This is a genomic window from uncultured Vibrio sp. (genome assembly GCF_947488985.1).
In the GTDB taxonomy this organism is placed as follows: Bacteria; Pseudomonadota; Gammaproteobacteria; order Enterobacterales; family Vibrionaceae; genus Vibrio.
Map to the genome: position 1 here is coordinate 1 of NZ_CANLBV010000027.1, position 47811 is coordinate 47811.

At 44.4% G+C, this 47811-nt stretch carries 24 protein-coding genes and 1 pseudogene; 13 read left to right on the forward strand and 12 right to left on the reverse strand.

Annotated features, from left to right (window positions below; genetic code table 11):
* Positions 1-186: hypothetical protein (locus Q1A70_RS08510; protein ID WP_299689087.1), on the forward strand; the 186-nt coding region annotated here is incomplete at its 5' end.
* Positions 187-209: 23 nt separating this feature from the next.
* On the opposite strand, the gene Q1A70_RS08515 is transcribed toward Q1A70_RS08510, so the two are convergent.
* From Q1A70_RS08515 to Q1A70_RS08545, 7 genes and pseudogenes are all read right to left on the reverse strand, one after another.
* Positions 210-1775, reverse strand: a complete 1566-nt coding sequence (locus Q1A70_RS08515) for a polysaccharide lyase family 7 protein (RefSeq protein WP_299689084.1) — start codon at positions 1773-1775, stop codon at positions 210-212.
* Positions 1776-2204: 429 nt separating this feature from the next.
* Positions 2205-3947: a polysaccharide lyase family 7 protein gene (locus Q1A70_RS08520; protein ID WP_299689081.1), complete on the reverse strand. Its 1743-nt coding sequence runs from the start codon at positions 3945-3947 to the stop codon at positions 2205-2207.
* 216 nt (positions 3948-4163) lie between these two features.
* Positions 4164-5974 (reverse strand): annotated as a pseudogene (locus tag Q1A70_RS08525) (methyl-accepting chemotaxis protein).
* Positions 5975-7064: 1090 nt separating this feature from the next.
* Positions 7065-7946 (reverse strand): NAD(P)-dependent oxidoreductase, encoded by an 882-nt coding sequence (locus Q1A70_RS08530; RefSeq protein ID WP_299689078.1) that lies wholly within the window; start codon positions 7944-7946, stop codon positions 7065-7067.
* 835 nt (positions 7947-8781) lie between these two features.
* Positions 8782-10860, reverse strand: coding sequence for a DUF4962 domain-containing protein (locus Q1A70_RS08535; protein WP_299689075.1), 2079 nt, complete (start codon positions 10858-10860; stop codon positions 8782-8784).
* A gap of 458 nt (positions 10861-11318) precedes the next feature.
* Positions 11319-13097, reverse strand: coding sequence for a transporter (locus tag Q1A70_RS08540; RefSeq protein ID WP_299689073.1), 1779 nt, complete (start codon positions 13095-13097; stop codon positions 11319-11321).
* Positions 13098-13896: 799 nt separating this feature from the next.
* Positions 13897-14616, reverse strand: a complete 720-nt coding sequence (locus Q1A70_RS08545) for a FadR/GntR family transcriptional regulator (protein WP_299689070.1) — start codon at positions 14614-14616, stop codon at positions 13897-13899.
* Between the two features lie 266 nt (positions 14617-14882).
* On the opposite strand from Q1A70_RS08545, the gene phnD reads away from it, so the two are divergent.
* The 4 genes from phnD (at position 14883) to phnE (Q1A70_RS08565) (ending at position 18469) form a co-directional block, all read left to right on the forward strand.
* Positions 14883-15839, forward strand: coding sequence for a phosphate/phosphite/phosphonate ABC transporter substrate-binding protein (gene phnD, locus Q1A70_RS08550; RefSeq protein ID WP_299689067.1), 957 nt, complete (start codon positions 14883-14885; stop codon positions 15837-15839).
* Between the two features lie 140 nt (positions 15840-15979).
* Positions 15980-16798, forward strand: coding sequence for a phosphonate ABC transporter ATP-binding protein (gene phnC / locus Q1A70_RS08555; RefSeq protein ID WP_299689064.1), 819 nt, complete (start codon positions 15980-15982; stop codon positions 16796-16798).
* Positions 16795-17628 (forward strand): phosphonate ABC transporter, permease protein PhnE, encoded by an 834-nt coding sequence (phnE, locus tag Q1A70_RS08560; protein WP_299689061.1) that lies wholly within the window; start codon positions 16795-16797, stop codon positions 17626-17628. Before phnC ends, phnE (Q1A70_RS08560) begins: the two co-directional genes overlap by 4 nt.
* A 10-nt stretch (positions 17629-17638) precedes the next feature.
* Positions 17639-18469 (forward strand): phosphonate ABC transporter, permease protein PhnE, encoded by an 831-nt coding sequence (gene phnE / locus Q1A70_RS08565; protein WP_299689056.1) that lies wholly within the window; start codon positions 17639-17641, stop codon positions 18467-18469.
* A 66-nt stretch (positions 18470-18535) separates the two neighbouring features.
* On the opposite strand, the gene Q1A70_RS08570 is transcribed toward phnE (Q1A70_RS08565), so the two are convergent.
* Both Q1A70_RS08570 and Q1A70_RS08575 read right to left on the reverse strand, forming a co-directional pair.
* Positions 18536-20689: a heparinase II/III family protein gene (locus tag Q1A70_RS08570; RefSeq protein ID WP_299689053.1), complete on the reverse strand. Its 2154-nt coding sequence runs from the start codon at positions 20687-20689 to the stop codon at positions 18536-18538.
* The gene (locus Q1A70_RS08575) at positions 20689-22845 is read right to left on the reverse strand and encodes a heparinase II/III family protein (RefSeq protein WP_299689050.1); all 2157 of its coding nucleotides are present in this window, start codon (positions 22843-22845) and stop codon (positions 20689-20691) included. Before Q1A70_RS08575 ends, Q1A70_RS08570 begins: the two co-directional genes overlap by 1 nt.
* Before the next feature lie 332 nt (positions 22846-23177).
* Between Q1A70_RS08575 and Q1A70_RS08580 the strand changes: the two genes are divergently transcribed.
* The 4 genes from Q1A70_RS08580 to Q1A70_RS08595 all read left to right on the forward strand — a co-directional run bounded on the left by Q1A70_RS08580 (position 23178) and on the right by Q1A70_RS08595 (position 27912).
* Positions 23178-23516 carry a cupin domain-containing protein gene (locus Q1A70_RS08580; protein WP_299689047.1) on the forward strand — a complete coding sequence of 113 codons (339 nt, stop codon included), beginning with the start codon at positions 23178-23180 and terminating at the stop codon, positions 23514-23516.
* 30 nt (positions 23517-23546) lie between these two features.
* Positions 23547-24470: a sugar kinase gene (locus Q1A70_RS08585; protein ID WP_299689044.1), complete on the forward strand. Its 924-nt coding sequence runs from the start codon at positions 23547-23549 to the stop codon at positions 24468-24470.
* A 47-nt stretch (positions 24471-24517) separates the two neighbouring features.
* Entirely contained in the window at positions 24518-25144 is a 627-nt protein-coding gene (locus Q1A70_RS08590; protein WP_299689041.1) for a bifunctional 4-hydroxy-2-oxoglutarate aldolase/2-dehydro-3-deoxy-phosphogluconate aldolase, read from the forward strand.
* A gap of 1025 nt (positions 25145-26169) precedes the next feature.
* A complete protein-coding gene (locus Q1A70_RS08595) occupies positions 26170-27912 on the forward strand; it encodes a sodium:solute symporter family protein (protein WP_299689038.1) in 1743 nt (580 codons plus the stop codon).
* 266 nt (positions 27913-28178) lie between these two features.
* Here the strand turns inward: Q1A70_RS08595 and Q1A70_RS08600 are convergent, their stop codons facing one another.
* Positions 28179-40994 carry a retention module-containing protein gene (locus tag Q1A70_RS08600; RefSeq protein WP_299689035.1) on the reverse strand — a complete coding sequence of 4272 codons (12816 nt, stop codon included), beginning with the start codon at positions 40992-40994 and terminating at the stop codon, positions 28179-28181.
* Between the two features lie 353 nt (positions 40995-41347).
* On the opposite strand from Q1A70_RS08600, the gene Q1A70_RS08605 reads away from it, so the two are divergent.
* The 4 genes from Q1A70_RS08605 (at position 41348) to Q1A70_RS08620 (ending at position 46776) form a co-directional block, all read left to right on the forward strand.
* Entirely contained in the window at positions 41348-42784 is a 1437-nt protein-coding gene (locus tag Q1A70_RS08605; protein ID WP_299689032.1) for a coniferyl aldehyde dehydrogenase, read from the forward strand.
* Positions 42781-43359, forward strand: a complete 579-nt coding sequence (locus Q1A70_RS08610; protein WP_299689029.1) for a TetR/AcrR family transcriptional regulator — start codon at positions 42781-42783, stop codon at positions 43357-43359. The genes Q1A70_RS08605 and Q1A70_RS08610 overlap by 4 nt, the downstream gene beginning before the upstream one ends.
* A 489-nt stretch (positions 43360-43848) precedes the next feature.
* A complete protein-coding gene (locus tag Q1A70_RS08615) occupies positions 43849-45423 on the forward strand; it encodes an ATP-binding cassette domain-containing protein (RefSeq protein WP_299689026.1) in 1575 nt (524 codons plus the stop codon).
* A gap of 114 nt (positions 45424-45537) precedes the next feature.
* Entirely contained in the window at positions 45538-46776 is a 1239-nt protein-coding gene (locus tag Q1A70_RS08620; protein ID WP_299689023.1) for a leucine-rich repeat-containing protein kinase family protein, read from the forward strand.
* Between the two features lie 103 nt (positions 46777-46879).
* Here the strand turns inward: Q1A70_RS08620 and Q1A70_RS08625 are convergent, their stop codons facing one another.
* Together Q1A70_RS08625 and yqfB are read right to left on the reverse strand one after the other, a co-directional pair.
* Positions 46880-47317 (reverse strand): hypothetical protein, encoded by a 438-nt coding sequence (locus Q1A70_RS08625; protein WP_299689020.1) that lies wholly within the window; start codon positions 47315-47317, stop codon positions 46880-46882.
* Between the two features lie 60 nt (positions 47318-47377).
* Complete coding sequence (gene yqfB / locus Q1A70_RS08630) at positions 47378-47695, reverse strand: N(4)-acetylcytidine aminohydrolase (RefSeq protein ID WP_299689017.1); 318 nt, start codon at positions 47693-47695, stop codon at positions 47378-47380.
* Positions 47696-47811 lie beyond the last annotated feature (116 nt).

Sequence of the window (47811 nt, forward strand, 5' to 3'; positions counted from 1 at the left end):
GAGGCTGTCCATAGCGTCTTTTTTCACGAAGAAGTAACAGCCTCAATTAGATCATATTTTTACTTAGATTGGTATAAATTCTTTTCGACTGATAGATACCCATTCTTTTTATCAAAACATGATGACTTTATAGCAGGCATAAAAAGCCTCCAAACCCTAAGATTGGAGGCAATTGCGATACCTTAAATATTAAACGTTATACGCTTAAATTAGTCTTGGTATTGATCGTGAGATACGTCTAATTGGTAGAACGTTGCTTGCGAGTAATCGTCTAGGTCGCCGCTGATGTTTTGGTTGTAAACACCCGCTTTAAAGTACATGTACTTACCACCTACGTCGTAACCGCTATCAGTCATATCAACCACTTGCTGTACGTCATCATGACCTTCTCGCATTAGCGTTACAATCAGATCGTGACCTTTAACTTCGATGCGGTAGCTGAACTTCTCGCCAAGTGCGATACCATCGTCACCCACTTCTGCTGTCATATCACCCACTAGAGAGTAGAAGTTCTCTTTAGTAGCGTTTTGACTTTCATGTGCAAAGTAAACCGCACCAGTCGCTTGGTTTGGCAGTTTACGGTAATACAAACGAATTGGCTCATCGTTTTCATCGTGAATCTGGCCAATGATAAAGCGACCTACTTCATTCGCGTTGCCCGTTGTGGTTGCATGGTCAATCTTCAATGTTGCTTCCATTACGCCATCAATGCCAGCCGCTGCTTTTAAGTCAGCTTCTGGAGCCGTTGAGAATACCCAGTTGTTCTTGTTAACACCTTTTGTTTTGATCGACTGGTCACCACGACGCATCATTTCACGTAGCTCAGTACGAGCATACTGAGTGTTTGCAGAGGTACGCACACCTTTTACGTAAGATTTGAAGACCATGCCGCCATCATCAGCAGTGTAGAATATCTCTGGGTGCTGGTAACCGTTTGCAAGGTTCCACTCAGAAACATCATCTGGCTTGCCATTTTTAGTATGGTCGAACGGTTGAGATAGGTACCAGTGAGTCAAGTCAAAGTTTTCGCTTGGTGCATTACCCGCAAGCGGTGTTTCAGGTAGGTTAGTCGGTACAGGAAGCGCAGTACGTGTTTGGCAATCTACGGTTGTATCACAAGGGTATACTGCTGGTGCGCCAAAGTTACCGGTACGCAGATCTTTGCGCGCTTCTTTCGCTGCTTTTTCTGCTGCTTTCATTTCAGCGATCATTGTTTGCTCTGCAGCAACCACTGCTGGCGTGATGATATGGCTTGTTGGACAAGCGTTAACATTACAGTTAACCGCCGCCAATTCAGTCAAGCTGTTCCAACCGTTTTTAGTGTTGCCGTGACCCACGTATTTCACGTAACGAGCTTGTACTGCTGGCTCAAACTGGAAACGTTCTAGACCAAGAGCTTGGCCTGAGCTTAGTTGATCTTTTAGTACCGTTGTCCAGTTTTCACCGTCAACACTCACTTGAACATCAAACATAGACTGACGCTCATTACCTTTACTGAAAGCAGCTTGAACCGCGTCAAACTCTTGTACTGAGCCGTAGTCTAGCATTGCCCACTCGCCGTCACCCGCAGAAGACCAACGCGTTGTAAGATCTTGGTCAAGAAGAAAATCTGGGCCGTTACCATCGTGGCTGCTAGCTGTAGCCGCAACTGGCGTCAGTAGAGGTTCACCCGTCTCTTTGTTGTTCGGAAACTCAACCGTTGGTGTTGTGCTCGCACAACCCACCGCTAGTAGGACAGAAGAAGCAAGTAAGCTTTTTAGAATCGTTTGTTTCATATTAAATCCATTATTATATTACAAAGACAGCATTTGTCAGTGAAATCAAAGTCCGCAAACCCCTGTTATTAAGTGATTTATATTTGGATGTTTGCGAGAACATAAAAATCTTACATAATCTTATAATACAAATAAAACGTTTCATTGAATAAATGAGACTGGTGACACTTTCTGCTTTATCCATATATTAACTGGATCACATTTCTTATTGATAAAATAGCGACTAGATAAATTTTGGATCAGCATCTCGCCTAAGTGACGATAATCTTTGGTGGCTATTCACCGTCGACGTTGATTTCGTTATTTAAATTAACACGACCTAAGTTGTTACATTTAAGATGAAAAAAGACCACATAGTTAACAACTGATGTGGTCTTTTAATTACGGTTTTATTTGTTAATGCAGCGCGAGTGTTTAAGCACCGCGAGCTTAATAATGGGCTGCTCTCACAGAGCTAAAACTCACATCAAATATCTCACCAGCATAGTCGCTATCTGGCTTAAATTGAGGATAGATCCCCGCTTTGAAGTAGAAAGCGATGTCGTTAGAGGCCCAATCTGAGGTCAAAGAAACGGTATCGCCATTTTTATCTTGGTAATCCTCTCCCCAACCGATTGAATGAGATACCCTGTTGGTGCCATCTAAGTCATGGGTCGCAAGATAAATACCGTCTTGATCAGCACGAATCGTATAGCGCCACTCTTCACTGGCTGTGTAAGTCCCGAGCTCAACGCTGAATGGCTCACAGTGGCCGCAATCTTGATTGTTGCGTTCAAAATCGTCATTCAGTATCACTCGTACTGGCTTGCCCTCGCCTTCCCAAAGCAATTTGACCAATGCTTGTTTGATCTTCCAGCCATGGATCTGACCGAGCACTACTTTGGGGTCTTGGCCGTTGATGTTCGGGTAATCTTCTATTCGCAAGCTTGCAGTTAACTCGTGACTGGTTGTGTTGGTTCTGGTGTCGTCCAAATACCAACTGGTATCTTCATCACTGGTGCTGCAATCCGCTTGGTCATTACTCTGGTACAGCTCTCTTAATTCGGAGCGGATGTAGTTAGAATTCGCTGTCGAGGTGCCATAGCCCATATCGGCTCTAAAGTGCATTCTTCCTTGATCGGTATCGAAATATGAAAGGCCGATACTACTGTGGTAAACATCACTGTCGTTTGAGAGTAGATCTTTGCTCGATTCGCAACGCGCAGGCTCTAATTCAGCAGCACTGTCGCCGCCACTGCCATACCAAGTATCTTTGCTGGCAGGAATCGTTAACTTCCAGTCATTGATGTCCCAGTCGTTAGCGCCATCCATTTGAGTTTTTGTATACCTCAACGCCTGAAAATAAGCGGTCGCTTCACCATTTTCAAACTGGTTATAGATCCCGGCTTTGAAGTAACTCAATAGGTGCTGCCAATAGGTGATATCTTGAGCTACTTTGACTTCATCGTTCACTTTTATTGACAGGGTATTTTCATAAACGCTCAAATCAAACTTAGTAAAGCTATCAAGATCGGCCTCGCCTAAATCGTAACGAGTATAAGAAGTGTTGTAGCAGTCTGAAGAGTCGTCAGCGCTGCTACAATCAATGGCATTATTCTTCATCACCGCCCAGTAGTGACCGGTAATACCCGCTCGCTCTTGCTCCCAAACGACACGCAATAGTGGATGAGGGATGTACCCTGTGCCGCTCACATCGGTTCCTTTATTGTGTATCTGTAGCAGCGTCACTTCATCATGATCGGCAGGAGAGTTTGCCATGGCATGCTCGATGTCGGGTAAGCTGATCTCGGCATACAGGCTTCGCCTTACACCCGCTTCGTTGATATCAAAGTTTTCACCTTCACGGACTTCTGAGCGCATCTTATAGTTTGCCATCTTGAAGACGAGATTCTCGGTCTCTTCATCCGCGTAAAAGTATTCACTGATGTAGCCATCGAAGTTGCCATCTTTCACTTCAGAGGTTTTGTTGCCTTCTTCTCCGTTAGGATCAGACACCTGAAGATCGGAACTAGAGAGAATAGTTTGATACTTAGCAATCGTATAAGGGGCGACCACGCCATAAGGTGTATCTGGGTCTTCATTGCCAGGAGGAGTGCTACCGTCAGTTGAACTGCTACCACCGCAGCCATACGTAAGCGACGCCAGCGCAACGATAAAGATTGGCTTATTCACATTTAACTCACTTATCCATAAAGGGAAGTGATAATGTATATTTGTACTATTTTATGTCAATTATGTCATTATCAAACTGTGAGACACGGCAAACGACGTAAAACAATCGGCAATCTAGTAAAATAATAAACCTAAATGCAATGTAAAAAGGCCACTCAAAACTCTAACGTTATTGAGTGGCCCTAGATTCAATTTAATTTCAATATATTGATTTTATTACACTTTAAAACTACTCATCAACTCACTGACACTGCCATTGAGCGTTTTAATTTCCGCCGATTCAGTTAATTGATCTTGGCTTAACTTGTTCAGCGCCTCCACGAAACTTTCAATGGTATGCATGTTGGTAGCAATGCTCTGGATCAGCGCGTTTTGCTCGACCGAAGAGCCTGAAATGTCATTATTTAACTGACTCACGGTTTCCATCTGCTCGGTAAGTTTCGCCAACATGCTGACCGCTTGGGCGACTTGAGCGCGAGTCATCTCACAATTGCTTTTGGTCAACTCGATCGATTTCACTAAGCCGTCTGACTTAGACTGCAAGCCTGACAGCGCTTCTTCAATTTCAGAGGTGCTGATTTGAGTACGGCTAGCCAGCGCACGAACCTCATCGGCAACAACAGCAAAACCACGACCATGCTCACCTGCACGTGCAGCCTCGATCGAAGCATTTAGTGCCAATAAATTGGTTTGCTCAGCAATGCCACCTATCACCGATACGATCGACTGGATACTCTGGGTTTCGTCTGCCATTGAGCGAATATCATCAGAAGTGGTGCAGACTTGTTTTTCAAGATCGCTGATATAGGTTTCAGTTACCGTGTTAATTTGCTTAGTTTCATCGCTGAATATCGCGGCTTCCCTCGCGGCCTCTGCTGCCGATTGAGAATTCTTCTCCACTTCATTCGACGCTTCAGATAACCCGCTAATCGCAGACACCACTTGCCCCGTCTCCTCAGTATGAACTTTGAGTACATCGTTGGTTTCTTTACAACCCTCGCGAATACTCAATACCTTGGTATCGAGATCCGAGTTCTTGAATTTAACCTCTTTGACCATGTTTTGTAGGCCAATGATGAACAGGTTGATGTCTTTAGCGATATGCCCGAGATCATCACTGCCCTTTTCAGCCAGTCTTTGCGTCAAGTCGCCGTTACCCTGGGACAAATCTTGAACAATGCTACGAAGTGAGACGATTGGTTGGTAGAAACGATTGAGAAGTAGAACCATCAATATCACCGATCCAAATACGCAAGCAATGATCAGCATACGCGCACTCGACATCACACCATTAAGCTGCTCAAGCGCTAACTCTGGGTCGATAATCCCTTCGATAAACTGATCGTGTTGCGAAATTGCTTGGCTTAAATTCATCTGCGAGTCAGTCGACGAAATGTTGGTTTGTGGTTGGACATTTTCTATCGTTGACGCAACGATCATTCCGTTCTCATCGACAATAATCCCTCTCGCTTGGTATATTTTGTCGAGCTGCTCGAGCTGAGTGGCAAGATGGTCAAAGCGAATGTCTGCCATGATCACACGGTCTCGATACGAATACGTCACCCCGATCATCGGAATTTGAGTCGCCTTAGTAAAAAACAGATCACTAAACGACAATCCAGATTTCAATTTCGCCTGTTGATACCAAGGGCGTGTTGATACCAAGGGCGAGTCGTCGGATCGTACAACTCTTTTATGCCAACACCATCCGGAAAGGACTCAGAAGGGAGTGAGATATAAGAGCGACCATCATCAAACCCCACCACAACTTTATCAATACCACCCAACTGAGCTGCGTAATGCATCAAGGCTTCGATAGGCACTTGGACTGGCGAGCTCATGAACTCTTGTGCAACCGAATTGACGGTATCAATGGTGCGCTGAACGGTGCTTTCTATTTGATTAACTTCTATCGTCAGCGAGTGATCAATCTCGTTATAAATCGTTTGGTTGACCTGATCAGTAGCCAAGTCAAGCGTGAACCAGTTGGTAAATGCCAACGCGCTCGAACTGACGATCGCCACCATTAAAATCAATTTTCCCTTAAACCCTAGAGACAACTTTGAATTCATAAAACTCATTTTCCATACAACCTATGTCTATTATTTTTATCATAATCAAGTGGTCATGTTTACGTCATCGCAGATACGTAAATACGTAAAGAGAACAAGCTCCCTACCGAATCACAGGTACAACCACTCTTTTTCTTTTAATTAATATTGTATGGATAATGAAGTTCTTCTTCTGTGAGCAACGCGGCTATATTAAAATCGGTCAATAACTGACTGCGATATATGTGATGTGTATGAATGTAGACCTTGATCACAATTAGGCAAGCACGATGAATATTCGATAAATTCATTTATTTATACCGTCGCTGAGATTCAAAGCAGTGAATCGCTATTTCTGAGTCTAACCTGTTCTTCTAACCCGCTAACCAGAGCAAAATCATGATCAAGATCATAGATATTGCAGCTAATTATTCAGTCAACGCATTTAAGCACCAAGTTTATTTGTAATACAATAAGCTTTATTGTATAGTCTTTTTGAATCATAACTTAAGTTCTTTCTGAATGCTTTTGTTCAATTCTAAGTGGTAATTCAAACACTACTCTTTGCTATTATTTATTTCGTTTATGTAGAAACTATCGGGGGACTTCGTTAAACGTTATCACACTTGTTATTGTTCATTTGTTTTTTCAGACGGCTCGCCCGAACATGCCCACATAGTCACCAGCTGTGTGGGTTTTTTTTACTTTTTAGGCATACAAAGCTGTTAATTGCAGAAAAAGCTATTAATCGTAGAAAAAGCCATCAATCGCATAAAAAAAGAGCAGAAGGTGATAGGAAGCGATTTACAGAGAAGCAAAGTTGAAAAGACGACAAAAGTTGAAACGACTACAGTAGATGACAGCGAGTTTGATGAGTAGCTATGCTCGTATGAGTCAATGAGTTATAGAGCGAAAGTGGGATTGTGTGACAAATAGGATGTAGCGGAGAAGTTGTGTTTACTGATTGGCTTTTGCAGGTGGAAAATTAACGATTGCAGATAAAAACGAACCTCGCGAGGCATCGCTATCTAGAAGACAAGCGATACCCTGCGAGGCCGTACTTAGATTACTTCTCTAGTTTAGTGAAGTAGTCAAAGATTACTGGTACGTCGTTGTTACCCATGCCTGCGTCAACAGCAGCTTGTAGGCTAGTCGCAGTACCTTGAGCGATTAGAGACTCAGTACCTAGCTCTTCACAAAGAGCAAGGAAGTAACCAAGGTCTTTGTTTGCGTTAGCAATTGAGAAACCTAGCTTCTCTTCGCCGTCTACAGCGTAGAACTTACAGAACTGCATGAACGGAGAGTTAGATGGACCTGCAGACATGATGTCAAACAGTTGTTGGCCATCAACACCAGCGCGTTGAGCAACAGCGAAAGCTTGAGACATAGTTGCAACAGTCGTCATACCCATGAAGTTGTTTACAAGCTTAGTAACGTGACCAGAACCTAGAGCGCCTAGGTGGAATACGTTTTCGCCTTGCTCTTCAAGAACAGGTTTAACTTTGTTGAAAGTTTCCATGTCGCCAGCAGCCATGATGTTCAGAAGGCCATCTTTAGCGTGTGCAGGAGTACGACCTAGAGGTGCGTCGATCATGCCCGCGCCTTTTTCAGCAAGAGCTGCGCCGATTTTCTTAGTAGAAGCAGGGATAGAAGTACCGAAGTCTACTAGTACTGCGCCTTCTTTGATACCAGCTAGAACACCGTCTTCGCCGTAAACAATTTTTTCAACAACAGCTGAAGTTGTAAGACAGAATTGAACGATGTCACTTGCAGCAGCTAGTTCTTTAGCAGAAGTGAATGCAGTCGCGTTACCACGATCTGTAACGCGAGCAACAGCTTCAGCGCTTAGATCCATTACGTTTACGTGGTAGCCGCGCTTTTGTAGGTTTTCAACCATGTTGCCGCCCATAAGACCTAGGCCAATGAAACCGATTACAGGTTTAGTCATGTTCAAACTCCAAATATAGTATTGTATGATGAATTGTCATTATAATAACTACGTCTCTCTCGTTACGCAATAGTTTTTACTTATTCATTCAATGGTTAGACACAAATTGTGACGGTGATAGTATTTACGGGTAAATATAGCTTACTTTTTATATTTACGGGAACTATGTAACGGATCAAAAAAACGTCTGTTGGCGAAATTACATACTTAATATGTCATACCATTAATCAGAACACGTTGTGCCCATCTCTATTTATAGTTCACTGATTACTAATTTTCTGTCTGTGACTCAAACTGTCATATAAATAATAGGGTAAAACCTTGTTGAACAGATCGAGTAAGGTGAGCGGTTAGTTCCACCGCCCTCTCACATAGCCTGACTTAACCACTTTGTTTACCTAGCTAGTTTGTGATTACTTCGCTAGTTTATGAACACTTAGCGAGTTGGTATACAGCTTGGGTACATTTTCATTTTGCACAATGGTGAGCACAGTATCAGGTACGCGCTATTTCGAGGGCTCTCCAACCAACTCAGCCCAGCTAACCCACTCCAACCAGATTCAATGATCTAGTGGGTATCGACTCTCTATAACTTCTTATCGTCTCTTATGGACTTCGATAGCTACGCTGGCAGTCAAGAGAACTGTTTTGCGGTTTGTTTTGCGGTTTGGATGATCTGGTGATCGGATAATCTACTTTAGTAGAGGGGAGTATAGGACTTTCTATCTAAAGGGATTTTCTTTCAATTGGATGAGCTTTACCTTTTCTTCAAGAAAAAAAACTCCGAGCGTAATGCTCGGAGTTTTCAATATCTAGCTTTTGTTAATTAAGCAAATTACAGTTCAATTGTTACTGTTTCGCCATCAACAGTTAGCTCTAGCGTGTTACCTACAAGCTTGTGAGACACTTCAACTTGCTCGCCTTCGTTCTTGTTTGGAACAAGAAGCGTTAGGATGTTGTGCTCTTTAGAAGGCTTGAATTCCACTTCAACGTGACGGTGGATTTCAAGATCTTTGTACTCGTATGGGTCAACTTCACCGAAGCCTTCAACGTTCTTCACAGAAGTGATGTTGTCAGCAGATTCGTTGATGAAGTTCACATCTAGGTGCGCAACTTCGCCACGGATAGTGAATGCTTTCTCAGCTACTGCGTTAGCAAACGTAGTGTGCATTAGCCAAGTCATGTCTTTCTCTTCAGAAAGCTCAGCCTTGTCTTGCATTACAAATACTTTACCTTTCACGAACCAGATCTTACGCTTGTAAGATTCGATTTCAGGAACGAAGTACTTGTAAGATGCTGTTGCATCACCTTCAACCATCTTGATTTCAGATTCAGTGTCGAAATCAGTGATGTTGCCGCCCGCTTCAATACAGAAACGATCTTGGTGACCTTCGTAGCCAGTGTTTTTGTTCTCACCGTACTGACCTTTACCACCGAATAGAGGAAGGTTCTTAGAGAACGTTTGACGACGCCACTTAGTGTGCATGTCAACACCGAAACCACCGTAGTAACCAGTGATTGCTGCCAGAGTCTCACCAAATGCGTGCAGTGTGAACGCGTTTTGGTCACCGTGAGAGTGAGAGATAGAGCCAAATGGTGAACACTTGAATACCATGTGGATGTGGTTATCACGCTCAGTCATCTTATTGTGGAATGCAGCCCAACCAGTAATTGGGAATACTTTCAACAGTGGATCATTCGATGGTGCTTTCTCTTCAGGTGCATCCCAAAGGAAGTTGAAACGAAGATCGTCGTAACCAAAGTCCCACCAACCGAAGTTGTAGAATTTAGTGTGCGCTTCAGTGTCACGGCCTTTCAGTTGGTTGTAGTACCAAACGTACTCAGGCTTCTGGTTAACACCAGCGTAGTGCTTGATGTTGTAAGCCAGTTTTAGACCAGGGAAGTCACCGATTGAAGATTGGTCACAGAAGCTCGCGCGCTTAGAGTGAACAGGCATACAGTAAAGCGGGAAATCACCTGTGTTTTCGTAGAATGTTTTGTTAAACATGTCTACGCCACAGTATGCTTTCAATAGGTCGAATGCTTCGCCTAGGAATGCAGTTTGCGTGTTCCAGTAGTCAGGACCTTCAGCCCAACCGCCGTCTACACCGCCCCATGGTGGGTAGTGTACTGCGTAGTATTCTAGCGCGTATGCGATGTACTCACCTGCTTTCGGGTGATCGTGGTAAAGCGCGATACACGTAGGGATGATAGCAGAAGAGATAGAACGAACACCGTGGCTGTTTAGTGGGTTGTTCAGTAGATCAACCGTTACTTTCAGGTGGTGCATGATTTCGTCTAGACGTTCAATCAAAGCATCTTGAACTTGTTGACGCTCTTCGTCAGTGAAGTAGCCGTGTAGCCAGTCGTAACCCCAAGCCATTGCTGCGATTACACGGAAAGCTGCTTCATCGTTGTAGCCACGAGAAGTTACACCTTCTGGATCGTACGTAGACAGTTTTAGAGTCCAAGCTTTTGCTTTAGCAATTAGCTCTTCGTCTTCTTTTACAACACCAGCAATTGCTAGGTTACGTGTCGCGTTCAATGCCATTTGGCAATCAACGTACATTTGACGCCAGTAAGGACGCCATAAAGAAGCTTTACCTACCGTCTCAGCTGGGTACGCTTGAGGCTCTTCGAAAGGAGCCGTCTCAAGGAACTTAACTGTAGAGTTGTTGTAGAAGTCATCAAACATGCAGTGAGCTTCATCAGCTTTCACTTTTGCTTTGAATTCTTCTAGCTGATCAGCTTGAACAAGAAGACGCGGACGTGCTTCGCTCAAGTTGTCTAGGAATGATAGATCGAAGTCACGTGTTTGTACTTCGATAGGGAGTAGGTCTACAAGATTACCTGCTGAAGTGTCATTTTCCAGCTTCATCTTCCTGATTGCATCAAGAGATTTTTGGTCGCTCATTCTAACTCACTTATTTTCAAGTTGATTGAAAGGAATTGCCAATAATATACGTCTTATTATAGTACAAATAAATCTATTTCGATTCGATTGAAGAATATTTTACAGTTTTCGTGATTTAGGTCAGATGTTATAAACCCGAATAAGATAATACTCCTGTCTAAAGTGACTGAAGCTAATACTTATTAGTTTGGAGTTTAGAGAGAAATTGGTCAAGATTTTCACTTAGATTTGAAGCGAAATGACTTAGGGTCTGCTCTCAATTAGCCAAAGTCTTTCTCTCGATTAGCCAGGAGCTTGTTATTAATCAGCTAAACTCTCCTATCTATTTATGACGTCCCTATCGCTGATCAAAAAATGCGACGCCCTTTCGAGTCGTCGCATTCTATTTAAAGCTTCACGAGTATTTCACTTTTCGCTACTCACTAGATTTTACTTGCTCATTAGTTTTTGTTTACCAATTAGCTTTCTGTAGCAGGTTTCGCTTGCTTGCCGCCGTCGTCGACCGCTTTTACCAGTAATACACCCACACCACCGACAATCACACCACATAGGATGAACACGAGTCGTCCCCATATTGGGTTAGGAAGCGCAGCCATCAACATGATCCCAACACCGGCTACCGCAATCAGTTTACCAAGCATCTCACGTTGTTTGTTGTCTAACTTCTTCTGCTCTGCAGACTCAGCCACAAGTGGCGTTGATAAGTTGCCGAAGAACTTGTCCACATCCGCTTGACGCTGCTCAGTTAACGGCTTGTAGAACAGGGTAGAAAGTACAAAGAAACCACCCGTCAACACCATGTGACCAACCAGGCCGATAGCGACTTTAACATCAGACCATTCACGGCTCGTGAGTTCTTCTAGACCGAAGATTGACGACACCATTTCAGCATTAACCACGAAACCAACATAATAAGAAACGAACCCACCAACGACTAGCGTACCCCAACCTGCCCAGTCCGGTGTCTTCTTAATAAAGAAGCCAAGGAATGCTGGAATCGTCATTGGGAAGCCGATAAGTGCGCCGACATACATCATGGTATCGAACAGGCTCAAACCTTTAAGCGAGTTGATGAACTGTGCGATAAGGATAATAGCGATACCAAACACGGCAGAAGTGATCTTAGACACGGTAACCAGTTCTTTTTCACTTGCTTGACGTTTACGAAGGATTGGCTCGTAGAAATTTTTAACAAAAATACCAGAGTTACGGTTTAGACCAGAATCCATTGAAGACATAGTTGCCGCAAACATCGCCGCTACTAGAAGACCAACCATACCCGCTGGCATGTATTCTTGTACGAAGTATAGGTAGGCAAAGTCGCCCGCTTTTTTACCTGCGTCTGGGTAAGCTGCTGCTAGATCAACACCTTGACCTGCAATGTACCAAGAAGGCATGAACCAGATAAATACGCCTCCAAGCATTAACACACACGCTAATAGAGCCGCTTTCTTGGCGTTCTTTGAATCTTTCGCCGCAAGGTAACGGTATGAGTTAAGCATGTTATTGGTGATAGAAAACTGCTTCACGAAGATGAAGAATGCCCAAATACTGAAGATGCTTAGGTAATTGATGTTGTTGCCTGAAAGGAAAGAGCCGCCTTCCGCTACAGGGAAGTTATTGACTATTTCACCAACACCACCACCTTGAACAACGGCGACCACCGCACACGTCACGGTTACTGCCATGATGATAACCATCTGCATAAAGTCAGACGCGATTACCGCCCATGAACCACCCGTTACAGACATGGCTAAAACAACGAGGCCAGTGATCCAGATAGTGGCTGTCATATCGAAGCCAAAGATACCCGAAGCAATAATTGCCAATGCGTTTAGCCATACACCAGCGGAAACAACACTGTTCGGCATTGAAGACCAAGTGAACACTTGTTCGTTCGTTGCACCAAAACGCATACGAATCGCTTCAATAACGGTTACGACGCGTAATTGGCGGAACTTCGGTGCAAAGTATGCAAAGTTCATGAAGTATCCAAATGCATTGGCGATGAAGATAACTGCGACTGCAAAGCCATCGTTATACGCTTTACCTGCTGCACCGGTAAATGTCCATGCACTAAATTGGGTCATAAAAGCGGTTGCGCCAACCATCCACCACAACATATTACCGCCCCCGCGAAAGTAATCACTGGTGGTACTGGTAAATGTTCTAAACATCCAACCTATCGCGATCAAGAATAGGAAATAAATGCCGACAATAATCGTGTTGAGTTCCATCGTGTATCCTTTGTCCGTTGTATTTTGATACGGGCACTATAGGAAACCTGCAAGATTATTTGTAGTACAATAATCCAAATCAGTGATAGTGATCTTGTTTTGATTGATAGTGCTGATTATATATATGACATAAGATGGAATGTGGGCAATTTATTAAGTAAACAGTCACCACGTCAGCCAACCTTTCTCATGACAGCTAGATATCGCACAAAAAAATTACTTTAAACAAAAACTTACATAGGAAAATGGCTTTTGTAACTAATAACAAAATCAACCAAACACCTATAAACCTACAACCTTTTAATTTAAAGAACGCTTACATGATATGAAATCAAAACCATTCATCAGACAATAATTTAATATTTGTTATTGATTTCGGCCTATTAATTATCAATTTGCCATTTAGATGGAAATAATCGATATCCACTCGCGGATTTTAGATACCCCACCTCACAAGAAAAGACAATATGGTGTGGTTCTGTTGGATATTGGACTTGACTAGAGACGGCTGATTTAGACTGTATGACTAGGCTACTTACCCCCTAGCCGCGATTAAAACGCTTTATCTCGAACAAAATTTAACCGCGAAAGGTCAACACGCCCTAATGTAACCGCATAAAATTCTTGAACCAAAAGAGTGCCTTTGATGGTGCAATAGCCCTCCAGAAACAAAAAAGGCATGCACTTGGCATACCTTTTTAAATAGTTCATCTAAAGCTATAAATCGTTCATCTGTGCATTTAAGTGATTCAAATGACCTAAAAACCACGACCTTGCAGATGACTGTAACTTATCATCGCTAGCTTGTCGTAGCTAAGCGATGGTTAGCATCTTGCAGATGAGCGGCTGACACTAAACGAGCCTTATCACTGTCGCCAGCCATAATCGCTTCATAGATTCTGCGGTGTTCATTGATACATGTGCTGCCCTCTTCTGAAGAATGCACGATAAAGTTCATGAACATGGTCGTCAGAATGTTACCAAATGGCAGGTAGAAATCGTTGCCAGTTGCATTGAAGATCAAACTGTGGAAACGAATATCTATATTTGTCCAACTTTCTTGGTCAAACACCTCAGCATCATCCACTGCGACCATTTTTTGGAAGATTTCAGAAAGTTCAATACGTTGTTCAGCCGTCGCAAATTTCGCTGCCAGTGCACAGGCTTCTGGTTCAATAGCACGGCGAAGCCCTAAAAATTGCGAGCAGAACTGATCGATGTCGGTGAGCCCATCCATCCATTCAATCAATTGTGGATCAAGGAAGTTCCAAAACGCGCGATCGACAACACGAGTGCCTATTTTAGGACGAGACTCCAAAAGCCCTTTTGAAGTCAATAATTTAACAGCTTCTCTCAGTGCTGTTCGGCTGATACCAAACTGTTCACACAAAGCCATTTCACCAGGAATAATAGACCCTTCTGCCAACTCACCAGATAAGATACCACGAGCAATTTCACGCGCTACTTGCACGTGCAGGCTGCGCTTCGAGCCCGAGATTGAATTAAACTTGCTAACCATAAGTTCACTTATTTTATATGTTATGTTTATGTATTATTTAAGGATCACTATAACAGTATTTCAACCTATCACCAATTGAGTAAAATGGCGATGGACAACACCTAGAATATTAACCATTTTAATCAAAAACTTTAAATACAGTCCATCTATCTTAATCATAATTATTCTGTTGTATCTTTTCATAAATACGTAATCAAAACGCATCGGTTCTGTCATCCTCGATTTCTATACTCCCTCCCAACAAATCACCCAATTGGACTGAAATAATGAAACCGACAAAAACGAATCTCACGCTTAAAAGCGCTATTACTGCTGCGCTGATTTTTTCTGGTTCTGCATTAGCAATGGATACACGATACGAAGATCGCTCTGGCAACTTGGTTGCCGATGTTCCTCAAGATGAATCACAATGGGTGAATCCAAACACGCTAATTTTTGCTTATACGCCAGTTGAAGACCCAGCAGTATACGCTGATGTGTGGAGCGAGTTTTTGAGCCACCTTGAAAAAACAACGGAAAAGACGGTTCGTTTCTTCCCTGTTCAAAATAACGCAGCTCAAATTGAAGCAATGCGTTCAGGCCGTCTTCATATCGCGGGTTTCAACACAGGTTCTACACCACTAGCGGTTAACTGCGCAGGCTTCGCACCATTCACCATGATGGCAGCGGAAGATGGCTCTTTCGGTTACGAAATGGAAATCATCACGCACCCGGGTTCTGGCATTGAGAAAGTAGAAGACCTAAAAGGTAAGAACCTGGCATTCACAGCGCAAACCTCTAACTCTGGCTTTAAAGCACCTTCTGCGATTTTGGATGCTGAATATCAACTTCAACCTGACCGTGATTTCAAACCTGCATTCTCTGGTGCGCACGACAACTCTATCTTAGGTGTTGCGCACAAAGACTACGATGCAGCAGCAGTAGCGAACTCAGTATTGAACCGCATGCTTTCGCGTGAAGTGGTGAAAGAAGACCAAATCAAGAGCATCTACAAGTCTCAAACCTTCCCAACAACAGCTTACGGCACAGCGCACAACCTAACGCCAGAGCTGCAAGAGAAGATTCAAAAAGCCTTCTTCACTTTCGACTGGGAAGGCACAAAGCTTCAAGAAGAATTTGAGCGTAACGGTGAAGCGAAGTTTGTTCCAATCACTTACCAAGAGCACTGGGAAGTAATTCGCACTATCGATACAGCAAACAAAGTGTCTTACACCTGTAGCTAACCGATTAAAACGATAAACCAGTAACACACGATAAAGCTAACTGCAGGTATACGAGCCTGCAGTTACTCACCACTCTCAGCGGTTTACTTCCCATTTCAGCCACAGGCAAACACTTAGTACACCGGTCTTATAGGAATACTATGTCTACTCTTACCCTAAAAGGGCTTACCAAGCACTACTCCAGTTCTGATAAAGCTCTGACCAACGTTAGCTTGTCGGTGAATGCCGGTGAGGTTGTTGGATTGATTGGCCCATCTGGTGCCGGAAAATCAACGCTAATTCGTTGTATCAACCGACTCACCGAGCCCACCAGCGGCGAAGTTATCTTTTCCAATACCAACCTAGAAACGCTTTCTAAGCGCCAGCTAAGACAATCACGCCGCGAGATTGGGATGATCTTCCAAGAATACGCACTGATTGAGCGTTTAACGGTAATGGAAAACGTGCTTTCAGGCCGTTTAGGGTATGTGAATTTCTGGCAAAGCTTCACTCGCCGTTTCCCAGAGTCAGATATCCAAGCCGCTTATGCCCTACTCGACCGTGTTGGATTGTTAGAGCACGCCAATAAGAGAGCCGACGCTCTATCGGGTGGTCAGCGCCAACGTGTTGGTATTGCACGAGCACTTGCTCAGAAACCAAAATTACTGTTGATTGATGAGCCAACCGCCGCACTTGACCCACGTACTGCGCGCCAAATCATGCGCTTAATTAGCGAGATTTGTTCAGAGCAACAACTCCCTGCCATCATCAATATTCACGATGTTCAGTTAGCTAAACAGTTTGTGGATCGCGTTGTCGGCCTGAATGCGGGTTGTGTAGTGTTTGATGATAAGCCAAACCTACTCACCGAAGACGTGCTGACACAGATCTATGGTGAAGAAGATTGGAGCCAACAAGCAGAAGAAGAGGAAGATGCTCTGATCATCACGAACCCTCGCTTGTCTGAGGCAACAATATGACTCAACCATATCCAAATCAAACTCAGCGCCTAGCAAAGCAATATCCAACACAGTGGACCAAGCCGCCATTGATTTCGAACCCATGGTTGCGTTGGAGTTTGATCATCATTGTTGCGGTGTACTTATACCTTGCAACTCAGTCAGTTCACATAAACTGGACTCGAATTTACGAAGGCAGCGAGCGCGGTTGGCAGTTCATTTTAGCGTTCATGAACCCAGATTTTAGTGGTCGTTGGAACAACATCTCGCAAGGTTTGATTGAGAGCTTAACCATGACGCTCACATCAACCGTGGCAGGTGTCATTCTTTCGATCCCATTCGGATTAGGCGCAGCCAAAAACCTTGCTCCGACTCCTGTTTACCTATTCTGTCGTGCGTTTATTTCAATCGCTCGTAGCTTACAAGAGATCATCGTTGCGATTCTGTGTGTCGCACTGTTTGGCTTTGGTACCTTTGCAGGTTTTGTCACGCTAACCTTCGCGACCATTGGTTTTCTTGCAAAACTGTTTGCTGATGAGATTGAAGCCATTGATCCTGCACCACTCACTGCAATGCGTGCAACTGGCGCAAGCTGGCTACAACAGGTGAATTACGCCATTCAAGCACAAGTTATGCCCCGCTTTATTGGCCTTTCGATGTACCGACTCGACATCAACTTTCGTGAGTCTGCCGTGATTGGCATTGTTGGCGCAGGTGGTATTGGCGCAACATTGAATACAGCAATGGACCGCTACGAGTACAGCGCCGCAGCCGCTATTCTATTGATTATTATCGTGATCGTGATGTTATGTGAATACCTATCGACCATCATCCGTAAACATGTGCAGTAAGGAACGACCAATGAACACGCTAAATGACACACCTTCAAGCGCCATGAATCGTACCCAATGGCAACGTTACGACAGTAAACAAAGCCTCATGCTCTGGATTGGCTGGCTTTGCTTTGTCGCTTTGAGCGTTTTTGCATGGCAAGTCATGAACAAGGATACGATTTGGTACTTTGTGACGGACTCACCGAATCAACTTGCTGATATCTCTTCCCGTATGTGGCCACCAAGATGGAGCTACTTAGAGTCTCTTTGGAGTCCGTTGTGGGACACCATCAACATCGCGACACTTGGCACATTATTGGGGATCGTATTGGCGTTTCCAGTTGCGTTCTTAGCCGCACGTAACACGACACCAAGCATGACGTTTATCAGACCTATTGCGCTGTTTATCATCGCGGCAAGTCGTTCAATTAATTCGTTAATTTGGGCTCTTCTGTTAGTGGCGATCATCGGTCCAGGTTTGTTGGCGGGTATTATCGCAATTGCCCTACGCTCGATCGGTTTCGTGGCTAAGTTGATGTACGAAGCAATTGAAGAAGTGAACGCAACGCAAATGTCGGCGATTCAATCGACAGGTGCATCTCCACTGCAAGTGTTGAACTACGGCATTCTTCCTCAAGTGATGCCAAGTTTCATTGGCACAAGCCTGTTCCGTTGGGACATAAACATTCGTGAATCTACAGTATTAGGCTTGGTCGGCGCAGGCGGTATCGGTTTGAAACTGCAAGAGTCGATGGCGATGCTGGCATGGCCTCAAGTGACTGTGATTTTCTGTGCGATTCTTGTAACGGTTATCTTCTCTGAATGGGTGGCTGCGAAAGCAAGAAAAGCATTGATTTAGTTCATCTATAAAAAAACGGACACCATTGAGGTGTCCGTTTTTGTTTCATTCGTCTAGCTTAATCATTTACAGTTGAGCAAATGATCCTTCCCACGTGTATGTCTCACCGCCAAACTCAACAGTGTGCGTTGCTTGTTGAGCATCTTCTGCACGGTTAGAGATACCGAAGTGGTACGTGTTACCGGTTGTCGTTTGAATACGAACCACTGTACCGTCTGCTGTATCAGCTACTACGTTTACAGACTCAACGAGACCACGAGCATTGGTAGACTGCTCGAACTCTTCGTTGAAGTAACCGTGAGTTTCAAGAACAGAAGCAAACACATGATCTTTACCCGATTGGCGCATGATCATCGCAGGTTCGCTACGCAGGTTGAAGTCATGGTCGTTCGCGCCTAGACGAGCAAAAATTACTTCGCTGTCTGCTGCTTGTGCGCTAGTCACTAGCGAGTAGTAGCTGTTGTTAACAAGCCAGCTTACAAGAGAGCTACCTTCAACCTTGCCAGAACCTAGGTTCCAAAGGTGTTGGTAACCGTCAGACTCACCTACAGGCTTAAGAGTAGACTCGGTTTGGTATTCAAAATCAGTACGGATAATCTGACCTGTGTAGTGTACAGGTAGGTCGTACTGATGCTCTTCTTCAGATTGGATGCGGTAAACATCGATCACTAGCGGCTTTTCAAACTCTTCAAGCTCTGCAAGGATGATGCTACGTTGCATATCTACGCCTTCGTAGTAGCCAGAGATACGGCCACTCATCCCTTGTAGCTTGCTGTTTTCTACGTTGAAGAAATGCTTCTCACCAAACTTAGACTCAGCAAGTGCTGTATTGAAGTTGTTTTGAGTTTTCTGATCAACAGTCACTGTGTTATGCGCAACAGTTTGCTTACAGTAAGACTTGTTCTCAGGGATGTAACGACCGCCAAACTTAGGCTCAACGTTTACCCAACGACCGTAACCGTAGTCGTGAAGCACTTCAATACCACGGTTGAATACACTTAGGTGCAGACCGTCATAGTGGCCGTGGTCTAGTGCAGAGTGGTATTGGTGATCACTACCGTGCTGACCGAACCAGATTAACGCCATTGTGTCGTCGTCTTGAGCGTCACGGTGACGTAGGATACCTAGACCGCCTTTCTCGCCTTGAGGGCCATCAGTGATGTATAGGCTACCCCAGTTAAATGGCTTAATTTCATCAGCCGCTTCAACGGCATTAGATAGAGTCAGACCAGAGCTGTGAACCCAAACGTTTTGTTGGTGGTTAGCCATCGCAAGTAGAGTTTCAGCTTGCTCATAGCGGTGAAAACATACAGATGTTGCCATCACAACGCCTTCATCATTAATAGAGATCGTCTTAGATGAATCGTTACATGCTGGTAGTGAACCGTCTGGGAATGCAGTCTTGAATACAGCGTAAGAAGTGGTCTTAATCACTGAGTCATTGAACTCATAGATGCCGATCTCTGGTTGACGACGCTCAATCGTTTCTGCGAACAGGTAGATCGGGCGTAGAGAGAAACGGTGGTAGTAAGGACCTTCCATGTAGTAGCCGTCTGGCGAAAACAGTTGATCAAGCTGAGCTAGGAAACCGCCGCTCACTTTATCCATTTTCAGGCCGTACAATGCTTTGTCTACTGACTCTTGATCGTTGATTGCGTAACCACAGATACCTACTGCCGCTACCGCCCACAGACCGTGGTTATGAACGATGTCGAAATCGTGACCGTAAGTCACAACAAACAGGTCGATCATTTGCTTGAAAAGGTCGTTTTCAATCAATGCTTTTTGCTCGTCAGAAAGCGTGTGGAAGATGCAAGAGTACGCGCAAGAAGCATACAGCATCCACATGTTTTCGTTTAGCGTCTGGTGGAAGATCTTACCTGGAGGGTTAGTATCTTTACTGACGTTGCTTTCAAGCGTTGGGTATACCTTCGCGTATGCCGTCAGCATATCTGCGATGTAATCACGGTATTTTGTTTCTTCCGTGATCAGGAACAAACGGCCCGCTAGATCCATATGGATGTAGTTTTGCTTGTGACGGTTGTGCTCGTAGCCACCACCTTCACCGTGTCCTGGTACTTCAATGCCAACTTCAGCCATGTACGCGTCAGTTTGTTTAATGTCGCGCGCTAGCGCTTTACCTAATAGGCTATCCTTGCCAAGTTCTTTACGGAGTTCCTTTGCTTCTTCAAAGTTAAGCAGTAATGGTTGATAGCTCATTAAATCGTCTCCTGAGATTGTTTTTTAACTTCCACTGAATAGTGTCCTGTCCAGTTGAGAATTTTATCATTAATTGTAATTTGGTTCACTGTGCTTTCGTTGACATCCGCCTGGTTAGAAACAAGCATCGTCACGATAGAATCTTGTGTGGTGATTTCTATTGCTGATCCAGTCTCACTATGACCAAGCACGCGAATGTCCTGAACTCGACCACGAGCATTCTCAGATTGCTCAAACTCTTCGTTGAAATAACCGTGCGTTTCAACAACGGAAGCAAATAAAGTGGACTCGCCGCGGCTACGCAAGACAAATGAAGGCTCGCTACGTAGGTTGAAGCTGGGATCATTAGCGCCAGAGCGCGTGAAGATCACTTCGCCATTGTTGTTAGAACTCGTGCCAAGCCAAGTGTGGTAGCTGTTATCTTGTAACCAGCTCACCAATGCGGCTTCTTTGGCTTCGCCTGCTGCCACTTTCCACAGATGCTGATAACCATGATCATTACCTAGGGTTTCCAGCTCTTTGTATGATTCATATTCGAAGTTAGTACGAATTATCTGGCCATTGTACTGATGAGAGTAATCATACTGATGTTCACCCTCACCCACAACGCGATATAAATCGATAAGAAGCGGCGCTTCTAGCTCGTCTAGGTTAAGTAAGAATACGCTGCGTTGCTGACCAAAACCATCATGGTGCTCGTTGGCAAATGCGCTCATACCCTTCAAGTTATCGTCGTTGACTTGGAAGAAATGTGGCAGACCATGAACAGAATCTGCGCGATCGACATCGAAATTGTTCTGACAGGTTTCATCAATGGTAACGCTATTGTGGGCAATGGTTTGGCGAGCGTATGACGGATTTTCAGGAAGGTAACGACCGCCAAACTTAGGCTCAACATTAATCCAACGAGCAAAGCCGTATTCGCGAAGTACTTCATGACCACGATTGAATAGCGTAATACCGAGTGTGTCGAAGTGACCGTGACCCATACCGTGTTGACCGTAGTTCATCACTAGTTGAGTTACATCGCCATTTTTGTCCTGCATACGAACAAAGCCTTGTGCCCCTTTGTCGCCATCAGGGCCTTCATTTAGCTCAACACTTGGCCAAAATGGCATGCCGATAGTGCGCTCTACCGACGCTTCCTCATAAGCGCGAGATACTTTAAGACCACAAGGGTGCATCCAAACACCATCTTGAATCTTCGCCATACCCAAAATGTTGTCATCCAGTGAGTAGTGCGCGCCGTAAATGCTGACCGCAACCTGCACCCCCATATCTGCAATGCTCATGCTTTGAGACGCATCGTTCATTGCAGGGAATACACCGTTTGGATACGCAGACGCCAGTAGCGCCTGTACTGTATTGCCTACTACGCCGTTTTTGTAATTGTAGATATCCACTTCTGGCATGTGGCGATGAATAATCTCGGCCAACAACACCAATGGACGAATCGTAAAGCGCGAGTAGTAGGGCCCTTCTAGGTAGTAACCAGAAGGAGCAAATAAATTAGACACTTGGTCTAGGAAGCCACTTTCTGCTTGACGGTCTTTACCGTACACTGCCATCTCTAAGTATTCTGGTCTGCCAATCGCAACGGCACACGCGCCAACAGCTGCAACGGCCCAAACACCGTGATTGTGAATGTGGTCAAAGCGATGTGCGTATTTATCAATACTCATCTCAATCATAGGGATAAAGATACGTTCGATAATGCGCTGACGTTGCTGCTCTGTCATGGTAGATGCGACGCAAGAGTACGCGATACTTGTGAATAGCAACCAACCATGCTCGTTGAGGATCTGGTGGAAAATACGACCGGTTGGGTTAGTATTTTTCTGAACTTGGAAACCTAGCTCTAAGTATTTGTCTGCATACTCTTCAAGCAATGCAGTAACAAAGTCAGCGTATTTCTGTTCTTCAGTAATGAGGAAAAGACGACCTGCAATGTTCATGTAGGTGTAGTTATCTTTATGGCGGTTGTGTTCGTAACTACCACCATCACCGTGACCCGGCACTTCGATTGGTAAACTCATAAAACGTTCAAGCTGCACAACATTTTTAGCAATGGTTTTGCCCATCAAGGTATCACGTCCAACTTCTCGTCTAAGTTGTGTGATTTCGTCTTCTGTTAGCAAAATTGGCTTAATAGTCATATTTTTTTTTACCCTCATTAAAGAGTTTATCTGTTTCGACTTGGATTCAATGTTCAATCTCCATATAAAGTAATACAATATGAGCTTTAAGCATACCTATTCGGCCTTAAATGATGAGTGGAGTCACACTATTTAGGTTAAGCTATTGTTCTAACAAGCGAATGATAATACTCACGTATTCATTAAGTTCTTGATTTGTTTTCGATAACTTAAGTGTCACTTGATCAATATCACACAATTCTAGATATATTGTATTACAATTAGGTTCGTTCGTTTATAATAGCCAAAAGTTAAGTTAGACTTATAAGATTCAAAAAAGTTAGGAGACATATATGGACTCATTCTTTTTCCTAGATGAAAATGCATGGGAAGATATTGGTGACGGTATCAAACGTAAAATTGTCGCTTACACTGACGATCTAATGGCTGTACACTTAAACTTTGATAAAGGCGCGATTGGTCATCCTCATACTCATGAGATTCACGACCAAATCGGTTACGTCGTGCGCGGTAGCTTCGAAGCTGTAATCGAAGGCGAGAAAAAAATCCTAAAAGAAGGTGACGCTTACTTAGCTCGTAAACATATGATACACGGTGCAGTTGCACTAGAGCAAGACAGCATCCTTCTTGACATCTTCAACCCTGCACGTGAAGACTTCCTAAATAATTAATAGCGCAACATCAGTTGCTTGGGTAAGCATATGAAATCATTAAATATTGCAATCATCGGCGAGTGCATGGTAGAACTTCAACAGAAAGGTGAACTTCTAAAACAAGCATTCGGTGGTGATACACTGAACACAGCTCTATATCTATCTCGTCTGACTCACAAACACGGTATCAAAACGAGCTACGTAACAGCATTAGGCCAAGACCCATTCAGTGCCCACATGCTAGAAAGCTGGGAGTCTGAAAACATCGATACAAGCCTAATTGCACGTCTTTCAAACAAGCAACCAGGTCTTTACTACATCGAAACTGATGACACTGGCGAGCGTAGCTTCCACTACTGGCGTAGTGACGCTGCAGCGAAGTTCATGTTTGACCAAGCTGACTCAACTTCTCTTGTTGACACGCTAAGTGGCTACGATGCTGTTTACCTGAGTGGTATCACTCTAGCTATCTTGACTGAAAACGGTCGCAATGAGCTATTCAAGTTCCTAGAAAACTTCGAAGGTAAAGTGTTCTTCGACAACAACTACCGTCCAAAGCTATGGGCTAGCCAAGAAGAAGCTCAGAAGTGGTACCTGAAGATGTTAAGCTTCACGGATACTGCTCTTCTAACTTTCGACGATGAGCAAGACCTATACGGTGACGAGCACGTTGAGCAGTGCATCGAACGTACAACTAACGCTGGTGTTAAAGAGCTTATTATCAAGCGTGGTGGTAAAGAATGCCTAGTCGTTGAAGGCGAAAACGCAAACTACGTTTCAGCTAACCAAATCGACAACATCGTTGATACCACTGCTGCTGGCGACTCTTTCAGTGCAGGTTTCCTAGCGAAACGTCTATGTGGCGGCACAGCTGTTGAATCAGCGGCTAGCGGTCACGCTGTTGCAGGTACAGTTATTCAGTACGCGGGTGCTATCATCCCAGCTGAAGCAATGCCTGAGCTGTCTCTATAAATTGTCCTGCTCACGCAGACTCACACATTATTTCGATGAGAAAAAACATGACAACTTTGAACGAAAAACTAGCAAGCCTTAAAGTAATTCCTGTAATTGCAATCAACCGCGTTGAAGATGCAATTCCATTAGGTCGCGCTCTTGTTGATAACGGCATGCCTTGTGCTGAAATCACACTACGTACTGAGTGTGCAATCGAAGCTATTCGCGTTATGCGTAAAGAATTCCCAGACATGCTAATTGGTTCTGGTACTGTTCTTACTAACGAGCAAGTTGATGCATCTATCGACGCTGGCGTAGACTTCATCGTAAGCCCTGGCTTCAACCCACGTACAGTTCAGTACTGCCTAGACAAAGGCGTTGCTATCGTACCTGGCGTTAACAGCCCAAGCCTAGTTGAGCAAGCAATGGAAATGGGTCTTCGTACTCTTAAATTCTTCCCAGCTGAGCCATCAGGTGGCGTTCCAATGCTTAAAGCACTAACTGCAGTTTACCCTGTAAACTTCATGCCTACTGGCGGTGTTAGCCTTAAGAACGTTGATGAGTACCTAGACATTCCTGCAGTTCTTGCATGTGGCGGTACTTGGATGGTTCCAACTAAGCTAATGGACGAAGGCAAGTGGGATGAGCTAGGTGAACTAGTTCGTGACGCTGTTGCTCACGTTAACGCATAATCTGTCTAAGATTTTGTGATAAAGCCTCGCTTCGGTGAGGCTTTTTGCTATCTGCTATCTGCTATTTGCTTATCTCCACTATTTTCTATTTTTCCTATAACGAGATCTCTCAACGACGACTGGCAGTCCCCTAACGCATTTGTTTTCAGGATAACTGGTGCCTATGCCTTATGCCATCAAACTACACGGCGAGAACACGCTACGCGGCAAGAAATAGCCTAGGAAAGTGGCTTAGCTACACAGCGTTGCGCTCGATAGAAAGCGATTCTAGGGTCCAAAATCCGAACAAGGTTAATGAACGGTTCCACAAGCTAGCGTGAACCACTCTAGACTACAATTGGTATTACAAAAGGCTAATCTCAGCCCCTATGCGCTTTTATAGGAGCGTCACACGCTCTCATACCCCTTAATTTTACTCGTTGAGAAATACTCACTGACTTTGCCTTAAGTCCCTCTTGAGCCCTCTCGGCCAGTTGTAACGCGATGATTTAACCATTTCATCTGCAACTCATTTCTGTTACTCACCTCGCAGCTATGCCAGAAATCAGAAGTTGAAATTACAGAGGGTTAAGCTTGATACCTATACCTCAACAGAAAAATTCTAAATCGGCAAAGTGCGATATATAAAAGTAAATAGCGATGTAAAAACAATGGTCTATTATCAAGTAGATAAGCAAGTATTTTTCACTTGAACATGAGTATTCAACCAGAATCTCACGGTGCAATTACATTTTCATGTGGATTATTTGTTACAATTGAAGTTAAAATTCAATCTGCAATACAATTTATTAACATTTTAGTTATATTGTAATACATATAAACATTTGCGGAACGTTTTTTTTTGAACTTGAAGCAAATTTAACCAACTTAAAATTCATTATAAAACAACAACTTAACTAGAGGTGTCGCAATTAATTAAAAATCAATGCGACATAGATCATACTAAAGGCATATTGTAGTACAAAAGAACCTTTGAAAGCGTTAATCTAGCTCCAGTTAATTATGATATTAAAAAGGCTGAAAAGATGACTATTGATACTTTTGTTGTTCTCGCCTACTTCTTCTTTTTGATCGCTATTGGTTGGATGTTCCGTAAGTTCACCACCTCTACTAGTGATTATTTCAGAGGTGGCGGCAAAATGTTGTGGTGGATGGTTGGTGCAACTGCCTTCATGACACAATTTTCAGCATGGACGTTTACAGGTGCCGCAGGACGCGCATTCAATGACGGTTTCGTTATTGTAATCCTATTCTTAGCCAACGCATTTGGCTACTTCATGAACTACATGTACTTCGCTCCTAAGTTCCGTCAACTTCGTGTTGTAACGGCAATTGAAGCGATTCGTCAGCGCTTTGGTAAGACGTCTGAACAGTTCTTTACATGGGCAGGTATGCCGGACAGCTTGATCTCTGCGGGTATCTGGCTAAACGGTCTAGCTATCTTTGTTGCAGCTGTATTCAACATCCCAATGGAAGCGACGATTATAGTAACTGGTTTGGTACTTGTACTGATGTCTGTAACGGGTGGCTCTTGGGCGGTTGTTGCATCTGACTTCATGCAAATGCTTGTTATCATGGCAGTAACCATTACTTGTGCGATCGCAGCTTACTTCCACGGTGGCGGCCTAACGAACATCGTTGCTAACTTCGACGGCGACTTCATGGTCGGTAATAACCTAAACTACATGAGCATCTTTGTTCTTTGGGTTGTGTTCATCTTCGTGAAGCAGTTCGGTGTAATGAACAACAGCATCAACGCTTACCGTTACCTATGTGCAAAAGACAGTGAGAACGCTCGTAAAGCGGCTGGCCTAGCATGTATCCTTATGGTTGTAGGTCCACTAATTTGGTTCCTTCCACCTTGGTACGTAAGCGCATTCATGCCTGAGTTCGCATTGGAGTACGCTTCAATGGGTGACAAAGCGGGTGACGCTGCATACCTAGCATTCGTACAGAACGTAATGCCTGCAGGTATGGTTGGTCTTCTTATGTCAGCAATGTTCGCTGCAACGATGTCTTCTATGGATTCAGGCCTGAACCGTAATGCTGGTATCTTTGTAATGAACTTCTACAGCCCTATTGTTCGTCCAAATGCGGCTCAAAAAGAGTTGGTTATTGTAAGTAAGCTAACAACTGTCTTGATGGGTTTATTCATTATAGCAATTGGCCTATTCATTAACTCTCTACGTCACCTGAGTCTGTTCGATATCGTGATGAACGTAGGTGCATTGATTGGCTTCCCAATGCTGATTCCTGTGCTATTAGGTATGTGGATTCGTAAGACTCCAGATTGGGCTGGTTGGTCTACTCTAGTGGTTGGTGGTTTCGTTTCTTTCATCTTCGGTATCTCTCTACAAGCAGAGCATATTGAACACCTATTCGGTCTAGAAACAGCGCTTACTGCCCGCGAATGGAGCGACTTGAAAGTTGGTCTTAGCTTAGCGGCTCACGTAATCTTCACTGGTGGTTACTTCATCATGACAACACGCTTCTACAAAGGCCTATCGCCTGAGCGTGAGAAAGAAGTTGATCAACTGTTCACTAACTGGAACACGCCTATCGTAGCGGAAAGTGAAGAACAGCAAAACCTAGATACTAAACAGCGTTCAATGCTTGGTAAGCTTATCAGCACAGCAGGTTTCGGTATCCTAGCAATGGCTCTGATTCCAAACGAACCGACAGGACGCTTGTTGTTCCTAGTGTGTGGTTCAATGGTACTGACCGTTGGTATCCTACTGGTTAACGCTGCTAAAGCCCCGGTAAAGTAAGCGAGTCTGCTGCTAAGTAATTAACTAAGTAGCTAACCGGTTAAAAATGAAAAGCCCATACTATTAATAGTGTGGGCTTTTTGTTTTCCTATCACCTATGCTAATCGCTTTATCTCAGCCTGCCTTTATTACCCGTTATCTTGACCTCCCTAGTTCAGGATAAACACTCTTATTCGCATTTTTTGTAACCCGATTTTATCTCTCCCACTTTCCAATAGTTTGCTCTTTTTCAGAAGTAGAACAAACCGAGCTAGTGAGATTAATCTTTAACCATGAATGATCACATTCTGCTGTACTAATGCATCCAGAATATCCGAAGGCATTGTGCTGATCAAAGTGAGCTGAGGAGCTAGGTCTTCGACAACGATTACTTGTTCAGTGGTGCCTGAGCTGTCGGACTTGATTGTCAGTTCGATATCATCCCCTTCTACTTTGGCAACAATTTGCTGGAGCAAGGTCGTCATGTCTGGTGAGGTGTTCTTCAGCTCAGGTAACACTTCTCTTAGGTCGATCTGGTCGCCTTCAGATAAACTGAAATCGGTAATCGTGTCTTCAACACCGTCTTGAATATTGAACCAAACAAACGAGTCCATACCGTCGCCGCCAGTCAAAATATCGGAACCATCACCACCGGTTAGAATATCTGAACCGCCGCCGCCAATGAGTGTGTCGTTACCGTCACCACCCACGAGCGTGTCGTCACCTGCACCACCTTCGAGTCGGTCATTCCCTGAGCCCGATATCAGCTCAGTATTATTTACTCCAGCCAGTAGCTGCACATCCTCGGTTTGTGTCGCTAAATCAATATCGCTAGCATTGGATACAATATTCAAGTTAAGGTCTATGCTCGCCGATTTCGCCGTATCACTGTTGTCGAGCTCTTCAGAAACCGCTTCGAGTTTCAAGGTATAGTTGCCCGGAGTTTCGGAAAGGCCAACCACCTGCAAGCTATCAATGGCATCTGCAGATGCGATCCATACATTACCATCAAGTGTCACAGAACCCGCACCACTGGTGATTTGGGCACCAACAGGCACATCAGTGATATGTAAGGTCAGCTCTTCGGTAATATCCGTTAAAGAGGCCATGATCCCAACCAACGGAATACCGCTATTACTAACGGATTGGCTTGCGGTAATGTTTCTCACGTAGTTAGACACGCTATCAATCGATAAGGTTGGTGCATTAGCTACGGACGTCACTTGGATATCGTATATCACAGGTGTGGTTTCTATTGCGATCCCCGAGGGGTTACCGCTATCTTTCGCTGTCACCTGTAACCCAATAATATCGTGTGGAGATAAACTCGCATCGAGATACACACCACTTGGACTGGTTGGGGTATCAATCAAAGCATTCAGATCACTCAGCGTCCCCACTAACGTGATTGAAGCGCTGTAATTACCATTAACCGTGACACTGGTTACCGCTGGTAACGACACATTCAATGTCCCGTAATCAACGCTTAATATGACCGTCATTAAATCATTCGCAAATGAATCCACATAATCAGGATCACTGACATTAATACCACTCAATAACTGTCCGGCGTCTTCATTGACTATGGTTGTCACATCGGCACCATTAACAATCGGTGTATCGTTGACGCCCTGCACTGTAAGGCTGACCTCGGCTGTATCGGTTAGGAAGTCATTTAGCCCGTTGGTTGTCCCATCATCAATAATGGAATAACTCAATGTCACATCGCCATTAAATTCATCGGCCGCAGTGAATACCCAGTACGAGCCTGTGATTGAATCGTCATCCACACCACCCATATTCTCAAACCGTTGTAACTGACCTTGCCCTTGGGTAAGGGCCATATCAGTTACCGCCAAGTTATGATTCTCTATATCAGAGCTTGCCGCTATCAAATCGCTTTCAATGATGATCGCCTGCCCTTCTTCAAGAATGGTTCCCAGATCAACGTCACTAGCGATTGGCGCGTCATTGACCTCGGTGACATTAATGGTAAACGTCGTTTGATTGATTTGTGCGGTATTCGGATCACTCGGGTCGATCAACCCATTGTTGCCCCCATCATTCAACGTGGCCTTAATCGTCGCCATGCCATTTTGATCGGGATCTGGGATGAAGGTGACCGCGCCATTGGCCAGAGCTGTGTTAATATCGGCTTCTTTGCCCGTTAAGACAATGGAACCATCACTCTCTAAGGTAAACGCTACACCGGTTGAACTGGTCGAATTAAACCTGCCCATTATCCCTAGTACGCTTTGGTCAACTTCTAAGGTTAGCGTATAAGGGGCATCTGGATTGTCAAAAGTGGCGTCGACATCATAGATACTAAAGTTGTTGATTGCTAAACCCGTGGTGTCTTCTTGGATTTCCATATTGGCGACGTTTACAAATATCGGTTGATCATTAATCGGGTCGATCACGAGATCAACCTCAAAGCTGGTTGGTGTACCTAAATATTCACTACCATCAGCATCGGCGTCAACAGCGCGAACCGTTATCTGCAAAGGGCTATCGATACCCACCGCGTTACCCACATCGCTGTTACGTTCACCTGAATTAAATACGATTTTATCGAGTGCTTGAGCCGCGACATTGAGCGTCCATATCTGGGTCACTGAATCATAACTGCCTAAGTTGATACCATCAGGGTAGTAAATAGAAGCTCCTTGAGGCACATTGGCGACTTCAACTCGAATCGTTTCCGGTGCGTTTTCTGTGTAAATACCGCTACCTGTCGCTGACAGCTCTTTGTCTAAAATAGTGGTGTTGATTTCGATATCAACATTGATCCCTTCATTTCCCGTCACTGAATCCGTTGGGTTAGTATCAACATCGTCCCCTACTGGAACAACGTGCAATTGAATAGTCGGTAAATTAGCGGCCGATGTTGGTACACCCAATAAAGACTCTTGAGTAAAGACCTCCACACCAAATTCAGCCATACCACTGAAGTTTTTAGGCGGCAAGATTGAGATCTCACTGAGGTCAAATGACAACCCAGATGCTTGAGGCAGCTGAACACTCCACTCGCCTCCGCCATTATTCTTAACCGTGAAATCTGAGGAGTTATCAACCCTGAATTGGAACCCATCAGGGACATCCGTGAACTTGATAGAGACAAACTCTTCCGAACCATCTAAATCTGTCAAAGCAATCGACACTGGACTTGAGCCTGCGAGTGAAATCTCTTGATCTTCACTCCCTGTTATTTCGATGATATCTGGGTCCGTTCCCGGACCAGTGATCGCAATATCATCCACCACAGGGACCACATCAAAGCTTACTGAAGTTGAGAAATATTCAGGAGCTGCATCTACCGTCGTTTTTGAGCCATCTTGGTCGAAGGTTGCAGTATCGACGACATACCCAGACACATTGACACTGACTTGGCTGATATCCTTTGTGCCATCGAACGTAGGGAAATTATCTTTAGGCTTAAACAGTATATTAGACAACGCACCTGCATCAATTTGAGGTTCAGTAAAAGAAATTGATGTACCCAGTGATGTTCCAGTATCACTATAAAACTGACCATTGTTTGGGTCAGTTAAGGTTAAGGTTACATCAGTAAAGTGCTCATCACCGCCTTCATCACCATTTACTTGATCCGTAACAGAGCCCGAGAAGTCGAGCACAATGTAGGTGTCTTCATAGCCGACGGCTTCAGCTCCTGGCAGACCATCTATATCCACAGGCGTTGATAAATCGTCTTCTAGCGAACCTGTAATATCGACAGAAATACTTGGGCCAACATCAGTTACCGCTGATACTTTTATAATGGCGTTTGTATCAAGCACCTTCTCATCACCCGAGAGACGGTCTTTGGTGATCACTGTAAATGGCAGTTTAAAATCGCCAGAGTAATCATTAGGTAAATTAAGCACCAAATCTGAAAAGTCTGGTGTTACACCTTGCTCCAGAGTTGTTTGGTAAACATACTTACCGTTGACGAAGTCAGTCTCACCAGTGCCCTCAATGCTGATAAAGAATATTTCTGGATCTGGGTCTGGAGCCAGGTCAGGATCGCTAATCGTCACTTTCTCATCAATAATGATGGTAATTTCGTCATTAGATATATCTTCCCCACTAAAACTGATGATACTTGCAAGTACATTACCCAGCTCGAGTTTGGTATCTTCAGTCGCATCAATCGTTTGACCCGCAGTAACAACAATATTTGCCGCAACTTCCCCACCACCAATAACCTTTTCAGGGAAGGTTAAAATTACGCTACCTTCTCTTGTAGCAATCGCAGAGGTTTGATCGTTCGATTCATCCCCTAAGTCCTGTACTTGCGTAAAAGCTGTCATTTTAATGCTGTTGTTATTACTGGCGATTCCGTCACCGTAAGGAGCTGTTAGATCTAGACCTTCTGGTGTACTAACCGTGAATGCATCTTCGTCTGTTATAACCCATCGGCCATCCCCCTCGTACACAGCACCGGTCACAAGCAGTTGGCTCAATACTTCTTCTGGTAATGCCACTCCAGACGTGGTAGTTAACTTAATAACGACCTCATTAACAACTTCATTAATAGCAAATTCAGGTGAGATATCTTCTTCTTTGTAACGGATAACGTACTCACCATCCAAGATTTCAACACCGCCACCACCTACTGCTTGATTATCGCTATTGGTCGTAAATTTAATAACACCTGTGGCATCAGAGGTAATCGTTACCAATTCGCCACTGCCATCTTCATTGGAGAAAACGATAAGATTATTGACGTCCTCAGGTTCCACGACAGGGGCAACTTGTACGGTGATAGTCCCCGTGATCGCAGGCTTCGCCTCGACGAAACCACCATCTTCATCCTCCAAACCAGTAGGTGTGTACTCAAAATCTCTTTCTTCAATTTCAAGAATTGTGGTGATCGTAAAATCTTCACTCGAATTCTCAGGTGGTGTCATTTGAATAAAGTCATTAGCTAATGCTATTTGAGTAAATTCCTCAGGTGTCTGGGATGCGTCTTGGGGTGTAATGATTAAGGTACCAGAGATGCTGTCATCAACAGTGACATCACCATTGACTACGGCAACTACCCCGGTAGGGATCCCGTTGATAGTAATCGATGTGAAGTGTTCATTATCATCAATATAATTGTCTCCTTGAGGATGCCAATCAATGTTGATTGTTGTGTCTTCATCACCAGTTTTGATATTGCTGTAGTTTGCAGAAGTGTCGATTCTTGGCTTGATCAGCACTCTAACTTCTTGATCAAAAGTCAGCGTGTGGCCATCATTTTCAGTCACAATGACCTTGCCTTGAATGTGAATATTCTCAGTAGACGAGTCGGCAGGGATAATACGAATTCCCGACGTGGTACCAAATTGCGTCACGTTAGCTTCATACATTGGCTTACTGAGGTCTGGATTGCCATTAATGTCGTCCTCATAGCCTACAAAGTTGAGATCGATGACCGCACCATCACTGTCTTCCAATATCACGCCATCCGGGATCCCAGATAGGATAACCGTAACAGATTCTGAACCATCGCCATCTAACGGTGGAGCATCTGGGTCATCAGGCCTTCTCTCACCGGAAAGTACCGTGAAATCGAAAAAGGCAAAGCTATCGCCGCCTTGACTCTCTTGGATCGTGGTTTGAACGCCACCAGCGGTGCCATCGGTAATTGCAGTCCAATCCGTACCATTGGTGCCACCATAAGGGATGTCGGCAACGCCTTTCACTTCTACATTTACGGTTTTCGTGCCGAGTATCTCTTCATCGACTTGCACCCCTGTGGAGAGGGTGGCGGTGTCTTTAACAACACCGGTTACATCAAAGGTAAAATCAACATTGCTGTGTTCAGCCGGTACGACTTCTACATTTGCTAAGTCAGAGTACGCGACCTCTTGGTAGTCAATCCCGTTAATGGTAATGGTCGGCACTGGGGTTGTTGTACCAAGCAGATAAAGTACCGCACCCTGGGTAATATTACTTATTCGGACAAAAAGTTCTTCAGAGCCGTCAGTATCAACCGACTCGGTCATGGAAATAACTTCGTCTAAGGTAAACGCGACTTCATTATCTAAAGGTCCTATGTAATCTGGGTCGTCAATATTGTCCTCATTAATCTGAATCCGGTTGACGCTGAATTTGCCCGGGTCTGCGTCTGCCGTCACATCAATAATTATGTTTTGCTCGACAGAGCGGGCTGTCGTCTTGTCATTGACTCCACCATTATCAGCGTCTTCGTATGGGTTAAGAACCTCTTCCGTGATGACCGTTGCTATAAACTCGATCTGCCCAGAGAAGTTGTCTATTGGGTTAACGACGGTACTATTGATTTCGCTCTCTGTAATAAGGTAAACACCGTTGACCGGAGTAAGCACGTTGCCGTTTTGATCGAGGAGTTCAAACTGCCCTTCGCCCTGCACGACCTCAAGCTCGTAGGTGATGGTCTCTGTTCGACTGTTATCTTGTGAATCCGCATTCAATTGCAAGGTGACGTTATCTTGGTCTTCATTCACTTGATACTGATAGGTACTATTGTTGTTATCCCACGTCGCAATATCCGCCACGCTTTCGATCTCAATTCTAAAGTTTGAGCTTACGATATGATCGGGCGATCCATTGTTGTCAATTTCAAGTTCGTATCGGATTCGCACACCATTTTCACCCGAACCAAAGTTTTGGTCTGGAACAAAAAACAGGTTGTCTATGGTTGCGATCGTTTGTCGTACTTCATTTGGGTTCGGCGCAAAACTCTGTTGCATTTGAGGTGGAGCAAATAAGATGTCGCCATTGGCTTCTGGCGTTAACAAATGATAAACCGAGCCATCGAAGTAATAGAATGAGCCTCTGTGATTACTGCTTTGAATCGTCAGTTGGCCAATAGATTCGTTATTGTCTTGATCATATAGGTTAACTTGCAGCGCAACTTGAGCTGGCGCATTAGGTAAACCACTCTGGTTGTCTTGAACGTTTTCAAAAGTCGGCGTATCGCCCATCGCGTAAGCTATCGTAGAGTCTCTACCGGCATCCTCGAAGGTCGTCACTTTCAGCGCGATCCTTGAAGCATCCCTATCAGTAATCGTGATATCTAACGGGGTTTCTGATGTGTCTAAATCCCCATCCGTCGCAATCACATTAATAGAGAAGTCGATGGTGTCACCATCATGATCGAGATAACCATTCGCTCTAAATTCAACCTCGCCATTGGAGTTAATGCGCAGTCGACCTAGCTGACGAGTATCAACCCCGCCATTGCCATCATCAGTTTGTTCATAGACACGCACCTGTTGACTGCCACTATTCACAGCGTAGCTGTTACTGTAAGGGCCATTATGACCGATACGAAACACAATGTCCGAACCGTTATTTGAAATACCCTCAATGCGACTCAATACGGCACCATCAGCACCGACATCGGTATCATTGACAAATATATCAACAAGAGAGTCACGATAGTTTTGACCTTCAATGCGAGTGATCGACTGTGTTGTGAGCAGTGGAACATCATCCGTGACGGTGATCGTCAGATCGATCGCATTCGATTGATCTTGGTCGAAGTCTTCTGCCACGACAGAGAAATTAAGGTCAATCGTATTTTCTGCCTCGCCATTAGGATGCTTAAGCGGTTTAAACAGTTCAAACTGATAACTGTTGTCCGCAGTATCAAACACAATCTCAAACACAGCTTCATTGCTTGTCTCAGTTTGTGCTGTATAGGTAAATGTCGTACCACTCTCAACAACAGCAAGCCATGCTAGCTCTTCACCGTTAGATACAAGCCCTGTAAGCACTGCATCAGGATTGACCAACTCATACAACACAACACTATCCGCACCTTCATCGATGGTAAACAAACCATTAATGACCGTGTCTTCGGTTCGATCCGAACCAATTACGGCAAGATCATCTTCATCAACACCCGTTTCACCTGTTGCCGCTGTCATTACCGGTATATCGTCAAGCACTTCGATAGGTAATGTGTATTGGTTAGAGTCATCACCATCGCTATCCACTGCAACAACATCAAAGGGGATGGTTAAGGTATTCGAGTTTGGACTAGTAGCATGGTCAAGAGGGCCAAACAGCGTGAATGTATACGAACCGTCATCCCCTAATTCAAGGATAAAAACCGCATTCCCACTCACCGTACTGCCTTGATAGGTAGTCGTATTCGCGGCTCCCGCTATCTCGGTAATGGCGATAGCTTCATTGCCCGAACGAAGCGTACTCGCTAAGGTTGCTGTGTTACGTAGCTCGTATGCCTCGACTTGATCTGAGCCCTCGGTGGTAACAAACGCTCCGCTAGCCTGAGCCACGACAGTTGCTAAGCCTCCTAAGTCATCTTCATCAACCACAAACGTGCTTGTAGGATCGGTATCTGTGATGGTTGGAGGAGCACCATCTATGATGGTTAAGGTCACGGTTGCCGTCTCAAGATCCTTGTCGACGTCGCTGGATGTCACCACTATTGACTTAACGATATTCCCAGCAGAATGGTCAAGATCACGGTTTGGCTCAAAGCGCACAGTTCCTTGTAAGGTAATAAACAGCGCCCCTTCAGCAACGCTAAACATCTGTTCATCGGTAGCAATAGCGCCTTGATTCAGATTGACTGCTGTTCCACCATCGTAGCTAAACTGAGTGATGGTCGCACCATCAGCTCCTGGCTTGGGCATTACGTTAATCGGGTCGGTTGACACTGTGCCCATAGCCAAATCGGCGATGGTCGGTTCAACGATGCTCAAAACACCATCTTGCATAATTTGAACATCATCACCGATGGCCACATTAAGTTGAGACACCAGTGAATCACTATTGTCACTGTCCACCGCATAAACTGGCAAATCAAAGCTCAACTCATTGTCCATTTGCCCACTAGGATGATCGAGCGCTTCTAGTAAGGTAAAAGTGTATTGACCTAATGTTGCCGCAGAAAAACTGATCGTAAATACGTTCGTTTCTAGATTCGGCGCAGTGGTCACAAAACCAATGTAGCCGCCCGCTAAGGCCGGATCAGGTTTAAGCTCAACCACTAACCCATTTGATTTAAGTGTGCCGTTAACATTGAACTCTGTAGGCTCAATACGAAAGTGAGTAATGTCATCACTTTGATTAGTAAAGGTGATGGTTTGAGTTGAGTCGACTGCGCCCATGCTAGGGGTAGAGCCATCATTCAGATTGGACTCAGACAGAGAAACACTTGGAACAGTATCTATGATTGGAATATCACCATCGGTAATGGTGAGCATAACCGTTGACATCGCAGTATCGTTATCCGAGTCACTGGATGCGACGACTATCGACTTAACAATGTCCCCCCCGGTATGGTCTAAATCGCGGGCGGGTTCGAAACGTACATCGCCATTTAACTTAATAAATAGCGAACCCTCAGTAACGGTAAATGCTTGCTCATCATCATTGGTCTGGTCGAGTGTCAACACCGTACCATCGTAGGTCACTTGTGTAATTGTCGCGCCATCCGCCCCTTGTTTATCGAACACGTTAATAACAGTCGTTGTTGGAGTTCCTGCCACTAAATCGGCTAAGGTTGGCTCTTCAATATTGAGTGACCTACTTAACATCACTTGGAGATCATCCGTTATCGTCACGATCAATGGTGACATCAAAGAATCGTCTGTATCACTATCGACTGCGTACACTGGTAAGGTAAATGTTAGATCGTTATTACCTTGAATAGGCGCATGATCCATCGCTTTTAGAAGCGTAAATGTGTACTCCCCTAAGGTGCTACTACTGAAGTCTATGGTAAATACCGTGGTTTCGACATTTGAAAGGTCCGTGGTAAAACCGATGTAATGGCCTGAATTGGTTGGTTGCTCTCTAAGTTCAATCACCAAACCATCGGATTTAAGCAAGCCTTTGGTATTAAATTCTGCTGGTTCTAAACGAAACTTCACCACATCATCACTTTGATCAGTAAACATGATGTTTTGAATCGACTCTACTGCACTACCACTGGGGGCTGAGCCATCAGCCAAATTAGCTTCTGACAAACTGACACTTGGGATCATATCAATCGTTGGGATATCACCATCATTGATGGTCAGAGTAACGGTTGCAGTGACTGAGTCTTGGTCGAAATCACCAGAAGTCACTACAATCGACTTGACGATATCCCCAGCCGAATGGTCAAGATCGCGGTTTGGCTCAAAGCGCACCGTACCTTGTAAGGTAATAAACAGCGCCCCTTCAGCAACGCTAAACATCTGTTCATCGGTAGCAATAGCGCCTTGATTCAGAGTGACTGCTGTTCCACCATCGTAGCTAAACTGAGTGATGGTCGCACCATCAGCTCCTGGCTTGGGCATTACGTTAATCGGGGCGGTTGTCACCGAGCCTGCCGCCAAATCGGCGACCGTTGGTTCAGTAATCTCTAGCGTGCCATTTTGCATTATCTGGACATCATCACCTATGGTCACATTAAGTTGAGAAACGATGGAATCATCACCATCACTATCGACCGCGAAAATAGGAATATCAAAGCTCAAGGTGTTGTTGGCTTGACCATCCGCGTGGTCTAAAGCTTCAAGTAACGTAAAAGTGTAGGTATGCTCGCCAAGTGTGCTCGGTGAGAAGCTAATGGTGAATACTGGAATTTCGTTATTCGTGTCATCGATGATGAAGCCTATATAACCATCGACCATTGCTGGATCTGGCTTTATCTCGACAGAAGCACCCTTAGATTTCAATGCGCCACCAATATTGAAATCTGAAGCCTCGATACGAAAGCGAGCCACATTATCACTGCCTTCAGTGTAAGTGATCACCTTGGTATCAGTCACCGCACTGCCGCTTGTCGCCGAGCCATCATCAAGGTTTGTCTCATACAAAGTAATTGGTGTAACCGAATCAATGGTCGGAGGTTGACCATCAGTAATGCTTAACTCCAGCGCTGAAGTATCGGTATCGCCATCACTATCTTGAGCCAAAAAGGACAACTGTTTAACTATGGTCTCACTGTTTGAATGGTCAATATCACGAGCGACTTCAAAGCTAAACTCCCCGTTCAGCGAGATGGTTACTATACCCTCAATAAAAATGAACGTTTGGTCAGCCTCAGGCAGTAAACTTTGATCTAACGAATAATCGATTCCATCATAGTTAAATGATTGAATTGTCGAGCCATCAGCGCCTTGAAAACCGACACCTTGAATGCTGAATAGGTTATACGAAACCAGGGTATCCCCCGCCAAGGTCGGTTCATCAACAGCGATAAGGTTATCGGCGAGTTCAACAACGTCATCCTTGACACTAACTAAAATCTCAGCCGCCTCCGGTATGTTCGTGCCTTCAGATAGAGCAGAACGATCTCCATCAGCGTCCACAGCATAGATAGGCAGCGCAAAGGTTAATGACGTGTCTTCAGCGCCTTGATGCACAAATTCTTCATACAGATTAAACTCAAAGTTCCCCAATGAGGGGCTATCAATGTTCACTTCGAAAACCGTAATCCTCGCGCCATTAATCTCAACGTAGCCTTGGTATGTTCTTACGCCATTGGTCTGATCCACTAACTCGAGTCGCACCGCCTCCCCTCTGGAAACCAAACTGCCACTAGTATTAAACTCTATTGGTTCCAGTTCATAATGATCAATAATGTCACTATCAAAAATTTCGGCGGTGATACTTCCGCTACTAGAGGTGGCTACGATTCCCTCCTGTGAGCCACCAACCAAGCCAGCTTCGTCGACATTAATCGCGTCAACATAGGTGATAACCGGGCTACTGCCATCAGAGATAGTAATATTGATGCTATTGGTTACAACATCTTGGTCGAAATCAGTCATCGTGATCGGTAAAGCGAACGCTAGTGAATCGGTACCCACCTGTTCTAATGGATTAAACTGCTGGAATTGATACGTACCATCAGGATCAAGTGAGACCGTGAGTACCACCTCATCTTGATCTTGCACTTGAGTCATCAGAGTAATGGTGGTGCCATCATCAGAAAGCAGAGCAAGCGTCGTCTGGTTATTACTGTAGACCCCATCAAATTGCTGCAACGCACTAACATCAAAGACGGCTGATTGAAGATGATCACTACCAATATTAGAGAACATGCCTTCGATTACGCAATGATCTGTTTCGACATTATTAATTGTCACACTTTCAGCAGACGGATCTGCCCCGTCAAACACGGTAACTTGTACCGTGATAGGATTTGAAAGTGGGTTAGTTGCTGTGTCTTCACCTTGAATATCAAAGGCAATGTTAATTTGATCACCCGTATAGGAAACCTGACCACCACCGACAGCGGGTACATGGTCAATTGGCTTAGAAATGGTGGTGGTTAACGTGAGTTCAATATCGCTACCAACGCTGATCACATCAATATCAATGCGAAGAACTTCCTCAGACTCTTGAACACCGATAATGGCATTGCTTATAGCGTCGTAACTAAAAGTGACCGCTTGCCCACTCGAAGTAATATCACCGCTGAGTTCATTCAATAACGAACTTAAAGATATTAACTCTGGTGAAAATGAATCTGGATTGAGATCCAAGCTTCCGGAAACGATGATTTCAGTAACCGAAGTTGATTGAGGGTAGCTGTTGTCATTGAGCATTCCCTCTGTGAGCTCTTGGGTTATTTGTTGACCACCAACGGGCCGTGTTATCGTTCTAAAATCATCCTCGTCTTCCTCAACGGCTTCTCTTTGTAATCCCGAGGTTTCAAAGAATGTGGCCGGTTGGGTTTGAGTGTAGTTGTAGTCAATCGTTACAAACCCCGCATTTGCGGAACTGGAGACACCGGCAGCTGCCGCTTCCAAGATCTCGGTCGGGTCGGCTCCTTGTAAAATAGCTTCTTTGATAGCAACGAGGTCGGCTTCACTAAACACATCACCACTAGCCTGTTCAGTGTTAAAGCTAATGTCTCCGGTTATCTGAGCATCAGCCCATGCTGAATTTGGGTCCAGACAGCCGACGCAATTACTTGCTATTTCTACAGAACCACTCGGCACTCCGAGGACAAGCTCAGCTTGGTTAGCTGTGATAATAATTTCGTTTTCGCGAATAATGTCACCCGCTGAAATTGTTCTGGGGCTACCGTCAGGCTTAACGACGATGGCCTCTCCAATCACGATCTCAACAACTGCAGCTTGGCGAGAAACTTCAATATCCATATATCCCTCGTGGTCACTAAATGCTGGATTCCTCAGCACTGTGATTAGTAATAACAACTTCAGGCTTTAATTGTATTCAGAGTCAATTCTCTTCATAAGCAGTCAATTAGGTGTATTAACGCCAAAAAAAATTTCGGTTTTTACCTGTTTTTTTTATACTTTACTTAACCTTAAGCCTAGTCTTATATAGCAAAAAATCCATGTCTGTGCTCGGCAACTCATTTTCACGAACCTGACTATTCACTGTCGCTTTCTACATATGGAAAATCACTTCGACACCTTGCATCCGCTGCAGCAATCTTGTAACTTCAACTAACCGACCAATCGGTCAGCTTTCGAATTCAGAGGATACTATGAGCCATAATCTAGACCTTGAAGCCAATACGTCGAGCACCAACGACATGGATCAAATGTTCAACCGACAAAAAGATCACTTCCGCAATAATGTTAATCCGACGCTTGAGCAGAGAAAAAAAGATCTCTCGGCACTGAAAACCTTTTTAATGCGCTATCAAGGTCAATTGATTGAGGCAGTGTCTGAAGATTATGGTCATCGAGCAAAACACGACAGCTTAATTGCTGATATCACTCCTTGTCTCCATCAGATCAATTACAGCATGAAAAACCTTGCCAAGTGGTTGAAGCCCTCGCGCAGAAAGGCAGGCTTGATGCTAGCGCCAGCTAAGATCAGCGTTCATTATCAGCCCGTAGGAGTAGTAGGTATCATCGTTCCTTGGAACTTTCCTGTGATGCTCTCTTTAGGTCCTCTGATCACAGCATTAGCAGCAGGCAATACTGCAATGCTCAAGATGTCTGAGTTTACTCCTGCGACCAACCGTGTTTTAAAAGCGATGTTGGCCGAAGGCTTCAGTGAAGATCAAGTTGCGATCATCGAAGGTGAAGCTGACGTTTCCGCTAAATTCAGCCAGTTGCCGTTTGACCATATCCTATTCACTGGCTCGACCGCTGTCGGTAAACACGTCATGAGAGCAGCAGCCGACAACTTAACACCAGTGACTTTAGAGCTGGGTGGCAAGTCTCCAACCATCATAGCCCCCGACTTTGATGTGGCGGACGCCGTTGAACGTACCCTGTTTGCAAAGAGCTTAAACGCGGGCCAGATTTGTGTCGCGCCTGATTACATCCTATTACCGCGAGAAAAAACGGATGAGTTCATCACAGCCTATAAACGCTACTTCAAAAAGCTGTATAAGAAAGGAATTGAGAGCAGAGACTTAACCTCTGTCATCAATATGCGCCAATACCATCGCTTAAAAGGCGTGATTGAAGACGCCCAAGCGAGAGGCGCAGTGATTCACACGGTAACCGAGCAGGCACAAGACGATGTGAACCACAGAATGACGCCGCACCTTCTCACCGAAGTGAATGACGACATGGTCGCGATGCAAGATGAGTTGTTTGGTCCTGTTCTGCCTATCGTGCCTTATGATTCTATTGAAGAAGCAATAAGCTACATCACAACAAGAGAACGCCCACTTGCGTTGTACCTAATGAGTCACGATAAGAAGACTCAAGAGCTGTTCTTATCTGAAACACACTCAGGCGGCGTTTGTATCAACGACTCTCTGGTACATGTGGCAGCAGAAGACGCACCGTTTGGCGGCATCGGCCCTTCAGGCATGGGACACTACCACGGCATTGAAGGCTTCAAGACCTTTAGCCATGCAAAAACCGTGTTGACTCGAGGCAAGATCAACTTCACTAAGTTGATGCACCCTCCATACAACAACCCAATCAAGAAAATGATGTTCAAAGTACTGAATCGATGATTACAAAAAGGCAAAAAATCCTAGATGCTGCGCTCCTGCTCTTCTCTCAACAAGGGTTAGAGGGCACATCTACTGGGCAAATAGCGAAGACCGCCGGTGTAGCAAAAGCGACACTGTTTCATCACTTTGAGAACAAATCTCTACTGATTGATGAGCTGTTTCGTGAATTGAAAGTAGAGCTATTTTCTACTCTGGCTCAGCACACAGAAATCGCTGAACAAAATCGCTATCAAGCCTTTAAATTCATGTGGATGACCGGAATTGAGTGGGCGTTAGAAAACCCAATCGCCATGAAGTTCTTCACCAATGTGCATTTCGATCCAACGACTCAAACTCGTGAAGTCATTGTGTCGCAGATGTTCGCATCACTCGATGACATCGTACTGAAAGGACAAGAAGCTGATGAGTTAATGGTGTTAGACATCAACCTTGTTAGACATTTCATTCATAGCCACTTTTTGATTTGTGCAAACTGGCTAATCGAGCAGGACGAGTTATCGCCAGAGCAATCAGCCAAGTACATCAATGATAGCTTTGATATGTGTTGGCGAGCTGTCGGCGGACAAAACCTGTAATTTCCACACTCTTAGAAGCACCTGCTTTCAAAGAACACTCTAAAGCGCCTCATGGTTATCTCATGGCTACGTAGGCGCTTTAATTATTTGGATACATTTCAATCAAGCTATCATATTGACTTTAAGCCTCCTCTTTCTGTAACATCCCACCATCATTTCAAAAGAGAATAACGCCATAATGAAGTACTAACATCCTGACATCCGATTTATTTTTATAAAAATCATTTGGACACTCGGGGTTAGTGGGCGTTACTTCGTCATCTATTTTCGCGATAAATCAAGTTCTTAAAGATCCGTCTTTTGACAACATGAATCTTGCAGAACTGTACCTCAAAGACAGAAATCATCTCATCACAGGTTTTCTATTTTTGATTGGTCATCTACCTAAGTAACGTCTTTGGCGCTCTATTGTTAGAGTCCTACGTTGGATTCTATGTAGAAAAGCGCCTCACCCCTTTTACTCGTTTACACGTAAAGGGAGGTATTTCTATGCCTACTATTTTAGCCAATAATCTCTCATTCCAACTCGGTACTGGTGAGTGGTTATTCAAAGACATCACCTTTAATTTGAGCACGCGCCTTACTGGCCTAGTTGGAAGAAATGGGTCTGGAAAGTCACTACTACTTTCGTTACTCACAGGGCAAACACAGCCAACATCAGGCAGTGTTTCCAGACAAGGCTCGATCGACTTTTACTCACAATTACCTTCAGAGCTTTTGGATAGCGAAATCAACATTGCTGACTTTTTAGGTATCACTGAAAAGCTCAATGCCTTGCAAGCCATCGAGCAAGGTAGCTGCGAACTTCAACACTTCAATATCGTTGGTGACGATTGGGATTTACAAGAAAGCACTCAACAACTTTTAGCTACGTTGAAAATAACCAGTGAGTTAACCACACCGTGCAACACATTAAGCGGTGGCCAACTTGCGCTCTTGCAACTTCATCGCTTATTTACATCGAATCACGACATTTTAATTCTCGATGAACCTTCCAACCATTTGGATAGCGACGGACGTAATTGGTTATTAGAGCAGTGCCAGTTGTTTGAAGGCAAAATACTAATCGTCAGTCACGACCGAAGCTTATTGAGGAACATGGAGGGGATCTACCACCTCAATAGTTTGGGGTTACGTTTCTACAAAGGAAACTACGATGATTACTTCAAACAAATGTCGAGCCAAAGTGAAGCATTGGACAAGCAGATTGCGCATCACCAATCTGAAAAGAAACGACTGGAACGCCAAGCTCAAGTCAATAAAGAAAAAGCCCAGCAACGTGAGTCTCAAGGTAATCGACTCAGAAAGTCGGGCAGCCAACCCAAGATATTATTGGATGCGATGAAAGATAAAGCAGGACGAACTCAAGGAGCATCAGCCACTAGCCAAAAGAACTTAAAGGACCAAAACCAACATAAGCTTCTATCTCTTAAAGAACAAAAGGAGCAACTAAAACCACAGGCTTTGTACCTACAACAGGGTAATAACAGTAAAAAGAACTCGCTATTAACCGTTGAAGATTGCCATATGAGTTTTGGTTCTGGCGCTCCCATCAACTTCTCTATGTCGCAAGGTGAACGGTGTTATCTAACAGGTGCAAACGGCTGTGGAAAATCGACGCTGTTAAAGGCCATTCATGGTCAACACTCGAACTATACAGGCTCCATTAAACGCTTAGGAACCACAGTATACTTGGATCAACACTTTGGACTGTTAAACACCTACGACACCATGTTCGATAGCCTGATGACACATAGCTGCGGCATGACAGAAAGTGACGCACGAACCTTGTTAGCTGGTATTGGATTCAGGCGAGACTCCGTCTACCGCAAAGTAGCTCACCTAAGCGGTGGAGAAAAAATGAAACTGGCGGTGTTGATCGTCAGCCATCAACAGGATTCGCCATTACTGCTGCTCGATGAACCAGACAATCACCTAGACATCGACTCAAAGCAAATACTGGCGTCGGCTTTACGTGAATATCAAGGCGCGTTCATCCTAGTTAGCCATGATGCTGATTTTGTGGAGGAGGTAGGCGTAAGCCAAAATCATATACAGCTTTAAACTTCGTCGATTCGTTCAATGAACTTAGTTAGGCGAGCATCGTTCCGGTGCTCGCCTTTCTCGATTGAGACAAGTACACTACGCGCTTCGAACATCTATTCATAAGGCTAAGGTTTGCATACTCTAGAACAATTAAAATCAGGGCAACTAAAAGGTATTAAGCGCTTAAAACTGTCAGAAGGTCTCACCGAATTTCCATTAGAGATCTTAGAGCTCGCCGATTCACTAGAGATTCTGGATCTTTCAGGAAATCAGTTATCGGAGCTTCCACAAGAGTTAATACAGCTAACTAATCTACGTATTATCTTTGCGTCGAATAACCTATTTACGCACCTTCCTGATGTTCTTGGTTCGCTTCCTAAGCTTGAAATGGTTGGCTTCAAGACCAACCAAATCAAAACCGTGAGCGAAGAGTCCCTACCCGCTCAATTGCGCTGGTTAATTCTGACGGATAATGCCATCGAGGTTCTCCCTAACTCACTGGGTGAAAGACCACGACTGCAAAAACTGGCACTCGCAGGCAACCAACTTCGCGCTTTACCTGAAAGTATGGCAAAGTTAGCCAACCTCGAACTGGTTCGTCTGTCTGCAAACCAACTGACTGAATTTCCAGAGTTCCTTGTTAAGCTACCAAAGCTTGCTTGGTTAGCCTTTGCGGGTAATCCGTTTTGCAAACACCCTAGCAGCTTAGATAGCGTGCCAGCGGTGAGTTCGCAATGTTACTCATTGAATCAAGAGCTTGGTCAAGGTGCTTCAGGCGTGATCTCTCATGCAAGCTGGTTAAATAGCGATTTTGATTTCCCTCAGGAAGTAGCAGTTAAAGTCTTCAAAGGCGAAGTGACAAGCGACGGTTACCCACATGATGAACTGGAAGCGTGTCTTCAAGCTGGTCACCATAGCAACCTAGTGAAGTCTATCGCTCAAGTGGACGAGCAAGATTACCTTGCATTGGTGATGGAGCTTATCTCAAGCAGCTATTACAACCTAGGCTTGCCACCGACACTCGAGACTTGCACCCGTGATACTTTCCCAGAAGGTTTCGAACTTCCAATCGCACAAATCGACAACATCGTGACTCAAATGATTGATGTATTTAATCACCTGCATGACAACAAGGTTTGTCACGGTGACTTATATGCGCACAACACCCTAGTCAATGAGCTAGGTCAAATGATCTTTGGTGATTTTGGCGCAGCGACAATCTACGGTTACCTAACAGAAGAGCAGCAACAGGGTATTCGACGCATCGAAGCTCGCGCTCTCAAGTGCTTTGTTGAAGACCTACTAACGGTTTGCTCTACTGACGACATCAATTCAGAACTGTACAAGAAACTTGAAAACTATCACGTATAAGAGCTACCAAGCCTAAGTAGCCAATCAAGGTTCGATAGAAATGAAAAAAGCTAACGTTTGTCGTTAGCTTTTTTGCTTTTGGACTTTGATGAGTCAAACCGAGTTAACTAGCTTCCACCTGAACAAGCTTAAGATAAGAGTGAAGCTCTTGGTTTTTATATTCCACCGCTGAGTGGATATTCAAGTCTTTACACGCAACAACATCAAACTGGTAACGATTGTCACCTTTGCTGATTTCAACTTGCAGCAACCCGCCTTTGAGCAGCCAAGTACCCTGAGTTTCAAACCGATCAAACAAACGGTATTCCGTTAGACTACCACCCGAATGAAAGTGAACCTCAGTAATGTACCCTGCAGGGCAACTTTTTACCCAAGTACGCCCTAAGACATCCTCTTCTACAAAGTTTCTTTTGCTCTCGCACCACTTTAAATAATCGGCAATCTCGCTCAGGTCACTGTCTAAGTCATGTTTATCCAGTAATTTTTGCTCTTGCTGTTCGCGGCAATAAAGCTGAAGCAGTGTCTGTTGGTTATCACTCATTAATCGCCATCCCTAGCTAGTTAATCCAATCCAATCCAATCCAATCCAATCCAATAAGGCTTAAGCTACCAACTCATAAGAGACAACATAAAGCTCAGAAATCCCAGGGTAGATGTCTTGAATCACGCCCTTCAGAACGTCTAACGTCATGTTCTCTTGCTGAGCATGAAACTCACCCAGTTCATCAAACAAAATTGGCTCTACACTGATGATTTTAAGATTACAGAACACACGTCCTTGCTCTAGCGTTGATACTTCCACAACACTACCCGGCTGGTAGTCACGCTCAGATTCATCACGAATAGTAATCGTCTTTTTGCCTGAAAGGATATCGGTTTCAAAACGTTCGAAGAACGTCATAGTGGTCGGTGTGCTCATAGTAAACCTAGCATTAATTAAAGGAATATTGAGGCTAAGTTATACCAATTTGATTAAATTTCTGATCTAATAGTAACTCTGCTCGGAGGTACTATATGGACATTAATTTCCCTCAA

Coding starts and splice junctions, on each gene's coding strand:
- Q1A70_RS08570 (WP_299689053.1), bottom strand. CDS start 20,689: ATGAGCTATCAACCATTACTGCTTAACTTTGAAGAAGCAAAGGAACTC.
- phnC (WP_299689064.1), top strand. CDS start 15,980: ATGTCTACTCTTACCCTAAAAGGGCTTACCAAGCACTACTCCAGTTCT.
- Q1A70_RS08600 (WP_299689035.1), bottom strand. CDS start 40,994: ATGGATATTGAAGTTTCTCGCCAAGCTGCAGTTGTTGAGATCGTGATT.
- Q1A70_RS08585 (WP_299689044.1), top strand. CDS start 23,547: ATGAAATCATTAAATATTGCAATCATCGGCGAGTGCATGGTAGAACTT.
- Q1A70_RS08615 (WP_299689026.1), top strand. CDS start 43,849: ATGCCTACTATTTTAGCCAATAATCTCTCATTCCAACTCGGTACTGGT.
- Q1A70_RS08530 (WP_299689078.1), bottom strand. CDS start 7,946: ATGACTAAACCTGTAATCGGTTTCATTGGCCTAGGTCTTATGGGCGGC.
- yqfB (WP_299689017.1), bottom strand. CDS start 47,695: ATGAGCACACCGACCACTATGACGTTCTTCGAACGTTTTGAAACCGAT.
- Q1A70_RS08580 (WP_299689047.1), top strand. CDS start 23,178: ATGGACTCATTCTTTTTCCTAGATGAAAATGCATGGGAAGATATTGGT.
- Q1A70_RS08540 (WP_299689073.1), bottom strand. CDS start 13,097: ATGGAACTCAACACGATTATTGTCGGCATTTATTTCCTATTCTTGATC.
- Q1A70_RS08575 (WP_299689050.1), bottom strand. CDS start 22,845: ATGACTATTAAGCCAATTTTGCTAACAGAAGACGAAATCACACAACTT.
- phnE (WP_299689061.1), top strand. CDS start 16,795: ATGACTCAACCATATCCAAATCAAACTCAGCGCCTAGCAAAGCAATAT.
- Q1A70_RS08605 (WP_299689032.1), top strand. CDS start 41,348: ATGAGCCATAATCTAGACCTTGAAGCCAATACGTCGAGCACCAACGAC.
- Q1A70_RS08610 (WP_299689029.1), top strand. CDS start 42,781: ATGATTACAAAAAGGCAAAAAATCCTAGATGCTGCGCTCCTGCTCTTC.
- Q1A70_RS08595 (WP_299689038.1), top strand. CDS start 26,170: ATGACTATTGATACTTTTGTTGTTCTCGCCTACTTCTTCTTTTTGATC.
- Q1A70_RS08625 (WP_299689020.1), bottom strand. CDS start 47,317: ATGAGTGATAACCAACAGACACTGCTTCAGCTTTATTGCCGCGAACAG.
- phnE (WP_299689056.1), top strand. CDS start 17,639: ATGAACACGCTAAATGACACACCTTCAAGCGCCATGAATCGTACCCAA.
- Q1A70_RS08590 (WP_299689041.1), top strand. CDS start 24,518: ATGACAACTTTGAACGAAAAACTAGCAAGCCTTAAAGTAATTCCTGTA.
- Q1A70_RS08545 (WP_299689070.1), bottom strand. CDS start 14,616: ATGGTTAGCAAGTTTAATTCAATCTCGGGCTCGAAGCGCAGCCTGCAC.
- Q1A70_RS08515 (WP_299689084.1), bottom strand. CDS start 1,775: ATGAAACAAACGATTCTAAAAAGCTTACTTGCTTCTTCTGTCCTACTA.
- phnD (WP_299689067.1), top strand. CDS start 14,883: ATGAAACCGACAAAAACGAATCTCACGCTTAAAAGCGCTATTACTGCT.
- Q1A70_RS08535 (WP_299689075.1), bottom strand. CDS start 10,860: ATGAGCGACCAAAAATCTCTTGATGCAATCAGGAAGATGAAGCTGGAA.